General features: G+C 59.1%; 44 protein-coding genes, 1 tRNA gene and 2 rRNA genes (2 of these 47 only partly in view). 17 read left to right on the forward strand and 30 right to left on the reverse strand.

The window, feature by feature from the left end:
* The 3 genes from FIU93_RS09045 to FIU93_RS09055 all read left to right on the forward strand — a co-directional run.
* Positions 1-2505 (forward strand): 23S ribosomal RNA (locus FIU93_RS09045) (it extends 218 nt beyond the left edge of the window).
* A 201-nt stretch (positions 2506-2706) separates the two neighbouring features.
* Positions 2707-2821: ribosomal RNA gene (rrf, locus tag FIU93_RS09050) — 5S ribosomal RNA — on the forward strand.
* Between the two features lie 249 nt (positions 2822-3070).
* Positions 3071-3147: transfer RNA gene (locus tag FIU93_RS09055), tRNA-Met, on the forward strand.
* Positions 3148-3669: 522 nt separating this feature from the next.
* On the opposite strand, the gene FIU93_RS09065 is transcribed toward FIU93_RS09055, so the two are convergent.
* The 6 genes from FIU93_RS09065 to FIU93_RS09090 form a co-directional block, all read right to left on the reverse strand.
* Positions 3670-5016, reverse strand: coding sequence for a TRAP transporter large permease subunit (locus FIU93_RS09065; RefSeq protein ID WP_208984788.1), 1347 nt, complete (start codon positions 5014-5016; stop codon positions 3670-3672).
* A complete protein-coding gene (locus FIU93_RS09070) occupies positions 4982-5557 on the reverse strand; it encodes a TRAP transporter small permease (protein WP_152505411.1) in 576 nt (191 codons plus the stop codon). The genes FIU93_RS09065 and FIU93_RS09070 overlap by 35 nt, the downstream gene beginning before the upstream one ends.
* Positions 5558-5739: 182 nt before the next feature.
* A complete protein-coding gene (locus tag FIU93_RS09075; protein WP_209010324.1) occupies positions 5740-6879 on the reverse strand; it encodes a TRAP transporter substrate-binding protein in 1140 nt (379 codons plus the stop codon).
* 360 nt (positions 6880-7239) lie between these two features.
* On the reverse strand, positions 7240-10428 hold the full coding sequence (locus FIU93_RS09080; RefSeq protein ID WP_152505413.1) for a multidrug efflux RND transporter permease subunit: 3189 nt from the start codon (positions 10426-10428) through the stop codon (positions 7240-7242).
* A 123-nt stretch (positions 10429-10551) separates the two neighbouring features.
* Positions 10552-11742, reverse strand: a complete 1191-nt coding sequence (locus FIU93_RS09085) for an efflux RND transporter periplasmic adaptor subunit (protein ID WP_023000087.1) — start codon at positions 11740-11742, stop codon at positions 10552-10554.
* A 59-nt stretch (positions 11743-11801) separates the two neighbouring features.
* Positions 11802-12599: an alpha/beta hydrolase gene (locus FIU93_RS09090; RefSeq protein WP_023000088.1), complete on the reverse strand. Its 798-nt coding sequence runs from the start codon at positions 12597-12599 to the stop codon at positions 11802-11804.
* Between the two features lie 167 nt (positions 12600-12766).
* Here FIU93_RS09090 and FIU93_RS09095 point away from each other — a divergent pair, with 167 nt between their 5' ends.
* Positions 12767-13687 (forward strand): LysR family transcriptional regulator, encoded by a 921-nt coding sequence (locus FIU93_RS09095; protein ID WP_023000089.1) that lies wholly within the window; start codon positions 12767-12769, stop codon positions 13685-13687.
* A gap of 55 nt (positions 13688-13742) precedes the next feature.
* Here FIU93_RS09095 and FIU93_RS09100 read toward each other — a convergent pair whose 3' ends face one another.
* The 7 genes from FIU93_RS09100 to FIU93_RS09130 form a co-directional block, all read right to left on the reverse strand.
* Positions 13743-15041: an FAD-binding oxidoreductase gene (locus FIU93_RS09100; protein WP_152505414.1), complete on the reverse strand. Its 1299-nt coding sequence runs from the start codon at positions 15039-15041 to the stop codon at positions 13743-13745.
* Positions 15042-15049: 8 nt separating this feature from the next.
* Positions 15050-16672 (reverse strand): choline dehydrogenase, encoded by a 1623-nt coding sequence (locus tag FIU93_RS09105; protein WP_152505415.1) that lies wholly within the window; start codon positions 16670-16672, stop codon positions 15050-15052.
* An 8-nt stretch (positions 16673-16680) separates the two neighbouring features.
* Positions 16681-17541: an ABC transporter permease gene (locus FIU93_RS09110; protein ID WP_055661526.1), complete on the reverse strand. Its 861-nt coding sequence runs from the start codon at positions 17539-17541 to the stop codon at positions 16681-16683.
* A 12-nt stretch (positions 17542-17553) separates the two neighbouring features.
* Positions 17554-18426 carry an ABC transporter permease gene (locus tag FIU93_RS09115; RefSeq protein ID WP_152505416.1) on the reverse strand — a complete coding sequence of 291 codons (873 nt, stop codon included), beginning with the start codon at positions 18424-18426 and terminating at the stop codon, positions 17554-17556.
* Positions 18423-19547 (reverse strand): ABC transporter ATP-binding protein, encoded by a 1125-nt coding sequence (locus FIU93_RS09120; protein ID WP_152505417.1) that lies wholly within the window; start codon positions 19545-19547, stop codon positions 18423-18425. The genes FIU93_RS09115 and FIU93_RS09120 overlap by 4 nt, the downstream gene beginning before the upstream one ends.
* Positions 19548-19677: 130 nt before the next feature.
* Positions 19678-20754, reverse strand: coding sequence for an extracellular solute-binding protein (locus FIU93_RS09125; protein WP_023000096.1), 1077 nt, complete (start codon positions 20752-20754; stop codon positions 19678-19680).
* Positions 20755-20869: 115 nt separating this feature from the next.
* On the reverse strand, positions 20870-22357 hold the full coding sequence (locus FIU93_RS09130) for a PLP-dependent aminotransferase family protein (protein ID WP_055661528.1): 1488 nt from the start codon (positions 22355-22357) through the stop codon (positions 20870-20872).
* A gap of 130 nt (positions 22358-22487) precedes the next feature.
* Here FIU93_RS09130 and FIU93_RS09135 point away from each other — a divergent pair, with 130 nt between their 5' ends.
* Together FIU93_RS09135 and FIU93_RS09140 are read left to right on the forward strand one after the other, a co-directional pair.
* Complete coding sequence (locus tag FIU93_RS09135; RefSeq protein ID WP_152505418.1) at positions 22488-23594, forward strand: mandelate racemase/muconate lactonizing enzyme family protein; 1107 nt, start codon at positions 22488-22490, stop codon at positions 23592-23594.
* 2 nt (positions 23595-23596) lie between these two features.
* Entirely contained in the window at positions 23597-25090 is a 1494-nt protein-coding gene (locus FIU93_RS09140) for an aldehyde dehydrogenase family protein (RefSeq protein ID WP_152505419.1), read from the forward strand.
* A gap of 234 nt (positions 25091-25324) precedes the next feature.
* Here the strand turns inward: FIU93_RS09140 and FIU93_RS09145 are convergent, their stop codons facing one another.
* Complete coding sequence (locus FIU93_RS09145; protein ID WP_286202416.1) at positions 25325-25834, reverse strand: hypothetical protein; 510 nt, start codon at positions 25832-25834, stop codon at positions 25325-25327.
* A gap of 2 nt (positions 25835-25836) precedes the next feature.
* Positions 25837-26556: a response regulator transcription factor gene (locus tag FIU93_RS31570; protein ID WP_023000101.1), complete on the reverse strand. Its 720-nt coding sequence runs from the start codon at positions 26554-26556 to the stop codon at positions 25837-25839.
* Positions 26557-27286: 730 nt separating this feature from the next.
* Here FIU93_RS31570 and FIU93_RS09155 point away from each other — a divergent pair.
* The 7 genes from FIU93_RS09155 to FIU93_RS09185 all read left to right on the forward strand — a co-directional run bounded on the left by FIU93_RS09155 (position 27287) and on the right by FIU93_RS09185 (position 37280).
* A complete protein-coding gene (locus tag FIU93_RS09155) occupies positions 27287-28012 on the forward strand; it encodes a hypothetical protein (protein WP_023000102.1) in 726 nt (241 codons plus the stop codon).
* A 137-nt stretch (positions 28013-28149) separates the two neighbouring features.
* Complete coding sequence (locus tag FIU93_RS09160; RefSeq protein ID WP_023000103.1) at positions 28150-28902, forward strand: hypothetical protein; 753 nt, start codon at positions 28150-28152, stop codon at positions 28900-28902.
* A gap of 212 nt (positions 28903-29114) precedes the next feature.
* A complete protein-coding gene (locus tag FIU93_RS09165; protein WP_152505420.1) occupies positions 29115-31079 on the forward strand; it encodes a hypothetical protein in 1965 nt (654 codons plus the stop codon).
* A 12-nt stretch (positions 31080-31091) separates the two neighbouring features.
* Positions 31092-33059 (forward strand): type I secretion system permease/ATPase, encoded by a 1968-nt coding sequence (locus FIU93_RS09170; protein WP_152505421.1) that lies wholly within the window; start codon positions 31092-31094, stop codon positions 33057-33059.
* A 42-nt stretch (positions 33060-33101) separates the two neighbouring features.
* Positions 33102-34442, forward strand: coding sequence for an HlyD family type I secretion periplasmic adaptor subunit (locus FIU93_RS09175; protein WP_031269001.1), 1341 nt, complete (start codon positions 33102-33104; stop codon positions 34440-34442).
* 324 nt (positions 34443-34766) lie between these two features.
* Positions 34767-36278, forward strand: a complete 1512-nt coding sequence (locus FIU93_RS09180; RefSeq protein WP_208993872.1) for a caspase family protein — start codon at positions 34767-34769, stop codon at positions 36276-36278.
* Positions 36279-36596: 318 nt separating this feature from the next.
* On the forward strand, positions 36597-37280 hold the full coding sequence (locus tag FIU93_RS09185) for a hypothetical protein (RefSeq protein ID WP_023000108.1): 684 nt from the start codon (positions 36597-36599) through the stop codon (positions 37278-37280).
* Between the two features lie 27 nt (positions 37281-37307).
* Here FIU93_RS09185 and FIU93_RS09190 read toward each other — a convergent pair whose 3' ends face one another.
* The 11 genes from FIU93_RS09190 to FIU93_RS09240 form a co-directional block, all read right to left on the reverse strand.
* A complete protein-coding gene (locus FIU93_RS09190; protein ID WP_152505422.1) occupies positions 37308-37601 on the reverse strand; it encodes a hypothetical protein in 294 nt (97 codons plus the stop codon).
* Positions 37602-37727: 126 nt separating this feature from the next.
* Complete coding sequence (gene fsa / locus FIU93_RS09195) at positions 37728-38381, reverse strand: fructose-6-phosphate aldolase (RefSeq protein WP_152505423.1); 654 nt, start codon at positions 38379-38381, stop codon at positions 37728-37730.
* A 32-nt stretch (positions 38382-38413) separates the two neighbouring features.
* The gene (locus FIU93_RS09200; RefSeq protein WP_152505424.1) at positions 38414-40030 is read right to left on the reverse strand and encodes an FGGY-family carbohydrate kinase; all 1617 of its coding nucleotides are present in this window, start codon (positions 40028-40030) and stop codon (positions 38414-38416) included.
* Between the two features lie 3 nt (positions 40031-40033).
* Positions 40034-40762, reverse strand: a complete 729-nt coding sequence (locus FIU93_RS09205; RefSeq protein WP_023000112.1) for an SDR family oxidoreductase — start codon at positions 40760-40762, stop codon at positions 40034-40036.
* Positions 40763-40789: 27 nt separating this feature from the next.
* Complete coding sequence (locus FIU93_RS09210; protein ID WP_055661539.1) at positions 40790-42037, reverse strand: ABC transporter permease; 1248 nt, start codon at positions 42035-42037, stop codon at positions 40790-40792.
* Between the two features lie 14 nt (positions 42038-42051).
* Positions 42052-42858 carry an ATP-binding cassette domain-containing protein gene (locus FIU93_RS09215; RefSeq protein ID WP_055661540.1) on the reverse strand — a complete coding sequence of 269 codons (807 nt, stop codon included), beginning with the start codon at positions 42856-42858 and terminating at the stop codon, positions 42052-42054.
* Positions 42859-42953: 95 nt separating this feature from the next.
* Entirely contained in the window at positions 42954-44006 is a 1053-nt protein-coding gene (locus FIU93_RS09220; protein WP_152505425.1) for a sugar ABC transporter substrate-binding protein, read from the reverse strand.
* A 399-nt stretch (positions 44007-44405) separates the two neighbouring features.
* On the reverse strand, positions 44406-45503 hold the full coding sequence (locus FIU93_RS09225; RefSeq protein ID WP_152505426.1) for a LacI family DNA-binding transcriptional regulator: 1098 nt from the start codon (positions 45501-45503) through the stop codon (positions 44406-44408).
* A 186-nt stretch (positions 45504-45689) separates the two neighbouring features.
* A complete protein-coding gene (locus FIU93_RS09230; protein WP_062486836.1) occupies positions 45690-46487 on the reverse strand; it encodes a substrate-binding domain-containing protein in 798 nt (265 codons plus the stop codon).
* A gap of 154 nt (positions 46488-46641) precedes the next feature.
* Positions 46642-47406 carry an anti-sigma factor gene (locus FIU93_RS09235; protein WP_152505427.1) on the reverse strand — a complete coding sequence of 255 codons (765 nt, stop codon included), beginning with the start codon at positions 47404-47406 and terminating at the stop codon, positions 46642-46644.
* On the reverse strand, positions 47403-47912 hold the full coding sequence (locus FIU93_RS09240; protein ID WP_051990203.1) for a sigma-70 family RNA polymerase sigma factor: 510 nt from the start codon (positions 47910-47912) through the stop codon (positions 47403-47405). Before FIU93_RS09240 ends, FIU93_RS09235 begins: the two co-directional genes overlap by 4 nt.
* 171 nt (positions 47913-48083) lie before the next feature.
* Here FIU93_RS09240 and FIU93_RS09245 point away from each other — a divergent pair, with 171 nt between their 5' ends.
* The 3 genes from FIU93_RS09245 to FIU93_RS09255 all read left to right on the forward strand — a co-directional run bounded on the left by FIU93_RS09245 (position 48084) and on the right by FIU93_RS09255 (position 49876).
* Positions 48084-48515: a nuclear transport factor 2 family protein gene (locus tag FIU93_RS09245; RefSeq protein WP_152505429.1), complete on the forward strand. Its 432-nt coding sequence runs from the start codon at positions 48084-48086 to the stop codon at positions 48513-48515.
* A 216-nt stretch (positions 48516-48731) separates the two neighbouring features.
* Positions 48732-49127 carry a Rid family hydrolase gene (locus FIU93_RS09250; RefSeq protein WP_062486840.1) on the forward strand — a complete coding sequence of 132 codons (396 nt, stop codon included), beginning with the start codon at positions 48732-48734 and terminating at the stop codon, positions 49125-49127.
* Positions 49128-49192: 65 nt separating this feature from the next.
* On the forward strand, positions 49193-49876 hold the full coding sequence (locus FIU93_RS09255) for a YafY family protein (RefSeq protein WP_152505430.1): 684 nt from the start codon (positions 49193-49195) through the stop codon (positions 49874-49876).
* A 55-nt stretch (positions 49877-49931) separates the two neighbouring features.
* Here FIU93_RS09255 and FIU93_RS09260 read toward each other — a convergent pair whose 3' ends face one another.
* The gene (locus tag FIU93_RS09260) at positions 49932-52307 is read right to left on the reverse strand and encodes a DUF2309 domain-containing protein (protein ID WP_152505431.1); all 2376 of its coding nucleotides are present in this window, start codon (positions 52305-52307) and stop codon (positions 49932-49934) included.
* Positions 52308-52322: 15 nt separating this feature from the next.
* Positions 52323-53885, reverse strand: coding sequence for a proton-conducting transporter membrane subunit (locus FIU93_RS09265; protein ID WP_152505432.1), 1563 nt, complete (start codon positions 53883-53885; stop codon positions 52323-52325).
* 99 nt (positions 53886-53984) lie between these two features.
* Between FIU93_RS09265 and FIU93_RS09270 the strand changes: the two genes are divergently transcribed.
* Entirely contained in the window at positions 53985-54875 is an 891-nt protein-coding gene (locus tag FIU93_RS09270; protein WP_152505433.1) for a LysR family transcriptional regulator, read from the forward strand.
* A 50-nt stretch (positions 54876-54925) separates the two neighbouring features.
* Here FIU93_RS09270 and FIU93_RS09275 read toward each other — a convergent pair whose 3' ends face one another.
* Together FIU93_RS09275 and FIU93_RS09280 are read right to left on the reverse strand one after the other, a co-directional pair.
* Entirely contained in the window at positions 54926-56431 is a 1506-nt protein-coding gene (locus FIU93_RS09275; protein WP_062486847.1) for an efflux transporter outer membrane subunit, read from the reverse strand.
* A gap of 10 nt (positions 56432-56441) precedes the next feature.
* Positions 56442-57671, reverse strand: the final stretch of a protein-coding gene (locus FIU93_RS09280; protein WP_152505434.1) for an efflux RND transporter permease subunit. Its footprint extends 1908 nt past the window's final position; only the last 1230 of its 3138 coding nucleotides appear in the window; its start codon lies beyond the right edge, outside the window; it ends in the stop codon at positions 56442-56444.

Genomic DNA, 57671 nt, shown 5'->3' on the forward strand with positions numbered 1-57671 from the left:
TAGTAGTGGCGAGCGAACGCGGACCAGGCCAGTGGCTTGCATTTAAGAACCGGAACCGTCTGGAAAGTCGGGCATTAGTGGGTGATAGCCCCGTACGGGTAGAAATTATGCAAGTCCTCGAGTAGGGCGGGACACGTGAAATCCTGTCTGAACGTGGGGGGACCACCCTCCAAGCCTAAGTACTCCTTGTCGACCGATAGCGAACAAGTACCGTGAGGGAAAGGTGAAAAGTACCCCGACGAGGGGAGTGAAACAGTTCCTGAAACCGGATGCCTACAAACAGTTGGAGGGCGCAAGCCTGACAGCGTACCTTTTGTATAATGGGTCAGCGACTTAATTTAACGAGCAAGCTTAAGCCGGTAGGTGTAGGCGTAGCGAAAGCGAGTCTGAATAGGGCGCCCTAGTTCGTTGGATTAGACCCGAAACCGAGTGATCTAGCCATGGCCAGGTTGAAGGTGCGGTAACACGCACTGGAGGACCGAACCCACGCCTGTTGAAAAAGTCGGGGATGAGCTGTGGCTAGGGGTGAAAGGCCAATCAAACTCGGAAATAGCTGGTTCTCCGCGAAATCTATTTAGGTAGAGCGTCGGATGAATACTCTCGGGGGTAGAGCACTGGATGGGCTATGGGGGCTTACCGCCTTACTGATCCTAACCAAACTCCGAATACCGAGAAGTACTATCCGGCAGACACACAGTGGGTGCTAACGTCCATTGTGGAGAGGGAAACAACCCTGACCGCCAGTTAAGGTCCCTAAGTTATGGCTAAGTGGGAAAGGATGTAGAACTCCCAAAACAACCAGGATGTTGGCTTAGAAGCAGCCATCATTTAAAGAAAGCGTAACAGCTCACTGGTCTAAATAAGGGGTTCCGCGCCGAAAATGTACCGGGGCTCAAGCCATACACCGAAACTGCGGGTGCATCTTATGATGCGCGGTAGCGGAGCGTTCTGTAAGTCTGCGAAGGGGGACCCGTGAGGGCTCCTGGAGATATCAGAAGTGCGAATGCTGACATGAGTAACGATAAAGCGGGTGAGAGACCCGCTCGCCGAAAGTCCAAGGGTTCCTGCGCAACGCTAATCGGCGCAGGGTTAGCCGGCCCCTAAGGCGAGGCCGAAAGGCGTAGTCGATGGGAATGCAGTTAATATTCTGCAGCTTGGTGGTAGTGACGGATGCCGTGTGTTGTATCTCCTTATTGGATTGGGGGTGCAGCGAAGGTGTTCCAGGAAATAGCTCCACCGTATAAACCGTACCCGAAACCGACACAGGTGGACTGGTAGAGAATACCAAGGCGCTTGAGAGAACTATGCTGAAGGAACTCGGCAAAATGCTCCCGTAAGTTCGCGAGAAGGGAGACCTCACGACGGGCAACCGTTGTGGGGTGGCACAGACCAGGGGGTGGCGACTGTTTATCAAAAACACAGGGCTCTGCGAAGCCGTAAGGCGACGTATAGGGTCTGACGCCTGCCCGGTGCTGGAAGGTTAAGAGGAGGTGTGCAAGCACCGAATTGAAGCCCCAGTAAACGGCGGCCGTAACTATAACGGTCCTAAGGTAGCGAAATTCCTTGTCGGGTAAGTTCCGACCTGCACGAATGGCGTAACGACTTCCCCGCTGTCTCCAGCATAGACTCAGTGAAATTGAATTCCCCGTGAAGATGCGGGGTTCCTGCGGTCAGACGGAAAGACCCCGTGCACCTTTACTACAGCTTCACACTGGTATTCGTCACGACATGTGTAGGATAGGTGGTAGACGTTGAAGCAGGAGCGCCAGCTCTTGTGGAGTCACCCTTGAAATACCACCCTTGTCGTCATGGATATCTAACCGCGGTACAACAATATCCGGGACCGTGTGTGGCGGGTAGTTTGACTGGGGCGGTCGCCTCCCAAATGGTAACGGAGGCGCGCGAAGGTGGGCTCAGAGCGGTCGGAAATCGCTCGTTGAGTGCAATGGCATAAGCCTGCCTGACTGCGAGACTGACAAGTCGAGCAGAGTCGAAAGACGGCCATAGTGATCCGGTGGTCCCTCGTGGAAGGGCCATCGCTCAACGGATAAAAGGTACGCCGGGGATAACAGGCTGATGATGCCCAAGAGTCCATATCGACGGCATTGTTTGGCACCTCGATGTCGACTCATCACATCCTGGGGCTGGAGCAGGTCCCAAGGGTTTGGCTGTTCGCCAATTAAAGTGGTACGTGAGTTGGGTTCAGAACGTCGCGAGACAGTTCGGTCCCTATCTGCCGTGGGTGTAGGAGAATTGAGAGGATCTGTCCCTAGTACGAGAGGACCGGGATGGACGTACCTCTGGTGGACCTGTTGTGGCGCCAGCCGCATTGCAGGGTAGCTATGTACGGAAGGGATAACCGCTGAAAGCATCTAAGCGGGAAACCCACCTCAAAACCAGTTCTCCCTGAAGAGCCGTGGAAGACCACCACGTCGATAGGAAGCGTGTGGAAGTGCGGCAACGCATGAAGCTTAGCTTTACTAATAGCTCGTTCGGCTTGATCCTCTCATTAGTCAATGTTCATCTTTTGGATGCGCCCCTGGCGCATCAAAAAGATCATTTTAAGTGCGCTACCGCCCTTCGGGCTGCTTGAGCGCGTTTGAAATGATCCATACGGCCAACGTCCTGGAACCTTCGTCCCAGGCGAGGCCGACCAAAACATCAAAAAAATATATAGACCAGTTCACGCAAATTGCGCTTCGCCGGCCTGGTGGCCCTAGCGGGGAGCCCCCACCCGATCCCATCCCGAACTCGGCCGTGAAACTCCCCAGCGCCAATGGTACTGCATCTTAAGGTGTGGGAGAGTAGGTCGCCGCCAGGCCTGCAAATCGCAATTTGAAACCTCTTCAACTTGTTTGCCGCTCACGCGCGCACCGCCCTAAAGGGCTGCGCTCCGCGCGGGCGGCCTGACCGGCCGGCGGCCACTCGGCCTTGCCTCCGCTGCGCTCCGGATCTCTTATCCCATATCAGCGCAGTCTTCCGGTCAAACCGAAACATAAGGGTATCCCCAACAGGGACCAAACCCACTTGGACCAAACGCGCAGCGCGCCAAGGACAAACAAAAAAACAACGCGGGATGGAGCAGCCCGGTAGCTCGTCAGGCTCATAACCTGAAGGTCGCAGGTTCAAATCCTGCTCCCGCAACCAACAAATAACCCGGCCGCGCGCCGGGTTTTTTGTTGCTAACGGATACTGATCTTAAACTGACCAGCGCTCCCACAAGAGCCGCTATGCCCGACGCACTGGCACAAAAAAGCTCAAAGCAACCTCCAGAAACAAACAAATAACCCCGGCAGAAAAACTGACCGGGGTTTTTTGTTGCCTAACGCAACTCGACCGGAACGGTTCCAGGGACACCCGAACGGCAAAGCTCAAAAGAAGCGCTGGAAACAAATCTAAACCGCCCCAAAAATCCAAAAGCCCCGCCAACATTACTGGTAGGGGCTCCGGGTATCTCTGATCCAAAAACCAAACCTAAGCCGTCGACAACAAAACACCGCCCAACGTCGACGCCATCTCCTCAATCATACCGTCCTCAAAAACCAAAGGCGGGGAAAGCGCGATGATGTCCCCTGTAACGCGGATCAGCAAGCCTGCTGACAAGGCAAAGAAGCCTTCATGTGTAATGGCGTGCCGCATCCAATTGAAAGAACGCGGCACGCCTTTGAGTTACAGCATCCAGGTCGCGATGCCAGGGAAGAACAGCAAGATTGCGAGAACAAAGAGCTGCAGAACGATAAACGGAAGCAGGGCTCCGTAAATGTTGCCGAGTGTAATGTCCGGTGGTGCCACGCTTTTCAAGTAGAAGGCCGCCGGTCCAAACGGTGGGGTAAGGTAGGAGACCTGCATGTTGACGGCAAACAGGATGCCGAACCAGATCGGATCATATCCCAGCTGAACGACAATCGGCACGAAGATGGGCAAGGTCAAAAGGGCGATCCCGATCCAGTCCAGGAACATGCCCAGCACTAGCAGGATCAGCATCATGATCAGAATGACGGCCACGGGTGACGCGTCGAGACCAAGCATGACCGCGGAGACGAAGCGGTTGCCCCCCATGAGGTTGTAGACACCGACGAGCACGGCTGCGGCGATCCCGATCCAGATGATCATGCCGCAGGTTTCCAGCGTGTGGACCAGACTGTCCTGAAGCATACGGGCGTTAAGTTCCCTGCGAAGCAGTGCGATGATGAGCACTGACGAAACCCCGAGTGCAGCTGCTTCGGTGATAGAGGCGATGCCTCCATATATGGAACCTAGAACCGCTACCACGATGAACACAGGGGCGATCAGGGACCGGATCGCACTTCCTATTGTTTCTTCGGCGCGTTCTTCCGCGGAAATTGGTGGCCCGAGGTCCGGGTTTCGGAAACAGCGTACAAGAACATAAGCGATATAGCAGCCGAGCAGCATCAGGGCAGGTGTGACTGCCGCGACGAAAAGGTCGGCAATGGAAACACTTGCCACCAGCCCATAAATAATCAGGACAATGGAGGGCGGCATCATTGTTCCTAGAGATCCGCCAGCACAGACGACCCCGATTGACAGGTCACGGTCATATCCAAGTCGCAACATCTGGGGCAATGCCAGAATTCCCAGTAGAACGATCTCACCACCGATGACGCCGGACATGGCGGCCATCAGGGTGGCGACGATCAGCGTTTGGACAGCGACACCACCTGGCAACCGTCCGGCAAGAACCCTCATTCCGTTGAAGAGGTCCTTTGCGATGCCTGATCTGTCGAGGAGTGCCGCCATCAGGATGAACATCGGAATGGCGACGAGGGAATATTCCGTAATGAAGCCGAAGATGCGAGCCGTAACCAGCGGCAGCGCATTTCCTCCAAACCAGCCGAACGTGAAAACCAGGGCTACGAGCCCCGTCACCCATGCGAGAGGCTGACCTGTAAGCAGCAACACGAAGATGCTGCCAACGAGCAGAATTGTACCGTATTCAATACCCAGATCGTTGAGGCCCATGTCATTGGCCTCCGCGTTCGCTGTAGGCAGCGTCATCGCCGCGGATCGCCTTGATCAGGTGCATCAGGGTCTGAACGAACATCAGGCAAACGCAGATCAGAATAATGATTTTCAGCAGTGCCGGTGTTGGCGGGTTCCACGCCGTACCCGTGCCCTCCAGATGGATATCGCCGTTGGGGCGGTGGGTAGCCTTCCAGGCCATTGTCGCGCCTGCGTATCCCAGTCCTGCAAAGAAGATCATCGCGATCAAGGAATTGACGATATCCAGCCATCGACGCACACGTGGCGAAACCGAGTCATAAATCATGCGCACGCGAATATGCTTGTCGCGAGCGAGCGCTACGGGGCCGCCGATCAGGAAGATGGCTGCTATGAGGAAGGTCGTGCTCTCGTGAGCCCAATACGTCGGGCTATCAAAAACGTAACGGGCGATAACCTCATATACGCTGATGGCAAACGCCAGAAAGATAGCCCAGGCAAAGAGCTTCGCGGACCCGGCAATGAACCGGTCGAGGCCGGTTCGCAGGTTCGCCTGGCTATTGTCCTCCAGGTCACTCACATCCGGATTGTCCGGCATGGATTCTTCTCCCGTCGCGCAGTTGGTAAGCTGTTATGGAAATAGGGGATGGCCAATCACTCTTGGCTGACGGCCACGCACCGGCGTCTCGTTTCACCCGTTATGGACAGATAGAAACAAGGTCAGGCCGCACCCGAACCTTTCGGTTCGGGTGCGGCTGCGTCAACGGAACGTTGGTCAGATCAGAGCTGGTTCCGGCCCTTCAGATAAGCGACTACCGCATCGTAGTAGCGTTGGGTGAGGTCGTTCTTGCCGGCCCAGTTTTCCCATTCCTGCTGCGCGATCCTGCGGAACTTCGCTCGCTCGTCGCCGGACCAGTTGACAATTTCGATCTCCGGGTTTGCCTTGGCTTCCTCGACTGCGGCCGCATCGAGTTTGCGTACGGAATAAACGTGATCGAAAATGAACTGGTCAACGGAGGCGTTCAGGACGGCCTTCAGGTCGTCCGGAAGTTCATCCCAGATCGATTTGGTCATCGAAATGTCGATCAGCGGCAGGGAATGAAAGCCCGGATACAGCGGATAGTGGGCAACGTCGTTCATGCCCTGCGACTGGTTGGTTGCAAAAACCGTGTAATCGGCCGCCTGGACAACGCCCTTGTCGAGAGCCGTGAAGACCTCTGAACCGGGAAGTGCTACCGGAGAGGCACCTGCCTTGGAGAAGATCTCGTAGACCATGCCTTCCGGCGCGCGCATCTTGACGCCCTTCAGGTCTTCCACTGAGCGGATCGGAACACTGGAGACGAAAGCTTCCGGCTCAGTTGCTGCCGCTCCGATGAAATGGGCGCCATAGGGCTCGACCAATTCGGCGTAAAGCTCGTGACCGCCACCGGATTGCATGAACCCGATCAATTCGAACGGATCGCTCCAGGCACCGACCAGGTTGCCCATCATCGCAAAGGCGGGATCCTTGCCGGCGAAATAGCTCGGATCGGTCAGATGCCCCTGAAGAATGCCGGAGCCAACGGCGTCAAGCGTATCGGTATGCGGGACAACGGCACCAATCGGCAAAATCTCGATCTCGATCCGCCCGCCGGACATTTTCTCGACGTTTTCAGCCCACTTTTGCTTGTTGATGAATCCGGGTTCACCAGCCGTTTCCGAGGTCTGGAAGGTCCAGTTGTAGTCGGCGGCCGTTGCGGCGGTCGGTGCTGAAAAGACCGACAGGGCAAACAAGCTTGTTAGAATTCCGGTCTTCAGCGACGAAAGACGCGCAAAACGTCTTTCCACAGTCACAGATTGTTTGATGCGTGCTGCAAGGTGTTGAAATTGCACGCCGCCGCGCAGCGCTTTCGTGTCTTGGTGATAATTATTCGATTGCATGTTTTCCTCCCACATACATCGCCACAAGTTGGCTAGCCAACGCCAGGCACGTCACGTTACGCGGCCAGAAACCAAATATGACAGGTCAATTCACGCAATCCATTTGCGGGAACCCGCAATTTGGGTGTCGTTGCCGGCATTGCATCTCAGGGATGTGAGGGGTGTTCTGAGTGCGGCGACCTTGCGTGACGGGGGTCTCGAGGGAGGCGTTCAGATCTTAGCTTGATCGCATGGAGCGTGCGTGCGGTCGACACCGATGCCAGCTGGTCGCACTCCCCACGCCGGTGAAAGGCTGCCCAAGTACAAAACGCCCTGGAAACGAATGCTCCCAGGGCGTTTTTCATGTCATTTGGTCCAGGTTCAAGCGGCCGTGTTCTGAGCTTGCGGCTGCTCTGCTGGTTCCTCGTGTTGCGCAAGCGGGCGATTGCCCGAGAGCTTGCGGACCAGCACGTAGAACACCGGCGTCATGAAGATCCCGAAGAAGGTCACGCCGATCATGCCGGAGAAGACCGCGATGCCCATCGCGGCTCGCATTTCCGCACCGGCGCCGGTAGAAAGCACCAGCGGAACCACACCCATGATGAAGGCCATCGAGGTCATCAGGATCGGGCGCAGACGTAACCGGCTGGCTTCGACTGCCGCTTCAACCGGCGTTCGGCCTTCAAATTCCAGTTCCCTTGCGAATTCCACGATCAGGATCGCATTTTTCGCAGAAAGCCCGACCAGCACCACCAACCCGATCTGGGTGAAGATGTTGTTGTCGCCATGGGTCAGCCAGACGCCCGTCAGGGCGGCAAGGACACCCATCGGTACGATCATGACAATCGCCACCGGAAGCATCAGGCTTTCATACTGGGCGGCAAGCACCAGGTAAACCAGAAGCAGGGCCAGAGGGAAGACCAGGAACCCGGAGCTGCCGGCAAGGATCTGCTGGTAGGTCAGGTCCGTCCACTCAAAGGCAATGCCTTTGGGCAGGGTTTCTTCCGCAATCCGCTCGACCGCTGCCTGGGCCTGGCCGGAGGAAAACCCGGGAGCCGGGCCACCATTGATGTCAGCCGCAAGGAAACCGTTGTAGCGGGTTGCCCGTTCCGGCCCGGTGGTGGCCTCCACCTTCAACAGGGCGGAGAGCGGGATCATCTGGCCGGTGGCAGAGCGAACCTTCAACTTGCCGATATCGTCGGCATGCGCCCGGTACTGGGCGTCCGCCTGCACCCGGACACTGTAAGTGCGACCGAAGGCATTGAAGTCGTTGACATAAAGTGAACCCAGATAGATCTGCAGCGTCTCGAATACGTCCGTTACCGATACGCCGAGCTGTTCCGCCTTGGTGCGATCAAGATCCGCATAAAGCTGGGGCACATTGATCTGGAAACTGGAGAACAATCCAGCCAGTTCCGGCGTCTGATAGGCTTTCGCCAGGAAGGCCTTGTTGGCCGCGTCGAGTGCCTGGTAGCCGAGACCTGCCCGGTCCTCGATCTGCAGTTTGAACCCGCCGGTGGTGCCAAGGCCCTGAACAGGCGGCGGCGAGAACATGGCGATAAACGCGTCCTGGATCGTGCCGAACTTCTGGTTCAGCTGCATCGCGATGGCGTCGCCGGACAATTCCGGAGACTTGCGTTCCTCGAAATCCGTCAGGGTGGCGAAGACGATGCCCGCGTTGGAAGAGTTGGTGAAGCCGTTGATCGACAGGCCCGGGAAGGCGATGGCGTGTTCGACACCTTCCTGCTCCATGGCGATCTCGCTCATCCGGCGGATGACGTCTTCGGTCCGGTCCAGCGTGGCAGCGTCGGGAAGCTGGGCAAAGCCGATCAGATACTGTTTGTCCTGTGCCGGCACGAAGCCACCGGGGACTGTTGTGAAGAGACTGTAGGTTGCCCCTGCAAGTGCCATGTAGACCACCATGACGATGGTCTTGCGGGACAACAGGCCGCCGACGCTCTTGCCATAGGCGTTGGAACCGGCGCCGAAGGCCCGGTTGAAGCCCTTGAAGAACCAGCCGAACAGGTAGTCCATCGAACGTGTCAGCCAGTCCTTGGGCGCATGGTGATCCTTCAGGAGAAGGGCGGCCAGGGCCGGGGACAGAGTGAGCGAGTTGATGGCCGAGATGACAGTCGAGATTGCGATCGTCAGTGCGAACTGGCGATAGAACTGACCCGAAAGGCCGGTGATGAAGGCCAGCGGGACAAACACCGCCACAAGCACCAGTGCAATGGCGATGATCGGTCCGGAGACTTCCTTCATGGCCTTGTAGGTTGCCTGGCGCGGGTTCAGTCCGTTTTCGATGTTTCGTTCGACGTTTTCAACGACCACGATCGCGTCATCGACCACGATGCCGATGGCGAGAACCAGCCCGAAGAGGCTGAGAGCGTTGATGGAAAAGCCGAAGACATACATGACTCCGAAGGTGCCGATGATCGACACGGGAACGGCGATCAGCGGAATGATCGATGCGCGCCATGTCTGCAGGAACAGGATCACGACGAGAACCACAAGCACCACGGCTTCCAGCAGCGTGTCGACAACCTTCTCGATGGAGGACCGAACAAACTTTGTGGTGTCGTAGACGATTTCGTATTTGACGCCGTCAGGCATGGCGACCTGAAGGTCGTTCATGGTCTCGACCACTGCATCGGAAATGGCAATTGCGTTGGAGCCGGGTGCCTGGAACACAGGAATGGCGACGGCCGGTTTGCCGTCGAGCAGGGAGCGCAGCGAATAATCGGCTGCACCGAGCTCGATCCGGGCAACGTCGCGCAACCGGGTGACCTCACCGTTTTCACCGGTACGGACAATGATGTTGCCGAACTCTTCCGGTGTCTGAAGACGGCCTTGCGCATTGACGCTGAGCTGAACGTCGACACCCTTCAGGTTTGGCGAAGCGCCGATAATGCCGGCCGCGGCCTGCACGTTCTGTTGGCGGATGGCGTTGGTGATGTCGCTGGCTGCCAGGTTATGGCCGGCCGCCTTTTGAGGGTCGACCCACACACGCATGGAGTAATCGCCGGAACCGAACACCTGCACCTGGCCGACACCCTGCAGGCGGGCCAGCCGGTCCTTGATGTTGAGGACGGCATAGTTGCGCAGGTAGGTGATGTCGTAGCGGTTGTCCGGCGAAGTCAGGTTCACGACCATCATCAGATCGGGTGAACTTTTCACCGTGGTTATGCCAAGGCTTCGTACTTCCGCCGGAAGACGGGGTTCGGCTTGCGAAACGCGGTTCTGGACAAGCTGCTGGGCCTGGTCGGGATCAGTGCCGAGCTCGAACGTGACCGTGAGTGTCATGACGCCGTCAGAGGTCGCCTGGCTGGACATGTAGAGCATGCCCTCGACACCGTTGATCTGTTCTTCCAGCGGTGTTGCCACCGTCTCGGCAATGACCTTCGGGTTCGCCCCCGGATAGGCGGCGCGCACGACGATCGATGGCGGCACCACCTCGGGGTATTCTGAGATCGGCAGCGCCCGCAGACCGATCAGGCCGGCGATGAGGATGAGGACAGACAGCACACCGGCAAAGACCGGGCGGTCGACGAAGAATCTCGAGATATTCATATCCAGGCCCTTTCCGGTCGGAAATCGGGACAACACGTCCCCGGCCGGCGACGGCGCCACCGGCAATCATGACTTGAATTGTTGACGAGGGGAGGTGGAGCGCCTTGCACTCCACCTGTTCACTCAGTTTGCAGCGGCAACGTCGTTTTCGAGCTGAGGATCGACGAGTGCACCAGAGCGGATCCGCTGCAGGCCGTTGACGACGATCCGTTCACCCGGTTCGAGGCCGCTGTCGACGATACGTGCACCTTCCGCGGTCCTGCCAAGGTCGATCGGCCTGTAGGCCACCTTGTTGTCGTCACCGACGACATAGACATATTTCTTGTCCTGGTCGGTGCCGATGGCGCGTTCGCTGATCAGGACCTTCTGTTCCGGCCTTGGCTCACCCATGCGGATACGCACGAACTGGCCCGGGATCAGCCTGCCGCCCGGATTGTCGAAGACTGCCCTGACACCAATGGTGCCGCTGACGGCGTCAACCTGGTTATCGACCAGCTGCAGCTTGCCCTTCACCGGGTGTCCGGCGGTTGACGAGGTTTCGATTTCGACGGGGATCATGTCCAGTGGCGGCACCGCAGCATCTGTTTGCGGCAACTCGGCCAGAACCCGCGAGACCAGGTCTTCACTTGCGTTGAAGCTTGCATAGATCGGATCGACAGAGACAAGGGTTGTCAATGCCGGCGATGCGGAGCCCGCGGCAACGAGATTGCCGACGGTGATCTCGATCTTGCCGACACGACCCGACACGGGTGCCAGCACCTTGGTGTAGCCAAGTTCCAGCTTGGCCGACCTGAGAGCTGCCTTGACGGTTCTGAGGTTGGCCTGTGCTTCGGCGTAGGTGTTGCGGCGCTGGTCGAGGACGCTTTGGGAGATGGTCCGGTTTTCGATCAGCTTGTTGCCACGGTCCAGTTCCAGCTTGGCGAGGTTGAGCTGCGTTTGCGCAAGTTCAACCTGACCTTCCCTTTGAGCGACGGCGGCCTCGTAGGGAGCCGGGTCAATGGTGAAGAGCAGGTCACCTGCTTCCACCAATGCGCCTTCACGGAAATCGACGGATTGAATGGATCCGGCCACACGGGAGCGGATCTGCACCCGGTCAACGGCTTCAAGCCTGCCGGAGAAATCTTCCCACACGGTTATCTCTCGGGATTTGACCTCGGCAACGGTCACCGGCACCGCCGGGATGGCGACTGTACCGCCGGCGGCCGTTGCAGGGCTGCTTGCCGGAAGGTTCATGATGAGGACAGCGGCTGAAACAGAGACAGCAACTGCCAGACTGGCGCCCGTCAGGGCCCAGCGCTTGCTTCTTGATGTCATTGGTCTCTCCTTGGAAACCCTGCTGAAAACACAATTTTCAGAAGGGTTTGGATATCAAATCAGTGGACGCTGACGGACTGCACGAAACCGGAAAATTGCGTGCTTACGGTTTCTTGCCAGGATGGGGTCTCGTCCGTCTTTCCGCCGTAGAGTGATGGCCAGCCTGTCCCGGCGGGGAGAACATGCTGGTGAACTTCAACGCCTGCATTTTTCAGACAGGTCGCAAAGCCGAGTGTTTCGTCCTTGAGCGGATCGTCCTGAGAAGACAGAACAAGCGCGGGGGCAACGCCGGTCAGGCGTGAGCACATGCATGGGGCCGCATAGGGGTGGCACATGCCGGTGCTGAGATAGTGGCTCCAGCCGTCGGCCCAGATGTCCTTCATGCCGAACTCGCCGGCCTTCTGAAACGATGCAGAGCCCATGAAAGGATCAAGCAGAGGTGACAGAAGGATCTGCCCGTCAAGTTCATCGGCGAAATGATCCCGCGCCTTCAGCGCGACCGCTGCGGCGATGTTGCCGCCAGCCTCGACGCCGCCGACAAGAAGCAGGGATTTCCGGTTCCCGAGGCCGGCGCGCTTTTTCGCCAGATAGGAGAAGATCGAAAAACCCGTTTCCAGCGGCTTCGGAAAAACGCTGCCAAGCGGTACATTGTAATCCGGCATCACGACAATGGCGCCGGTTTCGGCAATGAGATGCGCAAACTCGCTTTCCTGCGGGACGGTGCCTTGAAAAGCGCCGCCATGAAAATAGATCAGGACTGGCGGCGACTTGCTGTATTCGGCGCCCTGGTAGACACGTGCCGCCACGGGGCCGATGGCCACCTTGTCGAGTGTCATATCCTTGATCTGCACCGTCATTTTCAGCGCCGTTTCGTGTCTGTTGGTTGAGGGAGAACTGGGTACACCAGCTCTCTTGCATGTCCGATAGGTATTGTTGTTCCAACTCTGGAATAAGGGGTGTATTATTGGTTTCACTATTCGAATTTTCGAATAATAAGCCTATTTTTTGATCAGGACGCCCAGAAATGGATCAACTCTCCGCCATGCGCGCCTTTGTGAGGGTGGTTGAAACAGGAAATTTCACCCGAGCCTCCGATTCCCTTCAGATGCCGAAGGCGACGGTTACCAACCTGATCCAGAATCTCGAGAAACATCTGCAGACCAAATTGCTCAACCGGACAACGCGGCGCGTGATTGTGACGACGGACGGCGCGCTTTATTATGAGCGGGCCGTTCAGATCGTTTCGGAGGTCGACGAACTTGATGCCAGCCTGTCCCAAGCCCAGAGCAATCCGGGTGGGCGGCTGCGCGTTGAAATGTCAGGGGCCTTTGCCGACTGGTTCGTGATACCGGAGCTTGGCGGTTTTTACGAAAAATACCCGGATATCCGTATCGACCTCGGGATCGGCGACAGGACAGTCGATTACCTGGCAGAGAATGTCGATTGTGCCTTGCGCGGTGGTGCACCGGCTGATCAGTCGCTGATTGCGCGGCGGGTGGCGGAGGTCGGCCTGACCACTTGCGCGGCAGCGTCCTACCTGGAGCGGGCGGGTACACCGGAAACCCCGGCAGACGTGAAGGCGAACCACTATTGCGTCAACTATTTCGTTGCCGCCACCGGACGCACACACCCGTTCACCTTCCGCAAGGACGGTGAGGAAATTCTGGTCGACGGACGCTATCATTGCTCGGTCAACGATGCCCGCAGCTATGTGGCGGCGGCCGTTGCCGGTCACGGCATCGCGCAGCTGCCTGACTTCATGGTGCGGGAAGAGCTGAAGCGCGGGGACCTCGTGCCGCTGTTGACGGAATGGTCCGCCGACACCATTCCGCTTTATATCGTCTACCCACCCAACCGGCACCTTTCGAACAAGGTTCGCGTTTTTGTCGACTGGCTGGTGCGCCTGCTTGCCGATGTGCCGGCGCCCGCCCAGTCTTCGGTATGAAATGATGGCAAGGGGGGCAGCGCAAGAAGGCTATCCACCGCGAGGCTGACCCCAATCAGATGCCGAACCTGTCCCGCAGCCGGTAGACCAGCACCGATGGTGCCAGGAACCACGGATTGCCCTGGTACAGCGGCCGGGTCGGGAAGGGGATCTTCTCGAACGCGGAGAGTGATTTTTCACGGCCGGCAGCTTTCTGGCCCATACGCATGCCGAGATAACTCGCCATACCTACCCCGGACCCGCAATAGCCGCCCGCGTGAAACAGGCCGTTGTCTTCGCCAGCATGGGCGAGTGTGTCGAAGGTGTAGCCGACAAACCCCATCCAGGCATGGCTGATCCGCACGGAGCCAAGTTCCGGAAAGAGGGCTGTCATATCGCGGTGGAGCTTGAGTGCGCTGTTGCGCGGGTCCGTTTCGCTCAAGGAGACCCGGCCGCCAAACAGCACGCGCTTCCGGTCGGGGGACAGCCGGTAGTAATAGACCAGTTTTCTGGTGTCGGAGAGGACCCGGTCCGTCGGAAACAGCCGGTCGATCGTTTCACTCGGGATTTCTTCCGTCGCGATCACGTAGGAGCCGATCGGGATCAGCCGTCGCTGAAGCCAGGGCGACAGGGGGCCGGAGTAACCATTGGTCGCCAGAATGACCTTGCCTGCCTTGAGGGAGCCGTCGCTTGTCAGGACCTTGAAACCTGACGTCTCGCGTTCAAGCGACACCACCCGGCACTTGCCGCGCACCATCGCGCCTTCCGCCAGCACCTTGTTCAAAAGTGAAGGATGGTACTTGCTGACATCGATGCTGCAATGATGCGGATTGACGATACCGCCATGATAGGCATCGGTCCCAAGCTCCTGTGCCATGTCGCTTTTCGGCACCATGAAGGCATCGGTCTTCCACACGGGGTGTCCGGCGGCACAGTCTCTGGCAAGGCTCTCGTAAAGATGGGGCTTGTGGGCGCCGTGGAAGCGGCCGGTTTCCCGTAAGCCCATCTCCAGTCCATCTTCCCTTGAAAGTGCGTGCATGTAGTCGAGGGACGCCTGGCCTTCCAGGCAAAGCTGGGTGGCGAGCTCCCCGCCATAGCGGCCTGCCAGGTTGGAAAAGGACGGCTTGAGGCTGGTTGAAAGCTGGCCGCCATTGCGCATGCTGCAGCCCCAACCCGGATCTTCCGCATCGAGAACCAGTGTGCCGAGGCCTTCACGGGCGGTCTGCAGTGCGGCGTTCAGGCCGGTGTACCCACCGCCAACCACCAGCACATCGACCTCTGGGGGCAAACCTGTATCCGGCAGTACGAGTTTGGGGGCGATATCCTGCCAGTATGGTGTCGTCTTGTAGTTGTCCGCAAAAAGAGCCTGAGTCATTACGTGCCTTACGCCGCTCGCGTGTCTTCCAGGATAAGGTCCGCGCCTTTTTCGCCGACCATGATCGCAGGTGCGTTGGTGTTGCCGGACGTGACCGTCGGGAAAATAGAGGCATCGACAACCCGAAGCCCTTCGACCCCGTAAACCCGTAGGCGCGTGTCGACGACGTTTTCGTTCGCGTCCGGTCCCATGCGGCAGGTGCTGACAGGGTGGAAGACTGTGGAACAGCGGCTGCGGACATCCGCCAGCATGTCCTCGTCGGTCTGGACACCCGGGCCGGGTGTGATCTCCTCGTCGATAACCGATTGCATGGCAGGGCTTTCGGCGATCTTGCGCATCAGCTTGCTGCCTTCGATCATCTCCGTGAGATCACGGTTGGTGCTGAGCGAGTTCGGGTGGATCTCCGGCATGTCGAACGGATCGGAGGAGCGCAGGCAGATATGGCCGCGGCTGGTAGGCCGCGTCGGCTGGAAGCCGAGGAGGAAGCCGGGGAACGGGTCCGGGTTCATCAGCGGACGTTTCCCCTTCGGCGCCTTGGTGTAGCTGACTGGCGAGAAATACAGCTGGATGTTCGGCCGTTCACAATCCGGATTGCTTCTGACAAAGCCACCAGCCTGATTGACACTGAGCGACAGTGGACCACTGCGGGTCAGAACATAGCGGATGCCCTGGGCGAGCTTGCCCCACCAGGGATAAAGCTGCTGGTTCAGCGTTGGCACTTTGGACCGGTAGAGATAGTCGAGACCGAGATGGTCCTGAAGGTTCTTGCCGACAGCAGGGCTGTGCAAGGTGGAGGAAATGCCCTTGGCCTGCAGTTCCGCGCCATCACCAATGCCGGACAACATGAGGATTTGCGGCGAGTTGACGGCACCTGCACTGAGGATCACTTCCCGGCGGGCCTTCACGGTCTGCTCGGTGCCGCCTCGGCTGTAGACGACACCGGTCGCCCGTCCGTTCTCAAGGATCAGCCGGGTCGTGTGTGCGTTGGTCAGGATGGAGACATTCTGACGTTTTTTCGCGCGTGAAAGATAGGCGCGGGCCGTCGACATGCGGAACCCGTTTTTCGCGGTTATCTGGTAGAGGCCGACACCTTCCTGGCTTTTGCCATTGAAATCCGGATTACGGCTGAAGCCGGCTTCCTCGCTGGCTGCCAGGAAGTTTTGACACAGCGGGTGGACGTCCTTGTCCATGGAGGAGACATAAAGCGGGCCATCCCCGCCGCGATAGTCGTCGGCACCGTTGCAATTGGTTTCCGAGCGCTTGAAATAGGGCAGAACGTCCTGCCAGCCCCAGCCGGTGTTGCCGAGGGCCTTCCAGTCCTCGAAATCCGCATGCTGACCGCGGATATAGACCATGGCATTGATCGAGCTGGACCCGCCCAGCACCTTGCCGCGCGGCCAGTAGCCGGAGCGGTCGTTGAGCCCCGGATCCGCCTCGGTGTGGTACATCCAGTTGATGTTCCGGTTATAGAAAGCCTTGCCGTAGCCGATCGGCATCCAGATCCAGAAATTGAGATCCGAGCCGCCCGCCTCCAGAAGGCAGACGGTGTATTTGCCGTCTTCCGACAGCCGGTCGGCAAGCACCGAGCCTGCCGAGCCCGCGCCGACGATGACAAAGTCGAACTCCGCCATGAATGCTCCTATTGAGAGGTCTTGTCGCGCTGGATGGCAATCGATAGCAGCGCAAGCAGTCCGGACCCGACCATGAGCACGAAGGAGACGGCATTGAGAACCGGCGTCGAGCCGACCTTTGCCATCCGGTCATACATGGTGATCGTCAGCGGCGCTTCCGAGCCGACAAGAAATAGCGTGGTGTTGAAGTTCTCGAACGAGACCAGGAACGCAACGATGCCGGCCGCGATCATAGCCGGACGCAGGAAGGGCAGCGTGACGGTGCGCAACACGCGGACCCGGCTTGCCCCCAGGTTGAAGGCGGCTTCTTCCATCGTGGCGTCGAATTTCTTCAGCCGGGCTGTGATCACCAGCGAGGTGATGGTGGTGATGAAGGAAAACTGCCCGAACACGACAAGCAGAAGGCCAGGCCTCAGGAACTCAAGCTCCAGATCGAACCTGTTTTCCATGTAGTTCGCGGTGTCGCTGGCCAGGACCAGGATGGAGATGCCGAGGATGACACCCGGGATCACCAGCGGCACCACCATGAGAATGTAGAAGAAGTTCTTGCCCGGAAACTCGCCACGCACGAACAGAAACGCATTGGTCGTGCCGACGAAGACGGAGAGTGCCGCCACGAAGATTGCGATGACGAAGGAATAATAAAGCCCCTGCAGCAACCGCCGGTCATGGAACATGCCGAGTTTTGGCTCGGTGTCGCTGAAGAACCAGTCCAGGGTGAAACCTTGCCAGGGCAGCGCCGGGAACAGGCTGTCGTTGAAGGCAAAGGCTCCAGCCGAAATCAGCGGCGCTGCCAGGAAGATGAAGAAGGCAACGACATAGAGCCGGTAGCCCATCAGGAACGGAGAGGAGTTCTTTTGCGCAAGCATCGTCTGTCCTCCTCAGCTCTTTGCCACGGTGTTGGCGAGGGTCTGACCGGAGAGTTTCAGGCCGAGCCAGATCACGACGGAGGTAAAAATCAGGAGCAGCATGCCGAAGGCCGCGCCTCCCTCCCAGTTGAAGCGGGTGATGAACTGATTGTAGATCTGTTCTGTGAACCAGCTCGAATTCTTGCCGCCGAGCAGGATCGGCGTCAGGTAGGAACCCGCCGTCAGCATGAAGGTGACGATGCAGCCGGCCACGATGCCCGGCATCGCGTAGGGAATGATGATCCGGCGCAGCACGGTGAAGCCGTTGCCGCCCAGATTGTACCCGGCCTCGATCATGGAATTGTCCATGCCGTCCAGCGTCGAGACCAGTGGCACGATCATGAACAGGATCACGGTGTAGACAAGGCCGATGATGACCGCGATGTCGTTGTAGAGAAATTCGACAGGCTGGCCGACCAGTCCGGTCCAGAGCAGGAAATTCGAAATCACACCGGTTTCGCGCAACAGCAAGATCCAGCCGAAGGAACGGATCAGGTCGCTGACCCAGAGCGGGATCAGGCAGAGCAGGAACAGACCACCGCGCGCCCTGGGGCCGGCGATCTTGGCGATGTAGTAGGCAATGGGAAAGCCGATCAGCAGCGCCAGTGCTGTGACCAGCAGGGACATGGACCCGGTTCGAAGTAGGGTGTTCCAGTAGATCGGTTCGTTGATGAAATCCAGATAGTTGGCGAAGCTGTACTCATAGACGCGCGGTGCCACTTTCTCGCGGAAGGACAGGAGCACCATGCCGATGTGCGGCAGAATGATCAGCAGCAGGATCCAGAGCGCGAAAGGCGAAAACAGCAGGATCAGCGACAGCCGTTTGATGTCCTTGTTGTGCATCATGCGCTCTCCGCACGGGCAAAGCACATGGCTTGCCGGGACGACCAGATCAGGCGCACGTCTTCGCCGGGTTTCAGGTCGTTGTTGCCGGTTACCGTCACGTCGGATTCGATAAGCTCGCCGCTGCCGGTCCGTACGAGAACACGGCTGTTGGCACCGTTGAAGAGCAGGCTGTCGATGACACCACTCATCTGGTTGTCACCTTCTGTCACGGCCTGGTCCGCTTCGGATGAGCGAACCGTGCGGATGAATTCCGGCCGCACGAAAATCTCCACCTTGTCGCCATCACGAATGGTCTGACCCGCGCCGGCATTGAAACTCATCGAAAGGCCCTGGTCCGTTTCCACCTTGCCACCTGTGCCATCTGCGGATTTCACCGTGCCGGACCAGCGGTTGCTATCGCCGACAAAACCGGCGACGAAGGCGGTCTTGGGATGATGATAGAGATCCTGCGGCGTGCCGATCTGTTCGAAAATGCCCTGGTTCATGATGGCGACGTTATCGGACATCACCAGTGCTTCCGACTGATCGTGGGTGATGTAGATAAAGGTCGTGTTGAACTGGTGCTGCAACAGCTTCAACTCGATCTTCATCGCTTCGCGCAGCTTCAGATCGAGCGCGCCGAGGGGTTCATCGAGCAGCAGCACATCCGGATCGAGCACCATGCAGCGAGCAATGGCGATGCGCTGTTTCTGGCCGCCGGACAACTGGTGAATTTCCCGCTCGCCAACGTCGGGCAGGGCAATCCGCTCCAGCACGTCCTGGACCTTGCGCTTTATTTCCGCATTGCCCACGCCTGCGCACCTGAGGCCATAGGCGATGTTCTCGTAGACGTTCATCATCGGGAACAGCGCCAGATGCTGGAACACCATCTTGACGTTGCGCCGGTTGGGCGGCACGCCGAGTACCGACTTGCCCTTGATCTTGATGTCGCCGGAGGTCGGGTCCTCGAAACCCGCGATCATGCGCATCAGGGTCGTCTTGCCACAGCCCGACGGACCGAGAATGGAGAAGAACGAACCGCTCGGGATCTCGAAGGAGACGCCTTTGACGGCGCGAAATCCTCCAAAACTCTTGGCAAGGTCGAGGCATTCAAGATCGTAGGTGGGTGAGGTGTGTTTCATCAATGCGGGCCAACTGGAAGGGATCGGGGTTTGGAGCGCCGGGTTGTGTCCGGTTGCTTCTCTCCGGTGTTTTGATTTTTTCAAAAAAAGGAAAGGGCTGCCGGAATGGTTCCGGCAGCCCTGAACCTGATCAGCCGCCTGTGGCTGCCTTGATCTTCTCGAGAGTCTTGCCTTCCATGTCTTCCACGCCGGGAGGAATGTTGGCAAAGAACTTGAGATTGTCGATGTCGGCTGCGGTGAAGGCCGCATTCACGGCTGCCTTCTTGTCTTCCGGCAGCAGGTCGGTACCACCCTTGACCGCGGCAATCGCGCCGGTGCTGCCGGACATGATGGTCACGTTTTCCGGCCGCAGCACGAAGTTGATCCACTTGTAGGCGGCATCATCCGCCTTGCCCTTGCGCGGCAGGGCGAAGGTGTCGATCCAGGCTAGTGCGCCTTCCTTCGGCGGAACGAAGACAATGTTCTGGTTCTGGTCGTAGAGCTTGTAGGCGGTGGAATCCCAGGTTTCGGATGCCACGATTTCGCCTGACAGCATCATCGCGGAAAGGTCGTCGCCGCCTTTCCAGTAGGCCTTGATGTTGTCCTTGCACTCGATCAGCTTGTCGGCGACCTTGTCCAGGATACCCTGGTATTTCTCAAGATCCGCATAGGCCGCGAACGGGTCTTCGCCCATCGAGAAGGCCGTGCCGAGCAGGATCGTGCGCTTCAGGCGCATCGAGGTCTTGCCCTTGTAGGCCGGGTCGCACAGGTCGGCCCAGCTCGAAAGGTCCGGAGCCTTTGTCTTGTCGGCCATCAGGCCGGATGTGCCCCACTGGTGGGGAACCGCGTAGACTTCACCCTCGATCGTCGTGTTTGCCTTCACGCCGTCAAGCAGCTTGGCTTCCATCGCACCGGTGTCGATCTTTGAGAGATCCAGCGGCTTGTAGATGTCATATTCCAGCTGGGCCGCGTAGATGCGGTCGTGGCTTGGCTGGGCAAGGTCGAAGCCGGCACCACCAGTGGCGCGCAGCTTGGCAATCATTTCCTCGTTGTTGGAGAAGGTGACTTCAACATCAATGTCCGGATATTCTTCTTCAAATTTTTGGACCAGTTCGTCGGGAGCGTAAGACCCCCAGGTCAACAGGCGCAGGGTCTCTGCCTGGGCAGAGCCGGCACCGGCAAGCATGGTTGCGGCCAACAGGCCGGTTAGTGTTGTTTTCAAATGCATGACGTCCTCCTGAATGCACTCAGCGTACTAACCGGAAAAAAGCCTAGGTTGGAATTGGCCTGCCAAATATATCCATTGCAGATAATTTAGCAGTCCAATTGACCGAGGGTGCACCTTAGCTGGTGCAGCAAACAGGCAGGATTTTCTTGAGAACCTTCATGCCTTTGCGGATGTCATCCTGCGCGGAGCTGCCGAAGCCGAGGACAATGCCGCGCTGCGGTATCCGGCCAAGAGCGTAGCGAGACAGGGGGGCGGTGGTGATGCCGTGTTTGGCCGCTTCAGCGACGATCCTGTCTTCGTCGTATCGGTTCGACAAAAGGCCGACAGCGTGAAAGCCGCTGCTGGTTGGCTGCAGGTCAATGTCTCCTGCAAGACTGGCGCTTTCTGCCATCAAGGTGTCGTGACGGTGCTTGTAGAGTTGGCGCATGGTGCGGATGTGTGTTGCGAACATGCCTTCATCCATGAATTCGGCAACGATCGCCTGGGTGACGGTCGGAACACCGGCAAGCCAGGTCAAGCAGACCCGCTCGAAGCTTTCCACCAGGCCTTCCGGCACCAGAACGAAGCCGAGCCTGAGGGCCGGAAACAGGGACTTGGAGAAGGTGCCGACATAGATTACCCGGCCGTGGGTATCGATGCTCTTGAGTGTTGGTGGTGGCTGGTCGCCGAAATAGAACTCGCCGTCGTAGTCGTCCTCCACGATCATGGCGTCGGCTTCATTGGCGGCTGTCAGAAGCGCCAGGCGGCGGGAAAGGCTCATGACGTGGCCAAGCGGCTGCTGGTGCGATGGCGTTACGAAGGCGAGCCGAAAGTAGGGCGCCTTGGCAAGGCCGTCCTCGATGCAAAGGCCTTCCTCGTCAACGGCGACTGGAATTGGCCTTGCGCCAATGGCAACAAAAGCGTTGCGCGCACCAATTGCGCCAGGATTTTCAAACCAGATCGGCTCGCCCGGATTGACCAGCATGCCGCCGACCAGGGAAAATGCGCGCTGGGCGCCGTTGGTGATGAATATCTGTTCGGGGTCGCACTTGATGCCGCGGGAGGCATTGAGCTGACGGGCAATCGCCCGGCGCAGCGGCATGTAGCCGAAGGGTTCGCCATAGCCGGCAATGTGGTCGCGGTCCTTGCGCCAGTGCCGCGCGGAGAGTTTTGCCCATTGCGCCATCGGAAAGGCGTCGAGCGCCGGCAGTGCTGTGACGAAGGCCTGCGATTTGTGCGGCAGGCGCGAGCGCAAGGTGAAATCCGGGATGGCATGCCGGGTCGCGTGGGAAAGGCGCGGCACGACGGGGGTGATGTCGCTGGCCTCCTGTGACGGCTTCGGTGCAAGGCGGGCGTTCAGCGCTTCACTCACGAACGTGCCAGCGCCTACCCTTGCCTCCAGAAGACCCTCGGAAATCAGGCGGTCGGTCGCATCGATTACCGTCGTGCGGGAGACGCCGATCTCCTGCGCCAGGGTGCGTGTGGCCGGCATCCGGTCACCCGGGGTCAATGCCCCCGTCAGCAACAGGTCGCGCAGAGCCATGTAGAGCTGGATCGAAATTTTCTTTTCGGCCGTCTTGTCGATCTTGATCGACGAGAGCACAGCGCCGGCATGCCGTTTCATCGCGTTCTCCCAAATTGGTATGAGAGTTTGCGCAAAACGGACCTTCTATCAAGTCCAATTCTGGATAAGGGTCGGTTCACGAGCCAACCCCTATCCATCGGGACCGTCCGTCCGAGGACCGGATAAGACAATGAAAATACAATCAATAGAAACATTTACCAATGAGTTTGTCTGCTTCGTTCGTGCAACCGCCGAAAACGGTGCGACCGGATGGGGGCAGGTAGCGCCTTACTACGCGGATATCACCGCGGAGGTCGTCCACCGTCAGGTTGCACCTTATGCGCTGGGCGAGGACGCTTTCGACATTGAACACCTGATGGAGATCATCCCGGAACGTGAGCACAAGTTTCCCGGATCCTATCTGCGCCGGGCGATGGGGGGACTGGACACTGCCCTGTTCGACTTGCGCGGCAAGCTGGAAGGCAAGCCGGTGTGCGAACTGCTCGGCGGAACGCCGGGCAAGGTGCGGGCCTACGGGTCGTCGATGAAGCGTGACATCACGGCGAAAGACGAGGCGGATCGCCTCAAGAAGCAGCAGGACCTTTACGGCTTCGACGCCTTCAAGTTCCGGATCGGTGCCGAATGCGGCCGCGACCAGGACGAATGGCCGGGCCGGACGGAAGAAATCGTGCCGACCATGCGCAAGGCCTTTGGTGACGACACCGCACTGCTGGTCGATGCCAACTCCTGCTATTCGCCAGCCAAGGCTATCGAGATCGGCCGATTCCTGGAAGCCAACGGCATTTCCCATTACGAGGAGCCTTGCCCCTACTGGCATTACGACCAGACCAGGCAAGTGACAGATGCTCTCGACATCGATGTGACAGGGGGGGAGCAGGATTGCTCTCTGGTGGACTGGCAGCGGATGATCGATGAACGAGTTGTCGATATCATTCAGCCGGACGTCTGTTATCTCGGTGGTATGGTCCGCACCATGAAGGTGGCACAAATGGCGCATGAGGCAGGCATTCCCTGCACACCGCATGCGGCCAACCTGTCGCTGGTGACGCTGTTCACCATGCATCTGCTGCGGGCGATCCCGAATGCGGGCAAATATCTCGAATTCTCCATCGAGGAAGCCGACTATTATCCCTGGCAATACGGCCTCTTCACCGCGTCGCCATACGAGATTGTCGACGGGCATGCCACGGTGACCGATGCGCCGGGGTGGGGTGTCGAGATCAGTCCGGAGTGGCTGGCGAAATCCACATACAAGATCAGTTCCCTGGAAGGCTAAAGATGTCCGGAGCAAGCGAACTCATCGCGGAATATCAGGCCACGGGCACGCTGAAGGCGTTGCCCCTCGGCCATTTCATCGACGGCAGCTTCACGCAGCCGTCCCATAACCGCACCATGGAAAGTTTTGATCCGGGTCGGGGCGAAGCCTTCGCCCGCTTCACGGCGGGAACCGCCGAGGATGTCGATCAGGCGGTAAAGTCGTCAAAGGTTGCTTTTGAGACGGTCTGGCAAGACATGGCGCCGGTGGAGCGGTCCCGGATCCTTCTGCAAGCGTCACGGCTTATCCTGGAAAATCTCGATCTTCTGGCCGTTGCCGAAACGCTGGACAGCGGCAAGGCACTGCAGGAAGCTCAAGGCGATGTGCGCGGTGCGGCTCGTACGTTCGAGTATTACGCGGGCGCTTGCGACAAGCTGCAGGGAGACAGCTTTCCCCTTGGGCCGAATTATGTCGGTTACGCCATTCACGAGCCGGTCGGGGTCACGGCCCACATCATTCCGTGGAACTTTCCGATCTCCACCGCTGCGCGCGGATTTGCGCCGGCGCTTGCAGCCGGCTGCACGGTTGTGGCAAAGCCTGCCGAACAGACGCCGTTCACCGCACTGCTGCTTGCGAAGATCCTGCATGATGCCGGATTGCCGGCAGGCGTGTGCAATGTCGTGACCGGAACCGGCGCCGAAACCGGTGCTCCACTGACCTCCCATCCGGATGTCGATCACATCACGTTCACCGGTTCGGTCCAGACGGGCAAAGCTGTGATGAAGGCGGCAGCCGACGAGATCACCCGCGTGGTGCTGGAGCTTGGTGGCAAATCGCCCGTGGTGGTGCTTGGCGATTGTGACCGGGAACAGGCGCTATCCGGTGTTCTCGGTGCGATCTACGAGAATGCCGGCCAGATCTGCTCCGCTGGATCTCGTCTCGTGATCGAGAAGAACATTCACGCGGACTTCGTTGCGGAACTGGTGAAACGCACAAAATCGCTGACACTCGGGCACGGTCTTGGCAACCCGGATGTCGGGCCGGTCAATTCTGCGGGACATCTTGCGAAGGTTGCTGGTTTTGTCGACCGCGCAAGGGCGCGGGGAGCTGATATCGTGACGGGTGGCGCCATAGCCGCCGACCCGAAAACCGGCAAGGGCTGGTTCTATGAGCCGACAATCGTCGACAGCGTTTCTGCGAGTGACGAGTTGGCGCAGGAGGAAATCTTCGGGCCGGTGCTGACGGTGCAGGTGGCTGATGATGCCGATCACGCCCTGGCACTTGCCAACGATTGCCAGTACGGCCTGGTCGCAGGCATCTACACGTCGAATTTCGCAAAAGCCCATCAGCTCGCGCGCAAGATCGATGCCGGCCAGATCTACATCAACGAGTATTTCGCCGGCGGGATCGAGGTGCCGTTCGGTGGCAACAAGAAATCCGGTTTCGGCCGCGAAAAAGGTCTCGAAGGTCTCAAAAGCTACTGCAAGACCAAAAGCATTGCCGCCAGGATCGGCTAGAACTTGTCGCGTTTCGTCGGAAACGCTTTTCACTGCCTGAAATCGGGAATTTTGACGCAAAAAGCGATGCAAGATCTTTCCAGTTAGACGCGGCACGCTCCAGGGCAGAGTTCAGTCAGCCGGATCAGAGCGATCCGAACCTGCTCAAACATCCTGTTACCTCCCCTGAAAGGCCGGTTCGGTTTACCGATCCGGCCTCTTTTTTGTTGAGGCTGCGTATAGCGCGGGAGGATCTCACACCGGAAACTTGCGCTGCTTGAAGAACTCCCAGAGCGACTTGTTCAGCGTCTGTGTCTTCTGGATCGTTTCCCTGACGAGCGTGATTTCCCGGGCATTGATCGGGCTGGACTTGCCGTATTCGATCTTGTGTTTCTGGTCGCTGATGCGCATCAGGATGGTTGAGGCATTGCGCCCCTCGTTGTCGAACGAATAGATGCAGTGATTATATTTGTTTTTCAATTTCAATGTCTTGTGCATGTTCCGCGTTAGGCTCAGCACCTCTTCCCTCAAGTCCGGTTTCTGCGCGTCGAGCTTGGCCAACCGTTCGACCAGATCAATTCGGGCACGCGACGTGTTGAGGGTCAGGAAGATCACCGTCGCGACTTCCTTGGTGACGCCGGCGAGGCCCGCGATCATGTGGATCAGCAGGCTCTCCGTGTTGGTCCACGTATAGTTCAGCCGACCCATGAGGGCGAGAAACGTCTGGAATTCGTCCGCCATTGTGGGCGCATCTGCCGCGCTCATCTTCAGGCCTCTAGGTTGGGTGGTCGTTGTTCCGTCTGAATGTAGATCGCGGCTGCTTCCGTTCTGTTTGAAACGCCGAGCTTTGAAATGATGTGATGAATATGGAGCTTGATGGTGTGCTCCGACAGGGACAATTTTTCGGCGATGTTCTTGTTCTGATATCCCTCGGAGATGAGGCATAGAACTTCGGTTTCCCGTTTCGTCAGCTTGCCGAAGCGGTTCCTGGTACGGCTGCGGTGCCTGCGCTGATGCATGGCCGGGGCTGCGCCGTAAGGCCTTTCCATCCCCATGTACTTGATGGCATCAGCCGGCAGATAATGGCCGCCGTTGAGCATGAGACGGATAGCGCCTAGCCAGAGATCGATCCGAAGGTTCATCGGCAGCACGCTCTTGATCAGGCCTTCCTGGAAATAATCGCTGATGATCGAGGGGAACGACAGATCATCATTGATCAGCATGCAGAGGTTTGCTTCAGGGAAGTTTTTCCGCAGGCAGGCAATAGCTTCCTTGCGCTCCGCGCTGAAGCCTTCGTCAATCAGGAAAAGGCGTTTTGAAAATTCCCCACGGCGCTCCGAGCGATAAAGATCGATTTTCTGAGTGATACGGATAAAACGTCCATCTTCTATTTCCCGGTCGATTACTCCTTCCAGTTCCTTCGGAAACTTTTCGGACGCTCCAATATAATAGATTGAACCTTTATTCTCGTAATTTACGCTAGTCATTACTGTCACCCCTACAAACTAAGATAAAATTTAATTTGGACTCTCTTTCACTTGCAATTGCCAGAAACAGGGCCTGGGAGAAGCGTTTTTGTAAATATTCATCCGGCTTATTCTGCCGTCGGCATTAGCCATGCGGTTTTTAAAATAATAAAATTTCTTATCTTGTTTGTTCAGACCAAGGATAGGTGCGGGAAATGGGTGGCTGTCGGAAAATGAACATGCCGTCCAAATCGCAGTATTAACAGGGATTTGTGCAGTGACCCCCTAGTCTGAATTTCTCCTCACCCATAACTTGTATATAACAAACTTACCTTAGGTTATATTAATAATTCGATTTAGTCGCGGATCAGATTTTGCTTCAAGATATTGCAATTAAATACTTTTTTTGACCTCGCGTGATTTACCTATGTCGCTAGATATCCGCGAAACTTGAATGGTAAATGTTTAGTTAAGATTTCCGGCTTATTGCAATCCCCCTGTTCTGTCATTGTTTTCATCGGCTGGGAGATTCTCGTATTTGTGTAAATCCTCAGTTTGTGGATCCCAATCCTCAAATTTGACTTCCAGCCGAAGAGTAAATGGAGCAGCTAAATCTATTTTGATTAGCTGAGGTGGTTGTTTTTGCCATTTTCCATTTGATCTGGGGCGGTAACGCTCCTCTTAACCACGACAGCCCTATGCAAATCGATAGAAGACGATCTGCCGAGCTGTCCGATCTGAGGACAGAACCATGAGCGAATACGTTTGGCATAAAAACGAGCTGAACATCGATAAGTCGTTCAATCCGACTTATTCTAGCGAGTACAACACCAACTATAATCACGAAATAAACATCGACAATTCGAAGAGCTACGAGTGGGAATACTCGGACGACGACAACACCCAGGATGTGAACAACCAGGTGTTCAAGTATGTCGACAGTGACTTCGATCCTGTCATCAATGTGGATTTCGAGAACGGTCCTTCGGACGTCGACAACATTGACCTGGACATCGGCGACCATGCGAGTGTCGAGGACATTCTGATTGCGAAAGGCAATATCGACTTCGACCCGGGCGACGACATCAAGGTCGAAGACGTCCTCAATGATGCGCTGAACGGCCTTGGGAACGATACCGGCATTGCAATCAACAACAGCAACCAGCTGGAAGACAACGACTGGGCAAAAGACACCTTTGTCGCCAATGAAGGGTCCTTCACGCAGAAGCTGACTGCCAACGGCGGTTCGGCGGAAGCTGACGACGGTCTGGCTTTCGGTGGGTCGTCCATGACCGTGGATGCCCTCGATGATGCGACGGTGATTGGTGAAGTGATGGCCGCTGCCAATGCCGCCAACGCAACCGAAGCGTTCGTCAACGAGCTGGTGCAGGGTGCGAACATTCTCAACAACTCGGTCGACACGACGATTGTCGGCGGTGATCTCTACACCGACAGCGTTGGTGAGGACGAGCTCTAAGATGTTCGATCGGCGCTGCGGTTTTCTGTTTCGAACCTGTTTCCGAAACGCCAGCTGCGCCCGTTTCCAAGTCAGAATGCGGTGTGAACGCCGGTCTTGCGAGACCTGGCTCGCCGCGATGAACAAGGACTATTATCATGTCTGGTAAGCGTGGAACTCAATTCAATTACTCCGATTTCGATGCAGTCGATGACTCGAAGATCATCAACAAGGCCGAAGTCGTGATGAACTTCGAAGAAGGTTTTGTTTATGACGACGACGATGTCGTGGACATCGACCTGGAAGAATGCGCTGAAGTCGACGAGATGCTCGTGAGCGTCAACGGCGGCATCGACTACAGCCCGGGCGACGACATCACCGTTGAAGACATTCTGAACGAAGCCCTCAATGGTGGCGGCAATGATGCCGGTGTCGTGCTCAACAACAGCAACCAGCTGGAAGACAACGACTGGGCCAACGGTACGACGGCAACCAACAACGCCGGCTTCAACCAGACCCTGAGTGCCAAGGGTGGCGATGCCGAAACCGATGACGGTATTTCGGCAGGCGGCTCCAGCGGGTCGGCATATGTCGATGCTGACATGCAGGCATTCGGTGGCCATGTCGGCACCTGGTTCGGTCATGCCGGTTTCCATGGCATGTCGGTCGACCTGGAAGGCAATCTGGAAATCGATGACCTCGGTTCCGGCAGTGTCAGCGTCATTGCTGATGACGATGCGCTCGTCCAGGGCATGAATGCGGCTGAAGCATCCGCTTCCAACGATGCATCGGCATTCACCAACACGCTTGTGCAGGGCGAAAACATCCTGAACAACTCTGTCGACATGACCATTGTCGGCGGCAACATGGACAGCCTGATGACCGGTGAAGATCTCGGCTCCCTGAGCTGATCCGGTTTGTTCCTGAATTGATTTTCAATTCCGGAAAACAGCAGCAGGCGCGGAGCTCACTTGCTCCGCGCCTGCTGAACGCGGCCTCTCGTTATTAGATTCGCGCGAGTTTGACCGCGAAAACGACCCTTCATTCAGATTAGGGGGCTGACATGTTTTTTTATGATGACCTTACGCGTGAAGCGATTTCGCATTTTGTAGGAAGCTTTTCCATGTCACTCGAGGAGGCCCGCGCCCGCCTTGAGTATCTTGAATTCCGCGCGGCACAGCTTGCTGCCGAACAGGCAGAGCAAGGTGAGACGATGGAGGCCCTGCCGACAGTCTGGCCGGACTATCAGCTGCTCGACCTCAATCCGAATATCCATTACGAATTCGATGGTTACAGCTACTACGACGACATTCCCGCCGCCCTGAACTTTTATGAGTGGGATGGCATTGGCATGCGGGCACATCTGATGCCGCCGCCGGTTGAGGGGACTTTCAATCCCTACACCATCGCGCTGACAGGCGGTGTCCGCTTCATAACGTTCCAGCACGAAGTGCTGCCCAACAGCTTCGCCGTTGTGTCCCGGTCCGAAAACGTGCTGGAGGACAACGACTATCTGTCCAACACGGGTCTCCACTATCATTTCGATTATGAAGCACCATCACTCCTCTCCTTCCTCGATGCGCTGGAGGCTGCCGGGATCACCGGCAGGTTCAGCTTTACGGAAGCAGACAATCCGGCAGGCAATCTGAGCGCGACCGTCGCCGCCTGGACGGAAACAGCCCAAACCATGCAAACCGGCGCTCCCGGTGTCGGGCAACAGGTTCTGGCAACCGGAGATGACACCGGGCAGCTCTATCAGAACGGTATCGTTGTCGAGGAAGCCGCCCGTCTTGACGAAGTCATCAAGCATTTGAGGGGCCGTGCTCCGGACGATGACGCCGAAGCGAACTCCGATGACGTGGTGCTCGAGGGACCGCAAAGTGTCTCGGGCGAGTTCGCTTCGCTGGTGGACACCGCCGGAACTTCCGCTTCGCTGCAAATCAGTGCCGGCAACAACACACTGATCAATCAGGCCATTCTGGTGGACGTCTGGGGCAAGGCCGCGACCATAGCTGTGGCCGGCGATTATTACGATCTCGACATTATCAGCCAGACAAATGTTCTGGCAGCGCCGCATCTGGCGGGGCTTGGCCAGTGGGCGACGGATCCGAGTACCGGCAGCTACAACATCGCATCGATCATGAACACCGGTTCGGATCTGCCCATGGATGTTGCTCCGGTCGGCAATCATTCACTCTGGGATATCACCTTCCACGACGGTGACATGACCTTCGTGAACTGGCTGACCCAGAAGAACTACCTGGTCGACAACGATACTATCGTCTACCAGGAAGACGGCTCGGGCACGACGATCATGTCCGGTGGCAATATTCTGACAAATGCTCTCAACCTTACGGAACTGAGCACCTTCTTCGATCTGATCCTGATCGGAGGCGACTATTACTCGGCCAATGTGATCAGCCAGACCAACGTCATGGTAAATTTCGATCAGGTCATTGCCGAAGGTACACAAGACGCTTCCATGCCGATGCCTGACGGGCAGATCGACAATCTGCTCTGGAACGAGGCCTATATCGTTTCCAACTACAACAGTTCCGTCGTCGACCTGGATCCGGCAAGCGCGAACCGGCTCGCAACGGCAGGTGAAGAGGATCTCGGCGATGACTTCCTGTCCGGGCTCTTCAGCGGGGAAACCTCGCCTTTCAACCAGCTGAACGTTCTTTATATCTCCGGTGATGTCTACGACATCAATTACCTCGAACAGGTCAATATCCTGGGCGACAGCGACAGCATCGCCACGCTTGGGGTCGATGTCTCAAGCGAAGGCACCAGCATCAACGGCGATTCAAACCTTCTCTACAATGCCGCGGTGATCCAGGAAGCCAGCGTGGACAATGTTGTTCGCGTCGGTGGCGACACCTATTCGGAAGCTTTGCTTTACCAGGCGGAGATCCTGACCGCAGATGTCGAGCAACCTGATCACGGCGGGGCGGGTCTTGCGTCGGAGGCCGTTGTCTTCCTGGCCGACGGCATGCTGACCAATGGTGACAACGATCTTGAAACCGTCAACCTGAACCAGGTGCCGGACGAGGTCTGTGTCGATCCGATGGCGACAATGGTCGCTTAGGGGAGGCAGCTCATGACCATTTCATATGATGTTGCCGATGGGCAGCGGACGAACCGGGCGGGTGAGCCGCAGGTGCTGGGCCCCGATGCGAAAAAGGGTGATGCACGACTTGTCGGCGCAGAGGCAGCAGCCGTTGCGGGCGGACCTACCCTGAAGTCGGGAGACGCAAGAGCGAAACCGGCGGACGGCGGCAAGTCCGCCCGGACAGGCACTGGCACAGGAACAGGCACTGGCAAAGCCAAGGCTGAAAAGCCCGAGTTCCACCGACGGACGACACCGCCCGATCTTTCCAAGGCACTCGAAAACGGCGTCGCCGCCGTTCGGCGCAATCTTCTCATCGTGCTGATGTTTTCCTGCGTCATCAATGTGCTTGTGCTGTCAATTCCGGTCTATCTGTTCCAGATCTCGGACCGGGTCCTGACCAGCCGCTCGCTGGACACGCTGGTCATGCTGACAGGCGTGATCGTCGGGGCGGTCCTGCTGCAGGCAGCCTTCGATGCCATCCGCCGCTTCATTCTTATGCGCACGGCGGTCGAGCTCGCATCGCAACTGGGTTCACCCATCCTCGCAGCCGCCGCACGAGCTTCGCTCAACAGCAACGGCAAGGAGTACCAGATCCTGAACGACCTGCAGCAATTGCGGGGTTTTCTGGTGTCCGGCACCATGATGGCATTTCTGGACGGTCCCTTCGCGCCGCTTTTCCTGGTCGCGATCTACCTCATTCATCCGCACCTCGGGATGATCGTCGGCGGCACCTGTGTGATCCTGCTCGTGATCGCGGTGATCAACCAGAAGATCACGTCCCGGCATTTCAGCGATGCCAACCAGAACCAGAGCAAGGCGAACCTGCATCTGGATGCCATGTCCAGGAATTCGCAGATCATCAACGCCCTGGCCATGATCCCGGAAGCGGTTCACCTGTGGGGGCGCGATACGGCTGCTTCGCTGCGCGCGCAGGTCAGTGCGCAGGACAGAAACATTGTTTCGGCCTCCATCACCAAGGCGGTCCGGCTTCTGACGCAGGTAGCGATGCTCGGGTGGGGATCCTTCCTTGCCATCCAGGGTGAACTGACCGGGGGCATGGTGATTGCCGCCTCCATTATCGGCGGCCGGGCTCTGTCGCCCATCGAGGGCGCGATCGAAGGCTGGAACCAGTATCTGCTGTCGCGCAATTCCTATGGCCGGATCTCGACACTGCTGAAATCCTCGCCGCTCAACTCCGAACGTCTCGTTCTGCCCAAGCCGCAAGGCCGGCTTGATGTCGAACGCCTGCTCTACGTGCCCCAGGGGACCAAGCGGGTCGTGCTCAACAGCATCACCTTCTCGCTGAAAGCCGGGGACTCTCTTGCGATCATCGGCAACTCGGGAGCCGGAAAAACCACACTCGGCAAGATGCTGGTGGGATCCATCCTGCCGACATCGGGCGCGGTGCGTCTGGACCTGATGGACCTGCGCAACTGGAACCAGCGGCAGCTGGGTGAAAACATCGGTTATCTGCCGCAGGACGTTCAGCTCTTTCCGGGCACGATCAAGCAGAACATCGGCCGTATGCGCGAAGATGCTTCGGACGAGCAGATCTACGAAGCTGCCTGTCTGGCCGACGTGCACGCCATGATTTCCGAATTGGCCCACGGCTATGAAACGGTCGTCGCGGCCGACGGTGCACCGCTGTCAGGCGGTCAGAAGCAGCGTATCGCGCTTGCCAGGGCGTTCTTCGGTAACCCACGTTTCGTCGTTCTGGACGAACCCAACTCAAATCTGGACACCAACGGCGACGAGGCACTTGCACGGGCAATGGCACATGCCAAGGCCGAAGGCATCACCGTCGTCGCGATCACGCAAAAGCCGTCCCTGCTGAAATGTGTCGACCGGATCCTTGTTCTGGCCGACGGCTCCATCAGCATGTTCGGTTTCCGCAACGAGGTGCTGGAACTCCTTGCCGACCGGAAGAAACAAAGAGCGGTTCAGCAACAAGGATAAGCGTTGGCAGCCGCCAGGGACGGCTCAAGCCAGGGGGAAAAGATGAGCAACGCTCTGACACATCACGAACCGATGGACTGGTATTCGGCAGTGCCGAGATCGATTTTCTGGCACACGCTGATCGGCGTTTTCATGCTGGTCTTCTTTATAGGAGGCTTTGCCGCCTGGTCCTTTACCGCGCCGTTGGCAGCCGCCGTGATTTCAAGCGGAACCTTTGTCGCAACCGGACAGAACAAGCAGATTCAGCACTACGAAGGCGGGATCGTGAAGGAGATCCTGGTGCAGGAGGGCGAGCGCGTTCAAAAAGGCGATCCGATTGTTCGTCTCGACGAAACCGTCGCATCCGCAAACGAGCGACAGCTGGGACTCAAGCTGGCGCGGCTGGAAGCGATCAACGCCCGTCTGCGCGCCGAATATCTCTGGCTGAAGGAGGTGGAATTCCCGCAAACATTGCTGGACCTGAAGGACGATGAGGAAATTGCCACCATCATCGCCGGCCAGAAGCTGAGTTTCATCGGATCACAGGCCAAGCTGACGAGTGATATCAGGATTCTGGAGAGCACGATCGAATCCCTTCAGCACCGCCGCGACGGCTACCGTGAACAGCATGATGCCATGATCAGGCAGCTTGCGATCCTGCAGGAAGAACACACGGGCAAGAAACTTCTCTTCGAAAAAGGCCTTCTTCTGAAGCCGACCCTGAATGCACTGGAAAGAGCGATCGCAGAAGCGGAAGGGCAGATCGGGAGGCTGGCATCGTCCATGCAGGAGGCCAATGCCCAGGTCCTGCAACACCAGGAACAGGTCAAGCAGACACGGGCTGCCTATAACGAGAAGGTGCTTGATGACCTGCAATCGATCGAGGCCGAGCTGGATGCGGCAAGAGAGCAGTCCCGCAAGGCGCGCAACGTTCTTGAACGTGCCGTCATTCAGGCACCGGTTTCAGGCACCATCGTACGCATGCACTACCACACAGCCGGTGGGGTTATCGAAAGCGGCAAGACGATTGTCGAGATTCTGCCGTCCGACGCACCGCTGATCATCGAGGCACTGATTTCGCGAACCGATATCGACAGCGTTCATATCGGCCAGCAGGCCACTGTTCGCCTGTCCGCCCTCAATCAACGCACCACTCCGGTGCTGGAAGGCGAAGTGCAATATGTGTCTGCAGATGCAATCACCGACAACAGTACGGGCATCATGCGTGAGGTTTACGTCACTCGCATCGATATCTCGCCGGGCGAACTGACAAGGGTGCTTAACTTCGTTCCGACCCCGGGCATGCCCGCGGAAATCATGATCCAGACGGCCGAGCGAACCTTCATGCAGTATCTGACCAAGCCGATCGTCGACAGCATGTCACGTGCTTTCCGCGAGGAGTAGGCAACTGGAAGCATTTTACGGTCGACAGCCGCTTTTCAGCGCAAGATTTGCGGGACTGCGCAAGGTGGCTGATCAACCCGGATTGTCTGATGTGGTCTTCAGGCAATGTCCGCCTTGGCCGGTTCGTTTGTCGCGGACCGGCCGCTTTTTTGGGATTGTACCGGTCGGAGGGGGACAGCTGCAGTCAGGTGACGCTGCGAAAAGAGGGCTTGTTTTCGCAAGGTAATCCGCCAATTATGAAAGCGGTGTTTCCAGGACTTGTCCCAAGCCGGAAACAGGGTTTTCATGTGATTGCGCCAAATGCGAAACCGGGTCGAACTGCTGTTGAAGACTTTTAAAATCAACGGATTGGCTGTCTGGTCTGTTGTGGTGTTTCTGGTGCTGACGGGCCTGTCAGCTCACGCGGCGACGGACCCGTTCGCGGAACGGCGCATGGCGCTTGTGGTCGGCATTGCAGGCTATGAGAACGCTCCCGATCTGAGCAACACCACCAATGACGGCAAGCTGATTTCGGACACCTTGAATGAACTGAATTTCGAAGTGTCCGAGCATTTCAACATCGGACTTGCGGAGTTCCGCGAACTGCTGGACCGTTTCGCCTTCGAGGCGGAAACGGCGGATGTGGCTCTCGTCTATTTTGCCGGACACGGGATTGAAGTCGGCGGACGCAATTTCCTGGTTCCCTCCGACGCCAAGGCCGGCAGCCGGCAGCAGGTTGCCGATACCTCGATTTCTCTCGATGACATTCTGGAAGCGGTCGACAAGGCCCGGCAGCTCAGGATCGTGATCCTGGATTCCTGCCGGAACGACCCGTTTGCCGATGTGGGCGGGCAGGAAACGCTCACCGTAAATCAGGGGGCTTACGGCCGTGGGCTGGCAGCACCTTCTCCCGAACGCGGCACGCTGGTGGCCTACGCCGCCGAAGCAGGAGCCGTTGCACTGGACGGGGCAGGTGAAAACAGTCCGTTTGCATCGGCACTGGCCCAGACCTTGAAGATCAGGGATCTGGAAATAGGCCTTGCCTTCCGGCAGGTGCGCGATTCCGTGCTGAAAGCCACCGCCAACGCGCAGGAGCCGCACACCTACGGCTCACTGTCCGGCAAACCCTACTTCCTTGCGGGCGGCAGCCAGGAGGTCAACGTGCTTGCGGCGGCAGACCGTCTTAACGCCTGGGGGCGCCTTGAAGTCAGCCAGGAAGAGCAGTTGCAGGTGGCGGCAAGGGAGGGCGACAGCAGGGCGCTGAAAGGCCTTGCCTACATGCGCCTCAACCCGAGCGAGGACCGCTACGATCCCTCCCGTGCGGCAGCATTTCTGGAAACCGCATCGGAAGCGGGTGATCCTGAAGCCATGTTCGAGCTTGCCCGCATGTATGAGCGCGGCATTGGCGTCGAACAGGATGTCGAAAAGGCATTGGAACTGTTTCGCAAGTCCGCAGACGAGGGCTTTGCGGATGCCATCAACGATCTCGGGTTCCTTTATTATCAGGGTGGCCTGGGGATCGCGCGTGATCCGAAAAAGGCAATCGAGCTGTTCGGAAAGGCTGCCGATCAGCGGCACCCGGAAGCAATGTTCAATTACGCAGCCCTGATCGATGACGGTGTGGTCGATGGCAAGGAACCGGATGATGCGGCAGAATATCTTTATCGCGCCTTGAGATCCGGCAACGAGGAAGTTTTGAGCCAGCTCTCGGAAAACCCGAAGATGTTCAAGGCCACGACACGGCGCTCCCTTCAACGGAAACTTTCAGAACGCTCTTTCTATACCGGGACCATTGACGGCCAGTTCGGCCCACAGACCCAGAGAGGTCTGCGCAAAGCTTACGGGCTTTCCGAATAGGGGCCAAAGCGTTTTCCGGCTGAGATCGATTTCCGCCTTCCAAAGCCTTTGTTGCGCGTTGCATGACGCAAGGTAATTTTTGACTTGTTCTTTTATTCCAAGGGGTTAAAATTGAAAAAGAACAATCAAAAGAAACATTTCGGGAAATATCAATCCCTGATTTCAATGTAGACAGTGCAGACGTTTTTCTAAGTCTTATTGCAGATTTTTGCTGCTTTTCCGATAGCAGGTGTCGCGCCAATCGTGATTGCTGCCCGGTTCGGTCAGTTGTCTCTGGTGATTTGTTCGATGTGTTTGAATAGTTGATTGGAGGAAGTCATGTTTGGAAACAGGTTTTGCGCAGGTGTGGCCGTTGCCGTGCTCGCCGGACAAGTCGTGACGGCTGCCAGTGTGCCTGCTTATGCGGTCGCCGTGCCGGGTGGCCAGTCGCTTGCGCCTGCAGATCCATTGGGTTCGGTTCTGGAGGAGCTACTGCTTGCCCAGTACAGCTCTTCCATGAGCAGCGAACCGTCTGGCCCTTCCTATGATGTCGATCGGCAGGAACGCGACCCGAAGCTGAGCGCATCCTATGATCTCGACGAAAGGGTCACCCGCGGTGTCATCTGGATAATCCAGAACGGCAGCAACGAGTGTCGCAATTCCATCCGGCCCGAATACCGCTTCGACTGTTTGAGGAATGTTCTGGGGCGCGCCGCCTCGACAATTGAAAACCGGCCAAACTATCGCGACGCGGCGCGGGAATTGCGGAGCCTTTCCCGCAAGCTCGATGGCATTGTCTCAAAATACCAGGACCGGAGCGCTCCGCGCGCCGCCGTGGGTCAGCGTACCTACCGGGCCGTTTCCACGGCCAATCTCGAGCAGGCTCGCCGTGAAGCATCGGAAGCCATCGACGAGAGCGTCACCAAGCTGCTGCGTTCGGCCGGAAACTCGGAAAAGCGCAAGACGCATTATTCCCAGATCGCAACCGCTGTCGGGTCCACCAAGCGTTTGCTGCGGTCTTAAGTATCATCGATCTGGCTGGCGGTCGCCTCAGTCCGCCGGCTGCTGATCCGGGATCTCCTCCGGAGTGATGACCGGCGTTTCACCGACATCGGGGGCAGGTTCGACAAGCTCGCGGTCTCCGACCGGGGCTGGCGTCAAAACACCGTCGCAGTCAGAGAGGCTGGCAGTTTCTTCAGTATCGGTGGGAACCCTGTCTTGCGACTTTGCGCCGGGTTCAACCTTGCAGTCGCCGCTCTTGTCGTCTGCAAGAGCGGTGCCGCACACAAGGGTCAGTGCGGTGGCAAGGGCTGCAATCGTCCGGACATTTTCGTGCGGGCGCATACTATCCTCCAATGGATGTCTCTCCATTGGAAACGCCCGAACCGTCATCGGGTTCAATTCGAGTGGATTTACCGGCTCCGCCCATGGGTGGAACCGGCAAGTTGTCTGGACGTACTCTTCAGTCGATCAGGCGATGGTCTGGCCGGTCTTTGCCCAGTCCGCAAGGAACTGCTCCAGTCCCTTGTCGGTCAACGGGTGCTTGACCAGCGCCTTGATCGTTGCCGGCGGCACGGTTGCCACATCGGCGCCGATCAACGCGGCTTCCTTGACGTGATTGACCGTTCGGATCGAGGCGGCAAGAATTTCGGTCTCAAAGCCGTAATTGTCGTAGATCTGCCGGATCTCGCGGATCAGCTCCATTCCGTCCATGACCATATCGTCCAGTCGGCCAATGAACGGGGAAACGAAGGTTGCTCCGGCCTTGGCGGCCAGCAGCGCCTGATTGGCGGAAAAGCACAAGGTGACGTTGGTCTTGAACCCTTCGGCAGTCAGTGCCCGGCAGGCTCTTAGACCATCCAGCGTCAGCGGCAGCTTGATGCAGATGTTGGGGGCGATCCTTGCAAGGGTCTTGCCTTCCCGCACCATTGCCTCGAACTCGGTCGCCGTGACTTCGGCCGAAACAGGACCTTCGACAATGGAGCAGATCTCGCGGGTCACTTCGGTGATGTCCCGGCCGGACTTGAGGATCAGGGACGGGTTGGTGGTAACACCATCGATAAGGCCGAGTTCTGTGAGGTCGCGGATGTCGCTGACATCCGCCGTGTCGACAAAAAACTTCATGTCTCTCTTTCCGTTTGGAATGGCAGGCAGCGTTATCCGCGGATCTTGCGGGCGGCCTGCTGGAGCAGCTCGAAAGCTTCGTACCGCTTGTTGTGGTAGGATGTGGCCTCGGCGTCGCCGGGTGCATAGGTTTCGCCGGCTGCCGACATGGCGGCCATGGCGGCCGGAATGTCCTTTTGCAGGCCACCAGCGACAGCGCCGAGCATGGCCGAGCCGAGAAGGACCGGTTCCGCGGTTTTGGGAGCGGCGATCACGAGGCCCGTGGCATCCGCCAGAAGCTGGCGCACCAAAGGGCTCTGGCCTGCACCGCCACTGACGACGATGGTGTCCGTCCGGATGCCCTTTGCGGACTGCGCCTCGACAATCTGTCTGAGGCCGTATCCGAGACCGCAGATGCCCGCGACATAGAGCCTGACGAGAGCGGCGACGGATGTGTCCATATCGAGGCCCGCAATGACGGCCTTGGCTTCCGGATCCGCAAACGGTGCACGGTTGCCGAGAAATTCAGGGACCACATGCAGACCGTCTGCCAGCCTTGAAATGTCTGTCCCCTCCGGTGCAAGCCGCTCGGCTTCAGCAGCAAGCCACTGGTTGAGGCCGAGACCTGCTTCCCTTGCCTGCTTGAGGGCCTCAGTGGAGGCCGGGTGGAAACGGACCAGATGGTCGATGGCGGCACCTGCCGCCGACTGGCCCGCCTCGTTCAGCCAGAGGCCTGGAACCATCGCGGAGAAATAAGGTCCCCAGACGCCTGGCACGAAGGCAGGTTCTGTTGTCGAGGTCATGGTGCAGGCGGAGGTGCCGAAGACATAGGCCATCCGGCTTGTCGCCGATCCCGCCTCTGTCTGGTCCTGCCACCCGACCGTGCCGACACCGCCCGCATGTGCATCGATCAGCCCGGCAGCAACGGGTGTCCCTTCACGCAGACCCAGGTCTGCCGCCGCTTCTGCCGTCAGTCCGCTGCCCAGAGCCGTTCCCGCATCGACAATGGTGGTGCCGATGCGGCCAAAATCATTCGCGCAGAGTTCGGCAAGACCGATGGACTGGAAATAATCGGCGTCCCAGCGGCGCTCATGACCAAGGTAGGTCCATTTGCAGGTAACCGTGCAGATGGACCGGGCAAGGCTGCCGGTCGCCCGCCATGTCAGGAAATCGGTCAGGTCGAAAAAATGCTCGGCTTTGCCGAAGATCTCTGGCCGGTTCTCTTTCAGCCAGAGCAGCTTCGGAGTTTCCATTTCCGGTGAAATCTGGCTACCGACATAGCGCAGCACGTCGTGGCCACCGGCGTTGATGCGTTCGGCCTGGTCAAGGGCGCGGTGATCCATCCAGACGATTATGTTGCGCTCCGGATGGTCCGTATCGCCTACCGGCAGCGGGCTGCCTTGCGGGCCGATGACCACCAGCGAACAGGTGGCGTCCATGCCGATCCCGGCCACATCGCCCGGATCGATCCCGGCCGTGCCAACCGCTTCGCGTACGGTGGCGGCCACGGCTTGCCAGATGTCGTTGGATGACTGTTCGTAAAGGTTTGGGCCCCGGTTGAAGAGGGCGATGTCACGTTTTGCCGATGCAACCAGATTGCCGGACTGGTCGAACAGACCAGCCCTGGCACTGCCTGTGCCGACATCAATACCAATCAGAAATTTGCTCATGCCTCAAAGGTCCACACTTTGCGGCAGAATGACAAGGTCCCTGATGGTGACGCCGCGCGGGCGGCTGAGCATGAACAGGACGGCATCAGCGACTTCCCGAGGCTGCATCAGGCTGCCGTTGGCAAGGGCTTCGTCCATCTTTGCCTTGGGCCAGTCATCGAGAAGGGCTGTAACCACAGGTCCCGGCGCGACCGCTCCGACGCGCACCCCGTGTTCGGCGACCTGGCGCCGTACCGTGTGAACGAAGGCCTGCACGGCAAATTTCGAGGCGGTATAGATCGGCTCCCAGACGACCGGCACAAGGCCGGCGATGGAACTGGTGACGATGATATCGCCGGTCTTGCGTTCCACCATATGCGGCAACACGGCGCGAATGGAGCGGAACGCGGCATTGATGTTGAGATTGAGCACCTTGTCCCACTGGTCCGGGTCGCCGTCGACGACGCTGCCGCCGACATAGGCTCCTGCATTGGCGTGGAAGATGTCGAGGTGTCCGGTCTTTTCCACGATCCGGTCCAGCATGCCATCGACAGCGGGCCCGTCCATGAGGTCGACCACCAGTGGAATGGCGTCCGGCCCGAGCTCCTGGCAGATCGCGTTCAGTCTGTCTTCGGCACGGTCGATCAGGACCACCCGGCAGCCGGCTGCGAGCAGGCTCCTGGCGCATTCCAGGCCGATCCCGGACGCGGCACCGGTAATGGCCGCGACCTTGCCTTTGAGTTCATCGGTCATGTTCGAAATCCTTGAATTGAAATCCGGTCAGGCGCGGCCGTGAGAGACGCGGCTCTGGCGGGCGAGACTGTCGACGATGACGGCAATGGCGAGCACGCAGCCGGTGATCATGTAGCGGAGCGAGGACGACATGTTCAAAAGCGTCAGCCCGTTGGAGATTGACTGGATGACGATGATGCCGAGCAGCGCCGACCATGCCGACCCGCGTCCGCCGAACAGGCTGGTTCCACCGATAACGGCGGCTGCGATAGCGTTGAGGTTGACGTCACCGGTGCCTGCCTGCTGACTGGCGGAGGCAAGCCGTGCGGAAGACAGAACACCGCCGAGGGCCGCCAGCAGCGAGCACAGCGCAAAGGACGTGAGGTAGGTGAAGGTGACATTGATGCCGGCTCTGCGCGCAGCCTCCGCGTTGCCGCCAACTGCCTTCACGGACCGCCCCCACTGGGTGCGTGTGAAGACATAGTTCATGACAACGACAAGCAGGGCGAAGAGGCCGAACATCCAGGGCACGCCGCGACCGAGGTTCAGATAGAAGACGGCGGCTTCGAAGGCGATGGTGGTGAACAGCGCCTTGAACACTAGCCCGCCAACAGAGCCAACGGAGAGATTGGCTGCCTGGCGCTGGCGCCGGTTGCGAATTCCCATCACGAGAATGGCGACGCCAGGCAACAGTGCGACTGCGTGAGAGGCCCAGGCCGGCATCATCAGAAGCTGGCCGAAGTTCACCATCCAGGAACCGTAGGGCAGGTTGATGGAGCCGGTGGAGCCGAGCATGTAGAGCTGCAGGCCGAGAAGCGCCAGCAGACCGGCGAGGGTCGAGACGAAGCTGGGCATGCCAAGCTGAGTGCGCAGCAATGCATAGACCGAGCCGATGACCGCGCCGGTGCTGAGCGCCGCCAGGATCGCCAGTGGCAGGGGAACCCCCTGGTTGACCCAGAGCACGCCGATCAGGGCCGAGCCGACACCGCTCATGGAGCCGACCGAAAGGTCGATCTCGCCGAGCATCAGTACGCAGACGATGCCGAGCGCGATGACGCCGACTGTCGAGCAGTCGAACAAGAGGTTCACAAGGTTGTTCGGCGTAACGAACAGCGGATTGAGTATGGTGAAGACCGTCCAGATGACGATGAGGCCGACGATGACGGGCAGGGAGCCGAGGTCGCCTGCCTTCACACGATCGATGAAGGCGCTGACGACGTCGGTCAGGCTGTTGGCATGCTTGACGCGCGTATCGCTGCGGTCGAGCAGCCGGGGTTCGGGAGCGGAGCCGTTCATGGTGGTTTCCTTGTTTATGCCGTGGCGCCTGCGGCCGCCCGTTTGCTGGCGCGGCGGGTGACGGCATTGTCGGTTGCGCCGGTAATGGCTCCGACCAGTTCCTCGTTGGACGATTGCGGCGAGAACACACCGTTGTTGCGGCCAAGCCGCAGCACCACGATGCGGTCTGCGACCGCGCGCACGTCTTCCATGTTGTGGGAAATCATGATGACGCCGAGGCCCTTGTCGCGGACCCGCTCCACCAGGTTGAGCACTTCCGCCGTCTGGGCAACGCCAAGGGCGGCGGTGGGTTCGTCCAGCATGATGATCTTCGGGTTGAGCAGCAGGGATCGGGCAATGGCGACGGTCTGGCGCTGGCCGCCGGACAGCGATGCGATCGGTTCGCGCACGCTTGGAATGCGGGCCGCCAGCTCGTTGAGCAGCTCCCAGGAGCGGACTTCCATGGCCACTTCATCCAGATGCCAGGGACTGCGTTCCTGGCCCAGGAAGATGTTGGCAACGACGTCGAGGTTCTCGCACAGGGCGAGATCCTGGAACACGGTTGCGATGCCAAGGTGCAGGGCGTCGCTCGGCCCGTGCATCGTCACCGGCTTGCCTTCGAAGTGAATGGTGCCGGAAGTCGGCGCGTGAACGCCGGAGAGCACCTTGATGAGGGTCGATTTTCCGGCGCCGTTGTCACCGACAAGGGCAACGACTTCACCTGGATGGACGTCCAGCTCGATATCGGTCAATGCCGACACCGCGCCGAAGTTCTTCGAAATGCCCTTGAGGCTCAGGATCGGCTGCCGATCCGTGGCGGATTGGGGAGAAGTGGCGGTCATCTTGTCCGGCTCATGGTTTTCTGGGTCCTCTGGATGGCCGCCCGGCCTTCCGGGTGTCGACCCTTGGGGTCGGGCGGCCTGCTTGGGAGGAGGAGTTATTGGATGCCGAGTTCCTTGCAGCCTTCGGCATAGCGGCCCGTGCACAGTTCCTCAGCCGTCTGGATGCCCATGTCGATGATCTCTTCCTTCAGGTTCTCGCGCGTGACCACGGCCGGAACGAACAGCTCGGAAGGTGTTTCGTAGAGCGTTGTCTTGGCTTCCGGCGTTTCCCCGTTCAGGAACTGCACGGCAACCTTGGCAGCCGCCGCGGCAACGATTTCAGAAGGCTTGGAGATCGTGTTGTACTGGTCGCCGGCGATGATCAGCTGCAGGGCCGCGATGGTGGCATCGTTGCCGGTTACAGGCGGAAGCGGGTCGACGCCGGCAGCCTTCAGGGCGGCAATGGCGCCGCCGCCGGTGCCGTCATTGGCCGCTACGATGCCGACGATCTGATCGCCGAAGCGGGTGATCTGGCCGCTGGCCCATTCCTGGGCTTTGGGCGGTGCCCAGTCCGGCGTGTCGAATTCGGCCAGCGTCTCGTACTTGCCGGTGGCGATACCTGCATGAATACCGTCCTTGATCAAGCCGGCAGCGGCATCGGTGGGCGAGCCGTTGATCTGCAGCAGGCCGCCTGCCTCCGGTGAGATGCCCTGTTCTTCCAGATGGCGCACCAGGGACTCGGCGATTGCCTTGCCGATGCCTTCATTGTCGAAGGAGACATAGTAGTCGGCGGTCTTGTCCGGGATCGGGCGATCGTAGGCGATCACTTTCACGCCCTGGCTCTGGGCAAGGGCGACGAGTGAGGCGGCCGCGCTGGAATCCACCGGATCAAGCACAATCACCTTGGCGCCCTGTGTCAGAACGGAGTTGAACTGCTGCTGCTGGCGCGCCACGTCTGCATCCGCGTTCTGGTAGATGACGGTGCAATCCTGGCAAAGCTTCTCCATTTCCGCCTTGAAGCCCGGGAAATCATGTTCCTCGTAGCGGGTTGATGCCTGGTCTGGCATCAGGAATGCGACGGTGCCGGATGCAGCCTGGACAGCGGTTCCCTGCAGCAGGGCGGCGGCAACGATGGCCACGCCGGCAAGTTTCTTGTTCATCGGGTTCATTTCAGTTTCCTCCATCAATAAAACGGTCCGTCGGCCCCGTTCTCGGGTGCGCTCAAGACCGGTTGGTTTCCTGAAAGACCACTGCTAATCTTGGCCGAGCATGATCGAGTCCGCGCAGAAACCCTGACGCCTTAGCCGGTGCAACGGCACGGGGCGTCTTTACGGGTTTCGGCGGATGAGAGGATCTACCTGCCGCATCGGTTAGTGGGTATTTCAGGACGATCTTGCCGACGCGCGGGGTTGCTCACCGCACTCCGCGCGTTTCTCGTCCGGATCAACGGGACTGATAGCGTTTGAGTGTCCGTTGATCCTGAAGTCCGATTTTCCTCCTCTTCCTCCCATGTGTCCGTGCGGTCTTTGCCGCCTGTCTGCCGTCGTGCCCTGTTTTGGCGGATGGCATCAGTGGATCTTCTTTTCCTGCCCTTCCGCCGAGGCGCTGTCCCTCGGTGCCGGGGTGTGTGTTTGCGAATGCATGTCTTCGCCTGCTTCGAGATCTCGCACCGAGGCACGGACGATCAGGCTCGCGTTCAGCACTGTCGGTGTAACGGGTGCCTTGCTGTCACCCTCGATCCGCTGCAGCAGCCGGCGCCAGGCGGTTTCCGCGATTTTGTCGACCGGCTGTCGGATGGCCGTCAGTCCGGTGTTGCGGGCGGACATCCAGGCATAGTCGTCAAACGCGACGACAGACGCGCGGCTCGGGATGTCGATCCGGTGTTCGGCGAGGGCCGACAACACGCTGAGTGTCGTGACGTTGGTAAGCGCGATGATTGCTTCCGGCAGGGGATTGCGTTCCATCCAGTCCAGGAGCGTTCTGGTGCCTGCGGTGATATCGGAACCCAGATTGAGAATGGTCGGCCGTTTGCCGGTTTGCGCCTCGATGATGGCGGCAGCCCCTTCCGTTCTTTCCAGAATCGGAGGGTGATCCTGGTCGGAAACGCCGATTGCAATGTTCTGGTGGCCACGCTCCAGCAGATGCCTTGCGGCAATCTCGCCTGCCTCGCGGTTGTCGATGGTCACCGTATCGGCAATTGCCCCTTCTGCAGCAACACGGTCGACCAGAACCATCGGCAAGGTGGATCTTGCTTCCTTCAGTTCCGGCGGCATGGTGCTTGAGCAGGGCACGGCAATCAGCCCTTCCGGCCGCCATGCGAGCAACGCCTTCAGACGTGAGGATTCAACCGCGCGGTCGTTGTGTGAGCTGGCGACGATCACGTCGTAACCTTCCGCTGATGCGGCGGTTTCCAGTCTGGAGACGATGGTGGCAAAAAAGGTGTCGGTGAGGTCGGGGACAATTACCGCGATGATACGGGTTCGGCCCGAGCGCAGCTGGGAAGCGGCCCGGTCGAGCTGGTAACCGAGTTCGCGCGCAGCCTTGTGCACGCTCTCCTTCAGCTCGTCGTTGACCGGTTTGCGCCCGGAAAAGACGTTCGATACCGTCGCGATCGACACGCCCGCAAGAGCGGCGACTTCCTTGATGGACGGTTTTTTCCGGGACATCTGCCAGCGCCTCCCAACGCTGTTAAACGTTTTACAGTTAAACGTTTAACAGTGCGGGTTGAGGTTGGCAAGCGGAAAAATGGGAAAGGTAGGCTCAGCGGGTTTCGGAAAGGCGTTGCATCCCCCTCTGCGCGCCCTGGGAGGCATGGGCGCGGAGGGGGCTTGGCAAAAGGCGAAAGCGCGGTGTTAGCGCTTCCAACCCTCGGTTTTCATCAGGACCGCGGCTTCCGGGGTCTGGAGGAAGTCCAGAAAAGCCTTGGCTTGCGGGTCGGCGTCGGGGGAGAGCACGACGTTGACATCGCGCCAGATACGGCGGTTTTCGTCCAGTTCGACAAGGCTCAGAACGTCCGGGTTGTTGATAGGCCAGTTCGGCCAGGTGATCCAGGCATCGGCCTCAAGGTCCTTGAAGGCCCGGAAACTGGCACCGGAGCCTTTTTCAAATGCGACGATGTTCGATCTGAACGCCGATACGTCACCGAGATTTCCGGTCCTTCCGGCGATGTCTTCCCAGACACCTGTGCCGGATGTGTTGGCGACACCGGCACCCTCGGTCACGACGATCTTGATCCCGTCCTTGAGCAGGTCTTCAAAGCCCTCGATCTTTTTCGGATTGTCTGCGCGCACGGCGATGATGGCGGGCCGGATATAGATTGGCTGAACCTGGGAAGAGTCAAAATTGCCATAGGTTTCCAGAAACGCCGTCATCGATTGTTCGGATGTGCCCCAGAGGATATCGGCATCCGCCTGGGCTTTTGCGGACCAAGTGGTTTCCGGGCCGGCCGTGATTTCGACCTTGTTGCCGGTTTTTTCTTCAAAGGCCTTTGCAACTTTCTGGAACGCCGTGTGCGGGCCGCCCGCACCATAAAGCCTGACAACTCCGTCGGCGGGGCGGTGTTTGATGGATGGATCGGCGAGTGTGCTTTCCTGGGCGAGTGCAGGGCCGGCGCAAACCAGCAGCGCGAGAGCACAAAGGGAGGTTTTCATATCGGAATTCCTGAATTCTGTTGGCTTGTGACGCATGCGCGCCGGAGGCGGTCTTGCGCCGCCCCCGCACCTGACTACGCCGGCCGGCTGCCTGGTCTTCCCAAGGGCGGGGTCACGAAAGCGCGAGGTCTCTTTCAGAATGATCTGGCGACTTTCAGTTCGATTGTTGCGCCGGGTCGAGCTGGGTCTGGATGAGGTGGGCAAGGTTCAAAAGCTGTGAGCGCGGCATGTCGCCTGTCACCGCGTAGGTGAACCCGGTGTCGCTCCAGAAGAACGCCTGTTCAGTGCCGGATTCCGCGAACTGGAATTTCGGTTCACCGTCGACCCCGCGGCGCAGATAGACGGTCACCCGGTTGCCGTCCGCATCGTCATACATGAGCTGTGCTGCCGGATCCGCCCCGCTGGGCAGCAGGCGTCCGCCCATCAGCGTCAGTCCGGCAACCCGCAGATCGGGAATGCGGAACGGATGGTTCAGCCGATTGCCGAGCCAGGTTGCCAGATGCCGCTGGTCGCTGGCTGCCACCTCGACCGGATGGGCAACCTCAACGGTGAATGTTCGGTGAGCCGTCAGGGCATCGGTCAGGAAGGGCTGATGCGCTGGCAGGCTTGCATCCGGTTTCAGGGACCAGCCGGCAAAGACACCAACCAGCAGGGCCGCAGCGATGGAGGCGGCCATGCGAGCGCGCGGCAGCCATCTGCCCCCTGAAGGCGCGGTCAGGCCGGGAGGTTCTGCAGTGACGCGGGAATAGGCTGTCTTCAGGTTTGCCGAGATCCGGCGGTCCGCCTCAACCCGGGCGGCAGCTTCCGGATTGTCTCTGAGATAGGTTTCGACCTCGCGTCTGCGGTCCGCAGGCAGCTCGTCGTCGACGTATCGAACGAGGTCTTCCTCCCGGATGGGAGGCACCGTCTGGGAATTCATGTCACGCTCCTTAGATGGGGACGCTCGGAGGCGCGGGGGTCTTCTCTCAGTCTGGCACGGGCGCGGCTGATGCGCGACATGATGGTTCCTTCGGCAACGTTCAGGATTGCGGCGGCTTCTGCATAGGTAAAGCCTTCCACGCCGACCAGGAACAGTGCTTCGCGCTGGTCTTCGGGCAAGGCCAGCATGCGGTTCAGCAGATGCTTGAGCTCGGCGCTGTCCTGCTGCGAGGCGGGCGCCTGAAGCTGGTTTTCCAGATCGTCCAGGTCGATATGGTTCGAATGGCGCCGCAAGCGCCGCCAGCGACTGACGTGAAGATTGCGCATCATACGGAAGAGCCACGGCCGCAGTGGTACAGACGACCGACGAAGGCTCCATTTGCGCAAGGCCCGTTCCAGGCAGTCCTGCACAAGGTCTTCCGCTTCCGCCTGGTCGCAGGTCAGCGTTACCGCGTATCGATGCAGCGCCGGCGTCTCCCTGAGCAGGTTTTGGGTTTTGTCGGGCAAGAGCTCTTCCTCGTGGACACTACTGACACCAACGCCTGTTCTGCGCGAATTATTCCGTCGCCGGCAAAAAAGATATTTCGGCTCCTTCGGGAAGGAAAACACCGCCACCTGCGTGGACAGCACCGGATGCGGCCGATCGCATCTGGAACAGTGAACGAATGGAGATCTGAAATGAAGCCGATCAGTCAATTTGCCGCTACTGCCTTCGCAGGTACGGTTCTGTTTGCATCCGCAGCCCTGGCCGGGCCGGGTGAAGACCTGGCACGTACCCATTTCAACAACATCGCAACCGGCAAGGTCGATGCCCTCAAGGCGTCCTATTCCGAAAAAGCCGTGCTGGAATGGGTCGGTGGCCCGTTGGATGGAGTCTATACCGGTGCTGCAGACATAGGCACGGTCTGGACCAAGTTCACAGGGGCGCAGGGCAAGCTGAAGGTCGATGTCTCGAATGTTCAGGAAAACGCAAATCCAGCTGGCGTGACGGTGACCGCCAATGTGCGCTTTTCCGGCAAGAACACGATCCCGGTCCGCTACGTCCTGACCTATCGGAGCGACAAACTGGCAAGCGAAGTCTGGCAGATCGACCCCAAGCTCGCGAAGTAAGCCGGCATTTCCCTGCCTGCTGTTCCCGCTTGCATGGCAGGGGAAACCGGCGCGCAAGCATCCTGCGTTTGCAAGAACGCAGGATGTCTTTTTGCTCTGGGCAAGGCCAAGGTTCTGCAAAATCTGGCCCAGGTAAGATCACTCCTCTCACCACGGTGACAGGAGGCCTGTGGTTGATAGGCGTTCTCTTGTTTTGGAAGATCGAAAGGACGCCCCATGAACAGAACTCCCGTCAATCCCTGGCCCTGGTCGCTCAGGCTCGGCTACAATCAGGCCGAAATTGTTGAAGGCATGGGCAGGCAGCTGATCTGCGCCGGACAGACCGCTGTCGACGGGGAGGGAAATCCTCAGCATGCCGCGGATATGCGCGGTCAGATCGAGCTTTCACTGAACAACCTGGAAGCCGTACTGGCCGAAGCGCGGATGACCCTGGCCAACGTCATTCAGGTCAAGGTCTACACAACGGATGTGGACGAGGCCCTGAAGAACTTCGACGTCCTGGGAGCGCGGTTCGGCCGTCTTGACGCTGCGCCGCCAATGACACTACTTGGCGTGAGCCGGCTTGCGCTTCCTCCTCTCATGTTCGAGATCGAAGCGACCGCTGCCGACTGAGGCCCGACACCTGAAAGCAGTCTCGAAGCGGCTGCATCCGGTTTTCTGGAGCGTGAGGAAACGGAATGCGACGCGCGGAAAGACTGTTTCGGATCATCAACGAGATGCGGACCCGCGACGTAATCCGGGGCGCAGAACTTGCCGAACGGTTCGAAGTCAGCCTCAGCACAATTTACCGGGACATCGCCCACCTTCAGGCGTCCGGCCTTCCCATCGAAGGGGAGGCCGGCATCGGCTATCTGCTGCGTCCGGGCTTCGATCTGCCCAACATGACGTTTACCCATGATCAGGTCGATGCGCTGGCGATCGGCCTTTCCTTTGTGGAGCGCACGGGCGACCCGGCGCTGGCATCGGCGGCACATGAAGTGCGTGCCATGATCCAGGCCGGCATGCCGGATCCCGATAAACGCAAGCTGGCCGACGCGCCGTATTTCAGCCTGCAGATCAAGAACAGCGCCCCACCGACCGTCAGTCTGATCCGCGAGGCCATCCGGATGCAGCTCGTTGTCGACATCTGTTACGAGGATGTTGATGGAAAGCCGACGGAGCGCAGCGTCCGACCGCTTGTCATCTGGAACATGACAGATGGGTGGATGTTCAGTGCGTGGTGCGAAATGCGGCAGGCCTTCCGCACCTTCCGTTTCGATCGTGTCGTAAGACTGAGTGTCACAAGCACGGTTTTCGAGGACGACGAGACAAGAGGGCTGCGTGCTTTCCTGGCAACCGAGCCTTGCGAGGAAGAGGGATAGCCGGAGCTCCGTACCGGTCCAGCGACCACCGGCCACTGGACCTGCCCTTTCAGGTTCAGGCAGCCTGGCGGTTCATCTCTTCCTCTGCCCAGGAACCATCCGGCTGGTAGCGCGCGGCCATACGTCCGTTCCGAAGCGTGAACAGATGCAGCCAGCCGTTTTCGAAAAGGTTCCGAACATCCGGGTGCGCATCCAGAATGGCAGATATTGCCTCTTCGGGGGCTTCGACCAGAACCGACAACCGGAGAGGGGTATGCATCCCTTTCTCGCCATCATGCAGTGCCTGTGCAGGTAGGCCGGGCCGCAGGCGCCCGCCGTTGCCTTCCACGACGCCAATGCCGCCAACCACATTGTGGATGAGTTTGTTGCCGCCACCGAAGACATCCGGCGCGACTGAAGAGCCATAGTATTGAAGGCTGATCCAGCTCGCCACGACCACCGGGGCGGTGAGGATGAGTTCAAGCGCCTTGAAGTCCTCGTCCGTCTGCCAGTCGTAGCTGTGAAGGAAGGCCCGGCCTTCCAGATTGGCCTTCGATGTCAGATGCCTGGGGGCAGCGATGAACGCGGCACAGTCTGCAAGTCCCCACTCCGGCCTGATTTCGGCCCAGTTGAATGCTCTGGCAGCAATGGAGGCAGCCGTGCCCGGCAAGCGCAAGGCGCGCTCGGCCCGTGCCTCGGCTCCCGCCCGTTTCAACCATTTTTGCAGAAGGTCGAATTCATCCACCGGGCCGGATTGGTCCTTGTCGAACAGGGTGATCTCGTCCGTTGTCGTGTCGTGGAGCGCCGCGACAAACCGGGTGTCGTCAGGAAGGTCGATACCGTGAGCGGCAAGGCCGGAGCGGGTTTCGGCATCGTTCAGCAAGCTTGCAAGCAACCGCGCTGAAACCTCACCTGAATGACCACCGCATGCGCCGCAATGATAGGCGCTTTCATGCGGATTGTTTTTCACATTGGCTCCGTGGCCAACCAGCAGAACCACCTGGGCATGATTGTTCGTGAGGCTCATGGCCTTGAGGACTGCAGCGGCGGTCGCTGATTTCGTCTCGGCATCAAGCGCCGGGTCGAGCCTTGGGGCGGCACTCGTTGAGACCTTTCTTGTAGGGCGGCCGAGAGAATCCTTCACCAGCTTGGTCACATACAGTGGGCCGGCAGCTTCCACATAGGCGAAGGACGAGACAGCGGCCTGGCGGAACCTGTCCAGTGCCCGTATGGCCCGCGCACCGATGCGTGCCGTCTTTTCCTCACCGGGAGAACCGTGGCAAGTTGAGGTCATGGACGGTTTCAGCAAGACCGGCAGGTGATTTTCTTCAACATCGGAGCCGTGGTCTCTGTGAGCAGCAGGAAGACCGAAGAAACCGGCAAACCCGAGTGTTTCGATCGATGGGCTCTGGTTTTCCAGTGCCCGCCGGATGACTTCTGAGCGCACGTCGATGCAAAACGCCGCCTGAAGGGCAGGGCGCTCCCCGGTGTATTTTGTCGGCGCCTTCAGCTGTTGGCCGAGAGATCGCTGGTATGCCCGCTCTGCCGCGTCCTGCAAAATGGCATCGATAACCTGGTCCCGGTCCGGAACAAGAGGTGCGGCATGAAGCTGAAGCGTGGCCTGACATTGGTCGGCGACAGCCGGGAAGCGGTTGAAAAGCGCCTCTTCCCAGATCAACCGGACGGCCAGCAGGTCGCCGAGCGTGCCGTCCGTCGTGCCGTCCTGTTCTGCACGCCACAGCAGCCAGCGTGCATGTTGCGCCCAGCCTCCCAGGTCCATCAGCAGCCGGTGAAACAGGGTTTCGGCAGCCGCAACGCTGATGCCCAGCCGGTCGGTTACCCGCAGGATTGCCTGTTCGGAAGTGTCCGGAGACGTGGTTACATGGGAGCAGAACCCCGTCAGTCCGGCAATTTCGGGTGTCAGGTCACGGCTCGCCCAGGACCGCCAGGCAGCATAAGCGCCCTCACCCGGGGCTGGAGACCAAAGCGCCTGGCCGCGGTCGAAGTAACCGGCGGCCCACAGACCAACGGTTTTTTCGATAACCGACGGCCAGTCGATGCCGGATACAGAAGCTGCGAGTTCGGCAATGGTTGGTACGGCTGCCGGTACCGGTCCATCCATTTGGGCGAATGCCTTGAGCTGCGCGACATCTGCCGGCTTGTTGCCGGCGTTGCTTGCCTCAAGGGCGGCCGTCAGGTCTTCATCCAAGATGTGGCCACAGGCGATCTCGGTGCCGTAGCTGCTTCTGGGCCGGGTCAGGCTGATGCCGCTCGTTCTGGCAAGGCGCGCGGATGCTTCCGCGAGGCCTTCCCCAACCTGGCCGAGGAAGGGATTGACGGCAACGGTTGCGTCCAGCGGAAAAGCGGGCGGGATGGCCCGTATGGCTGACGTGCCTGCCTCGAGGATGCTCGAAACCCGTAGAGAGCTGAATTGGGTGTGCTTGATAAACATCTGAAGTGCCTCGTCTTACTTGGAGTTCGCAACCCGGTATCCGCCGATGAAACGGTCGAGGAGGGCGTTGAGGTAAAGGCCGTTGGCGATGTGAACGCGCAAGCCGGCGGTCGACGGGTGGTGTGACCAGAGCGGAAAAAGCGTCTGCGCAACGGCAACGATGCCGAAGGAAAGCACCGCCAGGACGATCAGTGCCCATTCGAGGGGGCCGGCGACAGGTGCCTGCGGCAGAGCTGCGCCCCACAGAAGGTTGGCAACCTGCTGGAAGCCGAAATAGGCAAAGGCAACGATGACTGCGGCCAGCGAGGTGCGATACGTCAGATCAGCGGGGGCCGCATCTGCAAGACCTTGCGCCACCAGATAGGCCACGCCGAAGATGAGCATTGCTCCGATGGCAAGCGCCTGAGGGGTCTTCGGGCCTGCGATCATCGAGAAGGCGAAGGAGACTATCGCGTAGAGAAACAAGGCGATCGCGAAGGACCGGAGCACGTTGGCAACGCTGGGAATTGCGATCGGGCCGGGGCGCCGCAGCTTGGCCACGGCCAGAACCGCTCCACCCGAGGACAGGAAGGCATGGGCCTTGTAGAGGGAGTGCGCGACCACATGGAGCAGCGCGAGTGGCCAAAGACCGAGACCACACTGCAGCAGCATGAAACCCATCTGGGAAATCGTTGACCAGGCAAGGGCTGTCTTCACCGCGCTTTGGGTCAGCATGACCACTGCCCCGAAGAGAGCGGTCAGGCCACCAAGAGCCACGAGCGTGCCCATGGCACCAGGACTGGCCTGAACCAGATCTGCCGTCCTGATTAGAAGAAACCCGCCGGCGTTGATGATGCCTGCATGAAGCAGGGCGGAAACCGGGGTCGGCGCCTCCATGACTTCCGTCAGCCAACCGTGCAGCGGGAAGGCGGCCGTTTTCAGCACGGCTGCCAACACCAGGAACACCACAGCCAGATGTTCGACGAAGGAGAGATCAGGCCCGACTGTTTCAGAAAGCTGTCCAAGCTGTGCGGTACCGGCGCTTGCCATGAACAGCCCGGCGGCCAGCAGCAGCGAGATGTCACCTGCATGCCAGACAAGCGCGAATTTGGTGGCGGCCCGTTGGGCGGCGGCACGCTGCGGGTAAAACAGCAAAAGCCTGCGCAGGCAGAGGCCGATCCCGGCAAAGCCGAGGACAAGCAGGAACAGGCTGCCCGACTGGACGACCACCAGTACGGCCGCAAGTGCCGTGAGCATCAAGCCGTGGAAGGCCCCTTCTCGCGTTTCGCCGTCGAGGTAGGTCCGGGAGTAACGCATCACCACCCAGCCGATGAAGGCAACCAACAGGGTCATCGTCACGCTGATGGGGTCGAGCCGCACAACAAGCGTAAACGGACCTTCGAACAAGGTTGCTTCCGTTGCTCCCAAGACCAGAAGCTGCACCAGACCGGCAAGGGCAAGCACAAGGGCGATAAATGCACTTGCTTCCGAAGCCTTGGGATAGAGCCCTGGGCGGCGGCCCGGACACATTGTTGAAACGGCCGCTGAAGCCAGCAACAGCACCGGCGCAAGAAGGGGCAGGGGGAACAGGTACGGCATGGGAACCTCACGAACGCTGAAAGACGCCGTGGATATACCGTCTCGTTTTCTTGCAAAAAATTACATATTATAATCGAAATCGTTCTATAATTTGGAAGTATTCTCGTGCTGAACCTTCATCATCTGCGGCTTTTCCGGGCAGTTGCGCGGGATGGAACACTGACGGGGGCTGCCAGGGTGCTTAACCTGTCGCAGTCGGCGCTATCCTCGCAGATCAAGACGCTGGAAGCCTCCCTTGGACACGATCTGTTTGAACGACGCGGACGTGGTCTGGTGCTGACGGAGGCCGGGCGGATCGCCCTTGATCACGCGGAAGCGATCTTTCGGACCGCCGAGGACCTGACGGCGACCCTGCGCAACACGGGCACCGAGCGCAAGGCTTTGCGGGTGGGGGCACTTGCAACGCTTTCGCGAAATTTCCAGATCGGCTTCCTGGAACCCCTGATCGGACGATCGGACGTCGAAGTGGTGCTGCGCTCCGGAGCTCAGGCAGACCTTCTGAGGGCCCTGGAAGCATTGGCGATCGATGTGGTCCTGACGAACCTTGTGCCAGCCCGGGATGCCTCCAGTCCCTATCTCGTACATGGACTTTCCGAACAGCCGGTCAGCCTGATCGGACCCGCAACCGCAGTCGATCTGGCGGGGCTGCCCTTGCCGGAGCTTCTGTATTCGCAGCCGCTGATCCTGCCAACGCCGGAATCGGCCTTGAGGGCATCTTTCGACGCGATGGTCGAGCAACTGGGCGTCGTCACCAAAGTTGCCGCGGAAGCCGACGACATGGCGATGATCCGCTTGCTTGCGCGTGCGCACGCGGGGCTTGCCGTCATTCCGCCGATCGTCGTGAGAGACGAGCTTGCTTCGGGACGGCTGATCGAGCTGGGCAGGCTGGAAGGGCTCAAGGAGGAGTTCTTCGCCGTCACGCTGCACCGGCGCTTCCCGAACCCGCTGGTCGCCGACTTGCTTCAGGCTTTCAAAAACAAGACGGACTGAGCAAGGGTTTCAAGCCTTTGCCCAGTCCGAAACGTGGCGCCGAGGTCGCGTCAGTACGCAACCGACAAATGCGGGCCGGTGTTCTTGTCGACCACTTCCGGCTTGTCGGTTTCAACCTTGCCGGTCCAGCCGCCGCCAAGCGCCTTTTGCAGGGCGATGTAATAGGTGGTCAGGCGGACACGGCTCTGGATGAGCGTGTCTTCGGCGGAGTAGGTCGAGCGTTCAGCGTCGAGGGCATCGAGGAAGCTGGCGGCACCGGTCTGGTAGAGCGATCTGGAAAGCTCGGCGGCCGACTTGTAGCTTTCCGCCGAACGCCGCTGACTAGCGACACGCTTGCGTTCCTGGGTGAAGCCGACAAGAGCGTTCTCAACATCTTCCAGTGCCGTCAGCACCGATGCCTGGTAGGCGAGGAAATACTGATCGCGCTGGGCTTCGGCAATCTCGACGCCTGCCGCCAGTTTGCCTGCATTGAAGATCGGCACGGACAGCGACGGGCCGAAGGCCCAGCTGATCGAGGAATTCTTGCCGAGATCACCAATGTCGGCTGCGGCGGTGCCGATGGAACCTGTCAGGCTGACGGAGGGATAACGCGCTGCCGTTGCCTGACCGATTTTCGCGGTTGCCTCGGCAAGCTGGCGTTCAGCCAGGCGAACGTCCGGGCGGGTCAGCAGGATGCTTGCCGGAATCCCGACAGGGATAGGCAGTTTCGGTGTCGGAATCCGGCTGCTTGCCAGCAACCGGTCGGTAAGGGCTGTCGGCTGTTGACCGGTCAAAACGCTCAGCCGGTGCATGGAAGCGGCAAGAGCTGTCTTCAGGGCCGGAATATTGGCCTCTGTCGACGCCGCCTGACCTTCCGCGTTGGCAACGTCGAGACCGGAGGACGAACCAGCCTGGAACCGCTTGCGGATGAGATCGGCCGAGGACTGCTGCGATTTCGCGGTGTCCTGCGCCAGTTTCAGCCGCTGCTGAAAGCCGCGCGCTTCGACATAGTTGGTGGCAAGGTCACCAATCAGGGTCAGCAAGCTTGCCCGCAGCTCTTCCTCGGCAGCATCAAGACCGTATTTGGCTGCTTCCTTTGCTCGGCGGTTGGCGCCGAAGATGTCGATCTCCCAGGCGGCATCGAAACCACCGTTCCAGAGCGTGCCGACGCTATCGGACCCACTCGATTTGGAGCGGGTCACGCCGGCCGCACCGTCAAGGCTCGGAAAGAGCGATGAGGAGGCCTGTTTGTAACTGGCCCGAGCTTCACGCACCTTGGCCTTGGCTGTGCGGACATCCAGGTTGTTCTGAACCGCGAGCGAGATCAGGCTGTTGAGCTGGGCATCGCCCAGCTGCGTCCACCAGTTGGCAAGTTGCGGCACGGAGGCAGGCGTTTCGCCTGTCGTGTTGCGCCACTTGCCGGGCACGGAGACATCCGGGCGCTGGTAGTCGGGGCCGACGGAACAGGCACCCAGCAGGGTCGCCGCCATCAGGCCCGCACCCAGCCGCAACCAGGTCTTGCGGCGTTGAGAGGGGACGGCGCAGGCAGAGCCGGTCTCAGGTTTGAAAAGGGTCATCGAAACTCTCTCAATGGGCTTTGCTGCCTGAAGTGTCGGGGGCTGCTTCCTTCGTCTGCTTGCGGCTGAAGATGCGCCGCACGGTGACGAACAGAAGCGGCACGAAGAAGATGCCGAGCACGGTGGAGGCGATCATGCCGCCCATGACGCCGATGCCGATGGAGTTCTGCGCACCCGAACCTGCCCCGGTGGCAATCGCCAGTGGCGTCACACCCAGGATGAAGGCGAAGGACGTCATCAGGATCGGCCGGAGCCGCTGGCGAGCAGCGTCCAGTGTCGCCTGCAGCAGGTCCTTGCCCTGTCGTTGTTGTTCGATGGCGAACTCCACGATCAGGATGGCATTCTTCGCCGCCAGGCCGATGGTCGTCAGCAGGCCGACCTTGAAGTAGACGTCGTTGGTTTGCCCGAAAATCAGGGCCGCCGCCAGGGCGCCGAAGACGCCGATTGGGACCGACAGCATCACCGCGAAGGGTATCGACCAGCTTTCATAAAGGGCGGCAAGGCACAGGAACACGATCAGGATCGAGATCGCATACAGCGATGCGGCCTGATCGCCCGAAAGCCGTTCCTGATAGGAAAGGCCGGTCCATTCATGAACGAAGCCTGCCGGAAGCTGGGCCACGAGCGCATCGATTTCCGCCATCGCGTCACCCGAGCTGATGCCGGGAGCCGCCTGGCCCTGCAGTTCCACGGCCGACGCGCCGTTGAAGCGCTCGAGCCGCGGGGAACCATAGGTCCAGCGCGATGAGGCGAAAGCGCTGAAGGGCACCATGTCGCCATTGGAATTGCGCACGTGCCACAGGTCCAGATCGGACGGCTGCATGCGGAACGGGGCATCGGCCTGCACATACACCGGCTTGATGCGGCCACGGTCCATGAAGTCGTTGACGTAGTCGGACCCCCAGGCAATCGACAGGGTGTCGTTGATGTCCGGGATGCCGAGGTCGAGCAGGCGCGCTTTCTGCGTGTCGATGTCGACCTTGAACTGTGGCTGGTCTTCCTGGCCGTTGGGCCGTGTCGCCGCCAGTTTGCCGGATTGTGCCGCCATGCCCAGCAACTGGTTGCGGACTTCCATCAGCCGGTCATGACCGGCGCCATTGATGTCCTGCAGGTAGAACGAAAAGCCGTTGGTGTTGCCCATGCCCTGAATGGCAGGCGGGGCAAGGGCGAACACACGGGCGTCCTTGAACTGCGAGAAGGCTCCCATGGCACGGCCTGCAACTGCCTGGGCGGCAAGCCG

Origin of the sequence: Labrenzia sp. THAF35 (assembly GCF_009363595.1) — a bacterium.
GTDB lineage: Bacteria > Pseudomonadota > Alphaproteobacteria > Rhizobiales > Stappiaceae > Roseibium > Roseibium algicola.

Bases quoted from the DNA above. Each gene is read 5' to 3' on its own strand.
- FIU93_RS09200 (WP_152505424.1), bottom strand. From the start codon at position 40,030: ATGAGCAAATTTCTGATTGGTATTGATGTCGGCACAGGCAGTGCCAGG.
- FIU93_RS09275 (WP_062486847.1), bottom strand. From the start codon at position 56,431: ATGACCCTTTTCAAACCTGAGACCGGCTCTGCCTGCGCCGTCCCCTCT.
- FIU93_RS09120 (WP_152505417.1), bottom strand. From the start codon at position 19,547: ATGAAACACACCTCACCCACCTACGATCTTGAATGCCTCGACCTTGCC.
- FIU93_RS09145 (WP_286202416.1), bottom strand. From the start codon at position 25,834: ATGAGCGCGGCAGATGCGCCCACAATGGCGGACGAATTCCAGACGTTT.
- FIU93_RS09070 (WP_152505411.1), bottom strand. From the start codon at position 5,557: ATGCCGGACAATCCGGATGTGAGTGACCTGGAGGACAATAGCCAGGCG.
- FIU93_RS09090 (WP_023000088.1), bottom strand. From the start codon at position 12,599: ATGACGGTGCAGATCAAGGATATGACACTCGACAAGGTGGCCATCGGC.
- FIU93_RS09080 (WP_152505413.1), bottom strand. From the start codon at position 10,428: ATGAATATCTCGAGATTCTTCGTCGACCGCCCGGTCTTTGCCGGTGTG.
- FIU93_RS09190 (WP_152505422.1), bottom strand. From the start codon at position 37,601: ATGCGCCCGCACGAAAATGTCCGGACGATTGCAGCCCTTGCCACCGCA.
- FIU93_RS09220 (WP_152505425.1), bottom strand. From the start codon at position 44,006: ATGAACCCGATGAACAAGAAACTTGCCGGCGTGGCCATCGTTGCCGCC.
- FIU93_RS09160 (WP_023000103.1), top strand. From the start codon at position 28,150: ATGTCTGGTAAGCGTGGAACTCAATTCAATTACTCCGATTTCGATGCA.
- FIU93_RS09105 (WP_152505415.1), bottom strand. From the start codon at position 16,672: ATGGCGGAGTTCGACTTTGTCATCGTCGGCGCGGGCTCGGCAGGCTCG.
- FIU93_RS09215 (WP_055661540.1), bottom strand. From the start codon at position 42,858: ATGACCGCCACTTCTCCCCAATCCGCCACGGATCGGCAGCCGATCCTG.
- FIU93_RS09140 (WP_152505419.1), top strand. From the start codon at position 23,597: ATGTCCGGAGCAAGCGAACTCATCGCGGAATATCAGGCCACGGGCACG.
- FIU93_RS09075 (WP_209010324.1), bottom strand. From the start codon at position 6,879: ATGCAATCGAATAATTATCACCAAGACACGAAAGCGCTGCGCGGCGGC.
- FIU93_RS09100 (WP_152505414.1), bottom strand. From the start codon at position 15,041: ATGACTCAGGCTCTTTTTGCGGACAACTACAAGACGACACCATACTGG.
- FIU93_RS09115 (WP_152505416.1), bottom strand. From the start codon at position 18,426: ATGATGCACAACAAGGACATCAAACGGCTGTCGCTGATCCTGCTGTTT.
- FIU93_RS09165 (WP_152505420.1), top strand. From the start codon at position 29,115: ATGTCACTCGAGGAGGCCCGCGCCCGCCTTGAGTATCTTGAATTCCGC.
- FIU93_RS09095 (WP_023000089.1), top strand. From the start codon at position 12,767: ATGGATCAACTCTCCGCCATGCGCGCCTTTGTGAGGGTGGTTGAAACA.
- FIU93_RS09265 (WP_152505432.1), bottom strand. From the start codon at position 53,885: ATGCCGTACCTGTTCCCCCTGCCCCTTCTTGCGCCGGTGCTGTTGCTG.
- FIU93_RS09260 (WP_152505431.1), bottom strand. From the start codon at position 52,307: ATGTTTATCAAGCACACCCAATTCAGCTCTCTACGGGTTTCGAGCATC.
- FIU93_RS09250 (WP_062486840.1), top strand. From the start codon at position 48,732: ATGAACAGAACTCCCGTCAATCCCTGGCCCTGGTCGCTCAGGCTCGGC.
- FIU93_RS09175 (WP_031269001.1), top strand. From the start codon at position 33,102: ATGAGCAACGCTCTGACACATCACGAACCGATGGACTGGTATTCGGCA.
- FIU93_RS09235 (WP_152505427.1), bottom strand. From the start codon at position 47,406: ATGAATTCCCAGACGGTGCCTCCCATCCGGGAGGAAGACCTCGTTCGA.
- FIU93_RS09170 (WP_152505421.1), top strand. From the start codon at position 31,092: ATGACCATTTCATATGATGTTGCCGATGGGCAGCGGACGAACCGGGCG.
- FIU93_RS09205 (WP_023000112.1), bottom strand. From the start codon at position 40,762: ATGACCGATGAACTCAAAGGCAAGGTCGCGGCCATTACCGGTGCCGCG.
- FIU93_RS09125 (WP_023000096.1), bottom strand. From the start codon at position 20,754: ATGCATTTGAAAACAACACTAACCGGCCTGTTGGCCGCAACCATGCTT.
- FIU93_RS09210 (WP_055661539.1), bottom strand. From the start codon at position 42,037: ATGAACGGCTCCGCTCCCGAACCCCGGCTGCTCGACCGCAGCGATACG.
- FIU93_RS09245 (WP_152505429.1), top strand. From the start codon at position 48,084: ATGAAGCCGATCAGTCAATTTGCCGCTACTGCCTTCGCAGGTACGGTT.
- FIU93_RS09230 (WP_062486836.1), bottom strand. From the start codon at position 46,487: ATGAAAACCTCCCTTTGTGCTCTCGCGCTGCTGGTTTGCGCCGGCCCT.
- FIU93_RS09185 (WP_023000108.1), top strand. From the start codon at position 36,597: ATGTTTGGAAACAGGTTTTGCGCAGGTGTGGCCGTTGCCGTGCTCGCC.
- FIU93_RS09085 (WP_023000087.1), bottom strand. From the start codon at position 11,742: ATGACATCAAGAAGCAAGCGCTGGGCCCTGACGGGCGCCAGTCTGGCA.
- FIU93_RS09130 (WP_055661528.1), bottom strand. From the start codon at position 22,357: ATGAAACGGCATGCCGGCGCTGTGCTCTCGTCGATCAAGATCGACAAG.
- FIU93_RS09110 (WP_055661526.1), bottom strand. From the start codon at position 17,541: ATGCTTGCGCAAAAGAACTCCTCTCCGTTCCTGATGGGCTACCGGCTC.
- FIU93_RS09135 (WP_152505418.1), top strand. From the start codon at position 22,488: ATGAAAATACAATCAATAGAAACATTTACCAATGAGTTTGTCTGCTTC.
- fsa (WP_152505423.1), bottom strand. From the start codon at position 38,381: ATGAAGTTTTTTGTCGACACGGCGGATGTCAGCGACATCCGCGACCTC.
- FIU93_RS09225 (WP_152505426.1), bottom strand. From the start codon at position 45,503: ATGTCCCGGAAAAAACCGTCCATCAAGGAAGTCGCCGCTCTTGCGGGC.
- FIU93_RS31570 (WP_023000101.1), bottom strand. From the start codon at position 26,556: ATGACTAGCGTAAATTACGAGAATAAAGGTTCAATCTATTATATTGGA.
- FIU93_RS09065 (WP_208984788.1), bottom strand. From the start codon at position 5,016: ATGACGCTGCCTACAGCGAACGCGGAGGCCAATGACATGGGCCTCAAC.
- FIU93_RS09255 (WP_152505430.1), top strand. From the start codon at position 49,193: ATGCGACGCGCGGAAAGACTGTTTCGGATCATCAACGAGATGCGGACC.
- FIU93_RS09155 (WP_023000102.1), top strand. From the start codon at position 27,287: ATGAGCGAATACGTTTGGCATAAAAACGAGCTGAACATCGATAAGTCG.